The organism is Pseudoalteromonas sp. Hal040 (assembly GCF_037162425.1).
Classification (GTDB): Bacteria; Pseudomonadota; Gammaproteobacteria; order Enterobacterales; family Alteromonadaceae; genus Pseudoalteromonas; species Pseudoalteromonas gelatinilytica.
This window is the reverse complement of the sequence record NZ_JARLUU010000001.1, coordinates 602,254-659,924: the sequence shown is the minus strand read 5'-3', so window position 1 is coordinate 659,924 and position 57,671 is coordinate 602,254. Positions and strand designations below refer to the sequence as shown.

Here is a 57,671-nt window from a genome sequence, read left to right as displayed (position 1 = left end):
GGTTAAGCCACTTAATAATTTACCAATCAAGGAGATGTCATCAATATTGTTCGAAAAGCCTTTTAATAAACCGGGTATCTCTTGCGAATAACGCTTTAAATCAACCACGCTGTGCGCTTTGTAAATTCGTCCAATCAATTGTACTGGGTCGCTTTTTTGCTGACGCAGCAAATCAGTACTGGTGAGCATACCTAGGGGTTTGTGATGTTCATCAAGCACAGGTAAATGGTGAATATTGTGCTTAAGCATTAAGTGTAGCGCCGAAAACACGCGGTTATTTTCAAAAATAAACTTGGGCTTACACGTCATGATGCTACTTACTGACTCTTGAGGGTCAACCTCATCGGCCAATACGCGGTTGCGTAAGTCTCTGTCAGTGACAACCCCAACGAGGCGATCATGTTCCGTTAACATAATCGACGAAACACCCTGCTGTTTCATTTTTTTAGCGGTTTGACGAATACTTGCATCTGGTGCCAAGGTGACGGCTTTGCGATTCATCAATTCGCAAATTTTTTCTCCGACCAACTGTCGTTTTGACTTTTATAATGAGACGACAATAAACGGTTTTTATGGGCGCGAACAAAGTACTGCTCAAACACTTTATACTCACGGCGTAAGTAATCAAATGCCGCTTGGTTTAGCATGTAAACAATGCCTTCCTTTTGCACTGAAATGCTATTTTGAATTGCTTCGCCGGTTAACAGTGAAGGAAAACCAAAGTAATCGCCACTTGATAACTTAGTGATCACATCGCCTTTTGGGTCGACCAAATCATAATCGCCAGAGCGAATTAAAAATAATCTTAGATTATCTGAACTTAACCACTGATTTTGATTCTCACGGGTCAGATAAATAATATCGAGATGGTTTACAAAATACTCACTAGCAGCACCTTCGAGCTGATTAAATGGCGTTTGTTGCATCACAAATTGGGCGACTTCCTGTTGCTCGGTATTCATGGTCATTCTCGCTATAAAATAGAGACAATATCTACACTACCCCTGTTTGAAATAAATAAAAAGCCCGACTTAAGTCGGGCTTTTGAACTTCAAGAGTGTGTTCTCATTAAATGGTTTTATTAGTGCGCGTGCGCTGCGCTCGAACCTTTAGGGTTACGGATACCTTCAACCATTTCTTGGATTTCAACTGGTGTTTCAGCCGTTAGTTTAAGTACGATACCTGCAACTACAAAGTTAACAATCATACCAACTAGACCGATACCCTCAGGTGAGATACCAAATAACCAGTGTGCCGGTGCATTTAATTCAGGGCTTACGAACTTGAAGTAGATAATATAAGCCGCTGTGAATGTAATACCTGTCACCATACCCGCAATCGCACCTTCCTTATTCATCTTCTTAGAGAAGATACCCATAATGATGGCTGGGAAGAAGCTCGCCGCTGCTAAGCCGAAGGCAAAGGCAACAACCGAGGCCACGAACCCTGGCGGGTTAATACCAAAGTAAGCTGAAATCACAATCGCTATCATCGCTGCTAAGCGCGCAGCAAGTAGCTCTTGTTTATCGCTAATATCTGGTTTTAATGTACGTTTTAATAAATCGTGCGATACCGAGGTTGAGATTACCAATAGTAAGCCTGCTGTAGTTGATAGCGCTGCTGCGATACCACCTGCTGCAACCAATGCTACAACCCATGCTGGTAAGTCTGCAATCTCAGGGTTAGCAAGTACCATGATGTCGCGGTCAACTTTAACTTCGTTTGCGCTGTTTGGATCATCAATCTTACCTGCTGAGTAGAACATTTTGCCGTCACCATTTTTATCGTTAAAGGTGATTAGGCCTGTTCTTTCCCAGTTTTTAACCCATGCTGGTGCTTCAGCGTACTCTGTACCGCTACCGTCTTTACCGTTAATTGTATCAATCATGTTTACACGAGCGAATGACGCTACAGCAGGTGCTGTTGTATAAACGATTGCAATGAAAACAAGTGTCCATGCAGCTGAGATACGCGTGTCTTTAACACGAGGAACAGTGAAGAAACGAACGATTACGTGTGGTAAACCTGCAGTACCAACCATTAGCGCGCCGGTGATTGCGAATACATCAATCATGCTCTTCGAGCCTTCGGTGTATTGCGCAAAGCCAAGCTCGGTACTGAGTCCATCTAGTTTATCGAGTACAAACTGTCCTGAGCCATCGCTAAGCGTTGCACCAAAACCTGTTTGTGGGAAGAAGTGACCTGTCATCATCATTGAAATGAAGATTGCTGGAACAAGGTAAGCAAATACGAGTACACAGTACTGAGCTACTTGCGTATATGTAATCCCCTTCATACCGCCTAATACAGCGTAGAAGAATACAATCACCATACCAATGTAAACACCGGTCTCAATATCTACTTCTAAGAAGCGAGAGAAAACCACGCCTACACCACGCATTTGACCTGCGATGTATGTGAAACAGATAAAGATGGCACATAAAATTGCAACAACACGTGCAGCTTGTGAGTAATAACGGTCACCAATGAAATCGGGTACCGTGAACTTACCAAACTTACGTAGGTAAGGAGCTAAACAAAGTGCAAGTAGTACATAACCACCTGTCCAACCCATTAGATATACACCACCGTCATAACCCGCAAACGAGATAATACCCGCCATTGAGATAAACGATGCCGCACTCATCCAGTCAGCAGCGGTTGCCATACCATTTGCTAGCGGCGGTACACCGCCCCCTGCAACATAGAATTCATTAGTTGACCCAGCACGAGCCCAGATTGCGATGCCGATATAAAGCGCGAAGCTTAAACCGACGATAATAAACGTGAGTGTTTGAACATCCATTGCTTAGCTCCTATTCGTCTACGCCATATTTTTTATCTAACGTATTCATTTTGAAAACGTAAACAAAAATCAAAGCAACAAAGGTGTAAATAGCGCCTTGCTGGGAGAACCAGAAGCCGAGTTTAAACCCAAAGAAACGTATCTCGTTAAGTACGTCTACTAGTAAAATGCCGAAGCCAAATGACACGACAAACCAAATTGCTAATAATTTAAATAGCAGTGCGAGGTTTTCCGCCCAATAAGCTTTTGCTTGTTCTTCATCTTTAAAAGCCATTTTTTATCCCCTTATGCATTACAAAAAAGTAATGAGTGGTATTAGTTGTCATTAACTAAGTTAGCAAGGGTTCTGATTTATGGAATTGAGACCATAGTCGTAACAGCTTGTTTACGTTTACGTAAACTGTAAAGCACCATTTGTTAATGGATGGTAAAAAACAATAATTAACAACAACTTAACCTATAAAGATAAATTTGCGAAATAGCGAAAATAGTAAAAACGAATGTTCTGCGACATTAGTCTAATAACAGCGCATAAAACAGAACTATATTTTAAATATCAATAACTTGCTTTTTATTAATTTTTATTGCAAAAAATCTAGCCATCGAAATCGCGCATAATTCTGGTAAGGTAGTGTTATTACAATAATTACTGAATTTAAACATGACAGCTGCGCTTTTATTTGTTGCACTCGCCTATATTGGCGTGTTGTTTTGGTTGGCAAATTGGGGAGACAAAACCACTCCTCTTGCAAAAAGAATTAGTCACCACCCATTTGTTTATTCTTTTTCACTAGGGATTTACTGTACGTCTTGGACTTACTACGGTTCAGTTGGTACAGCAGCCACCAGCAGTTGGAATTACTTACCTATTTTAATTGGCCCTGCGCTGCTATTTTTCTTTGGCCAAGGGTTTTTACGTAAATTAGTACTGGTCAGTAAAAAGCAGAATATCACCACTATCGCCGACTTTATTTCAGCTCGCTATGGTAAACGGCAAACCACCGCGATTATGGTAACCATTATCGCTTTATTAGCGACGATCCCTTATATCGCTCTGCAATTAAAAGCACTGAGTGGCAGCTTCTTATTATTACAAAACGACGATCGTATTTCGGGGTCTATGCTGGCCCTTTCAGCAACACTTATCATGGCGATGTTTGCGATATTTTTTGGTACGCGCAAAGTCGATGTAACTGAATATCGCTCAGGACTCATGCTGGCTGTCGCTTTTGAATCTATGGTGAAATTACTGGCTTTGGTGGCTGTTGCTGGACTTGCTTTATACACATTATTTAATTTAAGTACGGTGCAAACCGAGCAGCTAACGGGCTCTATTTGGCAGCACTGGCATAACTTCGACTTTTTTAGCTTTAACTTTATCGGCCAGTCATTAATGGCGGCAGCGGCGATTATCTGTTTACCAAGGCAGTTCCACGTAACAGTGGTCGATAACCAAGATAAACGCCATCTTTATACCGCCCGCTGGGCATTCCCCCTGTATTTGTTACTGACTGCTGCAATGATTTTCCCTATTGCAACGGCAGCTATACACCCTGGCATTGGCAGTGGTTTCTCACCAGATAGCTTCGTGTTAGCCCTGCCGCTGATGCACGAGAACGCCTTTTTAACAACCTTTGTATTTATCGGGGGTCTATCTGCGGCTACAGCGATGATTGTTGTGGCCACACTCACACTTAGCACCATGATTTCAAACGATGTAGTATTGCCGCTAATGCTACGCCGTAAGTTTAAACGTAACCTCATCACCAGCAGCTATAAGTCGCAAATCCTGTTAGTAAGACGCTTCACAATTGCCGGCATTTTGATTTTGTCGTATTTCTACCAGCAATGGTTTGGTCATGGTAAAGCATTGGCTAGTATGGGTTTAGTGGCCTTTTCTTTGGTATCGCAATTACTTCCTGCCATTGTCGGTGGCCTATATTGGCGAAAAGGCCATGCTTATGGGGTTTATGCCGGATTATTAGCAGGCTTTATTTGCTGGGTTTTATTCTTAATGCTGCCTATTTTAGATGCGGGCAATACCTTAAACGCAGAGCTACAACAAACACTTATTACTCGTGGCACTCTAATCGCCTTGTTTGCCAATATTGGTTGTTACATTAGCTTTTCGCTTGGTGCTGATGAGCGTTTAATTGATAAAATTCAAGCTGCAGCCTTTGTAAATCCAAAAGAGCAAGCCGTATTCGCCAGACGCTTAAATAAAAACGTTAAAGCCACCGTTTACGATTTTAAAGTGCTGCTGCAAACCTTCTTAGGCGTGCAACGCTCGCAACAGGTGCTGGCTCACTTTGCGTTGTCGCATAACTTAGATGACAACAACGCGCATCCTGAACCTGAGTTTATTGCATATTGTGAACGCGCCTTAACCGGTGTGCTTGGTGCCTCTTCGGCACAAGCGCTGATCCACACGGTTGCCTCTGGTAAACGCATGGCCTTTGAAGAAGTGGTTAACTTTTTTGATGAAACTACGCAAGCCCTGCAATTCAATCAAAACTTACTATTTACCTCTCTTGAAAACCTCAGTCATGGTATTTCGGTTGTAGATAAAGAGCTTAATTTAGTGGCGTGGAATAAGCGCTACGCAGAGATGTTTGCCTACCCAGATGACTTTCTTGAAGTAGGCCAACCAATTGAAGATGTGCTTAGGTACAATGCCGAGCGCGGTGAATGTGGCCCCGGTGAAGTTGAGCGCCATGTAGAAAAGCGTATACAGCATCTTAAAAACGGCACACCCCATCACTTTATTCGCCACCGCCGTAATGGCCAAGTATTCGAAATGATTGGTAACCCACTGCCAGATGGCGGCTTTGTAACAAGTTTCTCTGATATTACCACGCATATCGAAACGCAAAATGCGCTTGAAGAAGTAAACATGGACCTTGAAAACCGCATTGAAGCGCGTACTCAAGAAATCCGTACTATCAATAAAGATTTACAAGCACAAATCGATAGCCGAGTACAAACTGAGCAAGCACTTACTTTAGCTAAAAAAGAGGCAGAACAAGCTAATGACAGTAAAACACGTTTTTTAGCCTTAGCAAGCCACGATATTTTACAACCGCTGAATGCAGCGCGCCTATACCTTGCAGCCATTGATGATAAAACCCTTTCGAGCAACAATTTAAATAACTTTGAAAAGCTTGGCGCAAGTTTAGATTCAACGGTGCATTTGATGTCGGCGCTGTTAGAGATTGCCAAGCTTGAGCAAGGGGCAATGACCCCTACTCCACGTCACTTTAGTATTGATGACATACTTGCCCCGCTGAAAAATGAATACGCCATTATGTCGAGCGAAAAAGGCTTGAAACTGACGGTGCGTTCAAAAGGAGTTATCGTTCACAGTGATATCACTTACTTACGACGAATTATCCAAAATTTGGTGTCAAATGCGGTTAAATACACTGATAGTGGCCGAGTTTTAATTGCTTGTCGCAAACGCAAACATCATTTACGTATTGAAGTATGGGACACAGGCCCCGGCATTACAGAAGTAGAGCAAGCGAAAATCTTTAATGACTTTTATCGTATTGAAGCCGGTGATAACAAAGGGGTGGGTCTTGGCTTAGGAGTTGTAAAACGAATGGCCGACTTACTCTCTTTACGTTTAGATGTAAGCTCAACGCCTGGCAAAGGTAGCCGCTTTAGTATTGAAGTACCTTATGGTGAAAGCCAATTTATTCAACAAAAAGAGGCGCCTAAAAAAGGTGTTGAGAACCGCAGTGCAATGAATATTATTGCGGTGGATGATGACCCAGAAAACCTTAATGCCATGGCAAGCCTATTGCAAAAGTGGCAGGCAAATTATCAACTCTTTGATCAAGTTGAAACCGTGATGGCCTATGCCAAAGAGCACCGAGCGCCCGATGTGATCTTAATGGATTATCAGCTTGGTCATGATTGCGATGGGATAACGCTTATTAAAACTCTAAGAGAAATTTGGCAAAGCCCAGTGCCTGCGATTTTAATCACAGCGGTGCGTGATGAAGCGTTAAAACAACAAACCAAAGCTGAGCAAATTCATTACCTTAGTAAACCCGTTAAGCCCGCAAAACTCAAAGCACTGCTTAATCACAGTGCTTAACCAACGTTTTTAACAACAGCGCTTAACAATACCACTTAAGGCAAAGCAGTAGGCTTTGCCTTAAATTTTTGGAATAACCAACTAAGTGCCACTAACGACAAGCCTAAGCCGATAAACGAAATAGCCCGCAGCAACCCAGTTAAGTTTGCCATATCAATCAAGAACACTTTTAATACCACCAGCGCCAATAAGCCAAGGCCGAGTTTTTGTAATACCGTAATGGTTCTTAACTGCCCCACCACAACCACCAAGGCACCGATAACAAGCCAAACTAAAGAATAACTGTAAAGCTCGGCATCTGAGGTTGGCAAAGCAATATTTATAAACTCGCCTTGCCAGTTGTGGCGAATTTCCGCATTGATATATAAAACACTCATCACACCTGCAAGTGCTGTAAACAGCTTTTGTAAATAGTGCTGAGATTTGGTCAGTCGGCTTGCCCAAATTGCAATACAGGCAGGGACTAACCAAAGTAATAATAGCCAGTTAATAATCGGCCAACTGCCTATATTTATCGGCTCAAAAAACGGATTTACTGCGGTAAAGCTTTTCAGCACTAACAAGCCACTCAATGTTAATAACGCAAAACCTGCTACTTGATAGAGCTTAGCTAATTGCTCAGTAAAGCGTGAACGCAGTAAATAAACACAACCCAAGATGCCCCAGTTACAGGTTAATAAAATATGCTCATACACAGACAAGCTCTCAAAATCAGGGTAGCGCCCCACCAACTGATAGCTCGTCTCTGTGGTAATAAATAAAGCAATACAATGAAGCAGCGCACCTTCTAGCCACACCCGAACAGATTGCAGCTGCCAGTGCCTCGCCGCTAAGTAAAATAAGCAAGCGCATACTGGGTACACAACCAAACTCCAATGCACACCGAGCAGCAGCGCATCACTGTAATCAGCTGACCAAGGCGCAAAACTTAACCTAACAAGTAAAGCACCAACTAAACCTTTAAGCGGCCAAGTCGGAATACTGAGTGCATGTTTATTAACATAAAAACTAATCAACAACACTTGCGCAGCAAGCGCTAAGGTTAAGCTACTGCCTTCAAGCAGCATGGTTAATGCCAAACTAATATTGGCATTGCCGCCAAGCCAGTAACTAAATACCCGCATTGGGTTCGTGCTGTTAATTGATAACTTAAATAACCAAGCAGACAGTGCCACTAATACAAAGCACCAAACCGGGTATGCCGTCGTTAAGGCATGATCGGGCGTTATGACATATAAGCAACTAATAATCACAAAGCCTGAAAGTGAAGCGAGTAAGGTAAAGCCAAAGCGTTTAGGGTATTTACGACCAAATAAAAACCCATAGCCAGCAAACAAAGCAATAAAAAACAGCCCTGCACCGTAGTTTTGCCGAAATACAAAAAGTTGCTCAGAATAATCAACAGCATTGTGTTGTCCTATGAGCAAACACATTACACTCACAACAGCTAGTATCAGCCAGTGATCCCATGCACTGTTTTTTAATACCAAAAACAACAGTAAAGCCACTAACGACAACATACTAAGCTGCCAAGTAAGCAGTTGGTTACTGCTCATGAGTAAAAGGTAAAGTGGCACGACAACAGCTATCAACAGAGGGTTGTCGGGCAGTTGCTTAAGTAGTATTTTAAAGCGATGTGGGCGGTGTTCAATTTGCTTAATGCTCAGCCCTAGGCGCGGAATCGCAATTAACAATAGGATGCTAAATAGAGCATAAAGATTAATAAACCAATGCAGGTTTTTAGCTGCACTCATTGCAACTAAATAATACCAGCCCAAGTGACCTGCCCATAACAAATACCACAACCAATGCCGTTTTACGTAATGCGCAACTAGCGAAGCTGATACACTGACAAACGCAACATAAGTTAGCAGTGCTATAAAGTCATTGCTCCCGGTATTAACCCAAACCGGCACGCTGTAGGCGCCAATAATGCCAATAACTGCTAGCACTGGACCAAAACGCAGTGCCATCCAGCTTGCTGCTACAGAAACTAAGGTTAAAATGCTAAATGCAGGTAAAGCTTGGAGTAAGCCATAATGGCTATAGGCCAGCAAGGTCAATGCAAAACAACTAATAAAACCACCACTTGCCAGCGCCGCGGGAATATAGTTGCTAAACCCATCAAAAATAATACCTTTGCGATGTAAAACCTCAGCCGCGACAATTAAGCTCAAACCAAAAATAGCGCCAAGCGTAAGTCGCATGGTTTCAGATAGTAAGCCTGCCTCCAGTGAATAGCGGGCCAAAAAGATACCGCCAAAGGCAAGTGCAACTGCTCCTACCCAAGTTAGCCAATTAGCTTTGACTTGTGTAACGAGTTGGCTGACTAGCGGATTTAGAGTCGCAGGCTTGGGTTTTGTCGGCTCTGGCTTTTTATCAGTAGCCTCAATCGGCTTACTAATGAATACAGGCTCTGGTTCAGATTTTGCATCGTCAGTCAGATCTTCGTTTGAATTATCAAACTGGTTTGCAGTATTTGTTTGTGGATGATGACTATATGTCGCGTTAAGTTTTACTCGAAGAGCTACCACTTCTCGCTTTAAACTAGAGAGTTGAAAAAAGGCAAAAATACCCGCAATTGAGCCACCTACAACAACTAGTGCAAGTAATACTAGTAACGCAATACCGCCATCCATACTCTCTCCTTGTGTACGCTTTAAACAAAAAAGCAAAATGCCTTAATTGTTTATACAATAAACACTTAGCAAGAGTAAAGAAACAACGATATTGCGTTTTAGCCGGTTAAGACTGTTCAGTCACCGTGCGCTCTAAGGTCATTTTGTAACCTGAATCAGTGGTTTCATCGTGTTCAATCACCAAGATATAGTTACCTTCTTCAGTAAAATCCATATCGCTTTGTTGTAAAAGCACAATCTGTTGGCCGTTATCTTCAAACACCACATAGGTTGTATAAACTTCGTTATCAACCACCTGCTCTTGTTGGTCGTATTGATCTAACCCTTCTACAACATTGCTAGTATCTTCAACCGTTTCACCATTGAGGGTAAAGTACACATCAACCTCGTCAATTTCTTGCCCTGCATAGCTATCAATTAAGTTAACCACAGTAACTGCATGGCTGTAGCTGCTTGGAGTTAGGTTTTCTTCAATGGTCATCATACGAGGGCCGTAATCTTTGTCATTGTAGAAAAGACCAACCGCACTCTGCTCACGTTCTAATGTCATTAAGAAGTTATCTACAATCGTGTCACCTGCTTCATCTAACATGGCGACGCTGTAACTATTTGGCGACATGCTCATGTATTCAGAGTAACTATCGTTGCTAACAACCTCGGTGTTAGTCGCCGTTGTGCCTCGGGTTACTTTAAACTGGGTTTGCGTGTAGTCATCGATGGTATTGATAAAACGCAGCTGACCTTGCGCGTCTTGGTGGTTTAGTTGTGTTACTGAGCTACTTGCCGTCACGACATCAAGTGTAATACCATCTTCTTCTGTTGCATAACTTGGACGGATCATCGCCATGTACGTTGCTTCATCATTAAAGTACACGGTTGGTGATTCAAAAATCACATCTGTGCTACCGCTAGCGGTAATATAAATAGTGTAATAACCTTCCTCAAGCGTCGCTAATTCTGGTTCAACGAGGTATTGCGAAGTCATTAATAACTCAGCGGTATCAAATAAACCGTCGTCGGTAGCAACGTATACATCGTAAAGGTTATCTTCACCAACAATATTAAAAAAGCCAACATTGAATTCATCTTCATCGCTTGACGTCGGCACACTTAGCTCTGTAAACGTTGGTTCAGCAAAATCGCCATTCATTACTAGTAGCTGAGTTTGATCATTTTTAATTTTGATGGTTTCTTCATCGATGGTGATATAGCTATCGTTGGCATCAACATATTCAAAACTTAAATCATACTCCCCCGAACTGTAGTTATGACGAGTTGATACATCACCAAAATCTGCGCCTGAACGTTCAGTGTCATCAACAAATAAACGTGTGTATGGGCTGTTGTAAGAGCCATTGTACAGTTGCACATAGCCACTGTTGCTACTGCTGCTGTCGTCGCTTGAACAGGCAGCCAGTACCGAAAGCAAACTTGAGGCAACAATTGTTTTAAGCAGAGTGCTTTTCATAGAATTTTTTCCTTATTGTTTGTAATACCCCATTCTGACTCGAATAGTGCGAAAAAATTCTATGTTTTACAAACTATTACCTTCACTTACAATTCCTTACGATAAAGTTAAAAAGTGTAGAAAATGATGTGGAAAAGCACTCAATTAATCATAATTATGGACAGAAAATCACATTTATAGTGAAAGCAGCTTACTTTTACACGAAAAGTAAATAATGATTACATTTTAGGCGCTTATACAATCAAATCAGATAAATTATTAGATAGTTAAATTTGCGCTATGCAGCACAAAAAAATTAGCAAATAATGGTGTTCTCACAAACGGGATTAGAATGAGGACTATGAACACGATTTTAACCACACAATGCGATGATGATGTTGGTCTAATTGCCAAGATCACCGGTCTTTGTCATCAACATAACTTAAATATTACACGTAATAACGAATTTGTAGATAAAGACGCTAAACGCTTTTTTATGCGTACAGAGTTAAGCGGCGTTATTTCAGAGGACTTTTTATCAAGCCTTGCTGAACTACTACCTGATGGCGCAGAGCTTGCCCTGCACAGCAGCGAAAAAACGAAAGTGGTATTGCTTGCTACCAAAGAAGCGCACTGTTTAGGTGGTGTATTACTTAAGCAATTCGAAAAAGCCTTAAACATCGAAGTATTGGCTGTGATTGCCAACTACGCAGACTTAGCGCCACTGGCTGCAGGCTTTGGTGTGCCGTTTCATGTGGTATCGCACGAAGGTTTAAACCGTGCGGAGCATGATCAACAAGTCGGTGATTTAATTGCCAGCTACCAGCCTGACATTATTGGCCTTGCTAAATATATGCGTATTTTAAGCCCTGAATTTGTGGCGCGCTTTGAAGGTAAGATTATTAATATTCACCATTCATTTTTGCCTGCCTTTATTGGTGCAAAGCCTTACCATCAGGCATTTGAGCGCGGTGTAAAGATTATTGGCGCGACCGCTCACTTTGTTAATAATGAGCTTGATGAAGGGCCTATTATTTTACAAGATGTGACGCATGTCAGTCATGCTGATACCGCAGAGATGATGGCAAAAATGGGTAAAGATGTAGAGAAAACGGTGTTCTGTAAAGCGCTGCAACTCGCATCTGAACATAAACTGTTTATCAATGGGAATCGAACCGTGGTGTTCGCTTAAGCAATAAAATGAAGAGGCTGAATGGCCTCTTTATTGTTCTTATTATCTTTTGTTATGCCGACTCAATAGGCTCTAATTGTAACTTAGAGGCAATTAATACCGCTTGAGTACGGTTATACACACCTAGCTTTCTAAAAATTGCTGTAATATGTGCTTTAACGGTTGCTTCAGAAATATGTAACTCGTAAGCAATTTGTTTGTTTAACAAGCCTTCGTGTAAGTATTGCAACACCTTGTATTGCTGCGGCGTCAGTGAAGCCACTTGCGCTGCAATTTCTTTGTCTTCGCTATCTACGGCAGCCACTTTATCTTTAAGCTCAAGTGGAAGCCAAACATCGCCTTCAAGAATGTGATTAATTGCCAGCGCAATATCATCTGATGAAGATGATTTAGGAATAAATCCCATCGCACCATAACCCATTACTTTAGAAACTATATTGATGTCTTCGCTGCCAGAAACAACAGCTATTGGTAAGCTTGGATAGTCTTCGCGAATGCGAATAAGGCCGTATAAATCGCCATTGCCTGGCATGTGAAGGTCTAGTAGTAAGATATCAAGATCTTCTTGCTCGCTCAGCACCTGCAAAGTGGTATCAAAGTTTTCCGATTCAAACACTTCTAAATCAGCGAACTTAGCACTCAATGCCCCTTTCAGCGCTTCACGAAATAACGGATGATCGTCCGCTATTAAAAACTGACTCATGGTTCACTCCTAATAAATTCGGCTGACACCTATTTCTAAGTGACAGCCGATATACTACGTTTAGAATCAACTTCTAATCAAGTTTTTAACGCGATTTTAACGATTTAATCGGTTTTCGATTAGCTCATCAACAACGCTCGGATCGGCTAGTGTAGAGGTATCACCAAGCTGTTGGTGCTCATTTGCCGCAATTTTACGTAAAATTCGGCGCATGATCTTACCAGAACGAGTTTTCGGTAGACCTGGAGACCATTGGATCATATCTGGTGATGCAATTGGGCTTAACTCTTTACGAACCCAGTTACGGACCTCTTTGGTGAGTTCATCGCTCACTACAACACCCTCATTTGGAGTGATGTAAACATAGATGCCCTGACCTTTAATATCATGCGGGTAACCGACTACAGCAGCTTCTGCCACCGCTTCGTGAGCAACCAATGCACTCTCGATTTCGGCAGTACCTAGGCGGTGACCTGACACGTTTAGTACGTCATCCACACGGCCTGTGATCCAGTAGTAGCCATCTTCATCACGGCGACAACCATCACCTGTGAAGTACACACCTGGGTATGCTGAGAAATAGGTTTGTTCAAAGCGCTCATGGTCGCCATAAACTGTACGAGCTTGTGATGGCCAGCTGTCTAAAATAACAAGATTACCATCAACCGCGCCTTCTAGTGTATTACCTTCAGCATCAAATAAGGCTGGTGCAATACCAAAGAACGGACGAGTTGCTGAACCTGGTTTCATATCTGTAGCACCTGGTAATGGTGTGATCATGATGCCACCAGTTTCTGTTTGCCACCACGTATCTACGATTGGACAGTTTTCATTACCGATGTGCTCGTAATACCATGCCCACGCTTCAGGGTTAATCGGCTCACCTACAGAACCCATGATACGTAAACTATTTCGTGTTGAAGTCGCTGTTGGCTCATCGCCTTTCGCCATTAATGCACGAATAGCTGTTGGTGCTGTGTAAAGAATAGTCACGCTGTGTTTATCAATCACTTCACCCATACGGCCCGCTGTTGGGTAAGTTGGTACACCTTCAAAAACCACTTGCGTGCAGCCATTCACTAATGGACCGTAAGCAATGTAGCTGTGACCTGTGATCCAGCCCACATCGGCACTACACCAGAAAATATCATCTTCTTTAAGGTCAAATACATATTCATGTGTCATCGATGCATAAACGAGGTAACCACCGGTAGTATGAACCACTCCTTTTGGTTGACCCGTTGAGCCTGAAGTATAAAGAATGAAAAGCGGATCTTCTGCATTCATTGGCTCTGGCTCACACTCTGCTGGTAAGTCAGCTACAAGCTCATGCCACCAAATATCATGGCTATTCCATTCAATTTCACCACCTGTTAGTTGATGAACAATAACGTGCTCAACGGTGGTTACTGAGTCTTGTGATACCGCTTCATCAACATTTGCTTTCAGTGGTACGCAGTTACCAGCACGACGACCTTCGTCTGATGTAATCACCACTTTAGCGCCAGAGTCATTAATTCGGTCAGCAATCGCTGATGGAGAGAAACCACCAAATACCACAGAGTGAATTGCACCAATACGCGCACACGCTTGCATAGCGTAAATAGCTTGCGGTGTCATAGGCATGTAAATAGCAACGCGATCACCTTTTGATACGCCTAACTTTTTAAGGCCATTGGCTAATTTTGCGACTTCGTCGTGAAGCTGTTGGTAGCTGATATTTTCGCTGTGTTCTGGGTTATCGCCTTCCCAAATGAGGGCTGTTTTATCGGCTTTAGTGGCAAGGTGGCGGTCAATACAGTTATAAGATGCGTTAAGTTGGCCGTCTTCATACCAGCGAATGCTGATGTGGCCTTTGTCGAATGAGGTGTTCTTTACTTTATTATAAGGAGTTGACCAATCAAGGCGTTTACCGTGCTCTCGCCAAAATCCTTCAGGGTCATCAATAGATTGCTTATACAGTGTATTATATTTATCGTTATCAACTAATGCTGCATTCTTGATATGCGCTGGTACTGGATAGATACTTTCTGACATTGTTGTCGTCTCCATTTTAATTACTTGCCTACGGCCTGCTTCAAGGATCACTCAGCAAAGCCCCTGAAAGTATTAGACCTTAGTTGTATATCTTGTCATTTCACAAAAAACTTCTAAACCGCCTTCTATAATCTAGTCCAATGTACGCCGGTAAGCGATTTTGAACCACTTACCACCTTAGTCTAATAGACCAATAGATAATTGAGAGAAGTCATTTCTTAAACAACAGTGATACAACAACATTAATGCAATCAACAAGTAGCTTCGACAGGAATACACATTATGACAACAACAAAAGTAACCGCATTAAAAACACTGACAGCTTCAGCTGTTTTATGTGCACTTGCAGGTACCGCTAACGCTGCAACCATTGGTAACACAGACGTTTCTTATGGTGGCTATGTAAAACTTGATGCCATGTGGAGTGATTACTCTGCTGGCGTACCAGCCGGTGGTAGCATTGGCCGTGACTTCTATGTCCCTGGTACAACACCCGTGGGCGCAGACAGTGACAGCGATCCAGTCTTTGATATGCACGCCCGCCAATCACGCTTTAGCCTTGGTACTGCAACTAAGCTAGATGATGGTAAAACGATTAATACCAAAATCGAAATCGACTTTATTGCTTCAGCACCTGGCGGTAACGAACGTGTCAGTAACTCTTACGCACCACGTATTCGCCAAGCATTTGTAACTTATGATGGTTGGCTATTTGGTCAAGCATGGTCAAACTTCCAAAACGTTGGCGCATTGCCAGAAACACTTGATTTCGTTGGTCCTGCTGAAGGTACTGTGTTCGTGCGTCAAGCACAGGCACGCTACACCACAGGTAACTGGTCATTCTCTATCGAAAACCCTGAGAGCACTGTTACAGTAGGCGGTGCACGTGTTGCCACTGATGATGCATCAATGCCTGACTTTACAGCACGTTATGCGCACAAAGCTGATTGGGGTGAATTAGTATTTACCGGTCTTGCTCGTCAATTAACTTACAAACAAAATGGCATTGATGCAGATACATCATCGTTCGGTATCAGTGCATCTGGTAAAGTTAATTTTGGTCAAAACAACTTAAAATTCATGCTAACCCAAGGCTCAGGTCTAGGCCGTTACATTGGTTTAAACGTAGCAAATGGTGCTGTGCTTGACGGTGATGATTTAGACGCGATTGATTCAACATCGGGTTTCATTGCTTATCAACAAAACTGGAACAGCCAATGGCGTTCAACTTTCCTTTATTCATTCTTCTCAGCTGATAACAACACAGACTTACTTGCTGTATCTGGCGACCCAACTAAAACGAGCCAAAGCTACAGTGCGAACCTTTTATACTCACCTGTTAAAAAGCTAACTTTTGGTGTTGAATTTAAACATGCGGAGCGTGAGCTTGAAAGTGGTACTGATGGCGATATGGATCGTCTGCAGTTCTCTGCAAAATACGTATTTTAAGATTTAAGCTTATTTTACTTCCTGAAGCGGCTTCGGCCGCTTTTTTTATTTCTGCTTTTTATTTACAGTGATCCCCTTTTAGCTTTTTGCAAACCATAATTCACTAAAACAGAAAACCTAATTGCAAATTATTTTCATTTAGATTAAATTACGCATTAATTTCACTATTCATTGAACTAATTGGAACTTTGCATGTCATCAACAACATTTTTGCGCTTATCTCAATTAAGCCTAGTGACCTCAGCACTTTTAAGTGGCCACGCTTTTGCAGAACAACAAAAAGAAGAACAAGCAATTGAAAAAATTGCCGTGTATGGCCAGCATCATAAAAACTACATCACAGAAGAAGCACAATCAGCGACCAAATTAGGGCTAACAATTAAAGAAACACCACAGTCAATCTCTGTTGTTTCACGTGCATTAATGGATGACTTTTCACTCGATAACCTTAATGCTGTGTTAGAAAGCACACCGGGTGTGACGGTTGAGCAAATCGAAACTGACCGTACTTATTTTAAAGCTCGCGGTTTTGAGATCACCAACTTCCAAGTAAATGGCATGGGCATGCCACAAGATAACGGTTCAATCCAAGGTACTCTTGATACGTCTATTTTTGATAGTGTTGAAATTGTACGTGGTGCCAATGGTTTAATGACAGGTGCGGGTAATCCATCAGCAACCGTGAATATGGTTCTAAAGCGCCCGACTTACCAAACACAAGTTAATGCATCTGTATCTTATGGCTCTTGGGACAACAAGCGTTTAGAGCTTGACGCCTCAACTGCTATCAACGAAAACCACGCTGTACGTGCTGTATTCACCAAGCACAAAACCGAGTCATACCTTGACCGTTACGAGCAAGATAAAACAATTTATTACCTAGCCTACGAAGGTCAGCTAACTGACAGCACAGTAGTAACTGCAAACTACGTAAATCAAAAGAAAGATGCTGACAGCCCACTTTGGGGTGCCTTACCGCTTTATTACAGCGATGGTTCAGCAACAAACTTTGATGCTTCAACCAGCACTGCGTCTGATTGGTCTTATTGGAATAATACAACTGAGCAGTTGTTCTTATCAATTGAGCAAGCAATTACCAATACTTGGTTCTTAAAAGCCAGCTACGCCCACTTAGAAAATGAGCAAGACTCAGAGCTTTTCTATGTTTATGGTACACCTGATAGAGAAACAGGTCTTGGCTTAACGGGTTATGCGAGTGAATATGACCACAAAGATAAGCACGATATTTTAGATATTTACGCAACGGGTAAATTTGATTTATTTGGTATGGAACATGATCTGTCGTTTGGTGTAAACCAAGCAGATATGGATAACAAAGATAAATCATTGTATGACTACACTACAGGCAATGGTTTCCCTGCAATGCCAGAGCTAGGTGGTTGGGATGGTGTTGCGCCAATGCCAACACTTACCGATGGTTTAACAGGTGCTGATATCACCAGCCGTCAACGCTCAGCGTATATTTCAACACGTATCCGTGCAACTGACTCATTTAGTGTTTTAGCGGGTGTGAGCCAAGTAAATTGGGAAACTGAAGGTGCCTCTTACGGCGTAGCAAAAGACAAAGACACTGACCAAACCGTGCCTTACTTCGGTGCTGTGTATGATATCAACGAAAGCTTATCAACTTACGCAAGCTATACAGAAACCTTTGTTCCACAAACAGAGCGTGACATCAATGGCGATTACTTAGACCCAATCACAGGTAAAAGCAGCGAAATTGGTGTAAAAGCGCAGTTACTTGATGACAATTTATTTGTCACTGTTGCTTATTTTGACGCTAAACAAGTAGGCCTTGCGATTGCCATTCCTGATTCATTACCTGATGACACTCGTTACTATGGTGCAGATGGCATTAACAGTGACGGTATTGAAGTAGAGCTTAGTGGTCAAATCAACGAAACACTGAGTGCAAGCTTCAGCTACAGCAATCTAAACATTGATGGTGATGAGTTAGTAAAAGACTACACGCCTGAAAACCAGTTCAAACTTGCTGTAACTCATAAAGTGCCTGAGATTGATGGTTTAACCTTTGGCTTAAACTATCGTTGGCAAGACGATACAAAACGCGTACAAATGCGTGATGCGGCAACGAATGCAGCACTTATCACCACAACGCAAGATGCTTACGGCCTATTAAACCTAATGGCAACCTACGATATTAATGACAATATGAGCGTTAACTTGAACGTTAATAACGTGACCAACGAAAAGTACATCCAAAGTCTTTTCTGGGCTCAAGGTTATTACGGCGCACCGCGTAACTACTCAGTGTCTTTCAACTGGCAGCTGTAAGCTTGAGCTAGAAGCTGTAAGTTTTAAGCTTTAAGTACTTAAAAAGCCGCATTATATGCGGCTTTTTCATGTAATAGTTGCAAGAGTAAAGTTTACCCTTGCTAACTTTACCCTCGCTAACTTTCATCCATAAAAAAACCGCTAACTGTGTAGCGGTCTTTTTTGTGTTAAGTGCGGGTCAAATCACGCTTAACTGTACTCTTTTGCGGTGTTTATAGCTCATCTTCTGCTAATAGGCCTGCATCTTCACCATCTTCTGGTTGAACAGTTGCCTGAAGTAATAGCATCTCACGTAACTTACCTTCGATCTCATCTGCGATCTCTGGGTTGTCTTTTAAGAACTTAATTGAGTTTGCTTTACCTTGGCCAACTTTGTTGCCATTGTAGCTGTACCAAGCACCTGATTTTTCAACCAGTTTATGCTTAACACCTAAATCAATTAACTCGCCTTGTTTAGAAATACCTTCACCATACATGATGATGAATTCAGCTTGTTTAAACGGTGGAGCAACCTTGTTCTTAACAACTTTAACGCGAGTTTCGTTACCTACAACCTCATCGCCTTCTTTCACAGAACCAATACGACGAATATCAATACGTACTGAAGCGTAGAATTTAAGTGCATTACCACCCGTTGTTGTTTCAGGGTTACCAAACATAACACCAATTTTCATACGGATTTGGTTGATGAAAATACATAGCGTGTTTGAACGCTTGATGTTACCTGTAAGCTTACGCAATGCCTGTGACATTAAGCGAGCTTGTAGACCCATATGTGAGTCACCCATGTCGCCTTCGATTTCAGCTTTTGGTGTTAAAGCTGCTACCGAGTCAACGATAACTACATCAACAGCGCTTGAACGAACTAACATGTCACAGATTTCTAATGCTTGCTCACCAGTATCTGGTTGAGAAACGAGTAATTCATCAATGTTTACACCCAGTTTTTGCGCGTATACAGGATCTAGAGCGTGCTCAGCATCTACGAATGCACACGTTTTACCTTGCTTTTGAGCTTCAGCGATAACTTGTAAAGTAAGTGTTGTTTTACCTGATGATTCAGGACCATACACTTCAACAATACGGCCTGTAGGTAAACCACCAATACCTAATGCGATATCAATACCAAGTGAACCTGTTGAGATTGCTTCAATGTCTAGGGCTTTGTTATCGCCCAGTTTCATAATTGAGCCTTTACCAAATTGACGCTCAATTTGTGATAAAGCAGCGTCCAAGGCTTTTTGTTTGTTATCGTTCATTCTGTTCTCCAAATCCGGCTAATGCAGACAGTATACTGTATGAAATCACAGTATCAAGCTAATTTTCAGATTTTATCAATTCAATTACACTTTTTAATGAATAAACAATAGCTTGCAGTCTAACTTCAGCTCTATCACCAGCGAAAACCTGTTTGCTTGGGTAGTTTTGACCAGCAAAATGAATACAAAACCAAACTAATCCCACAGGTTTATCCAGTGTTCCGCCACCGGGTCCTGCGACTCCCGAAATTGCAATTGCGATATCGGCGTTTGCAGCTTTTGCTGCACCCGATGCCATTTCAACAACTGTTTGCTCACTTACTGCACCAAAGCTATTTAAGGTTTGTTCTGTTACGCCAATGAGTTCATGTTTTGCTTGGTTGCTATAAGTGACAAATGCGCGGTCAATATAATTAGAGCTACCAGGAGTATCGGTTAAGGCGTAGCTTACTCCACCACCGGTGCATGATTCTGCGGTAGTGATCCATAAGCGTTTATCCGTTAAAATAGCTCCTAATTTCGCAGCAAGTGTTTTAATCTCTTGATGTAATTCCATATTCAGCCTTTGGGTAAATACATGTCGTTTGATCTTTATGCACCGCACACTATAAATCAACAAACCCCTATGATGCAGCAGTATCTAAAAATAAAAGCCGAGCATCGGGATATTTTACTGTTTTATCGTATGGGCGACTTTTATGAACTTTTCTTCGATGATGCCAAGCGTGCAGCGCAACTTCTTGATATTTCTCAGACTCATCGTGGTAAAGCCGGTGGCGATCCCATTCCAATGGCAGGTGTGCCTTATCACGCCGTAGAGAACTACTTAGCTCGCCTTGTACAAATGGGTGAGTCGGTGGCTATTTGTGAGCAAGTTGGCGATCCTGCCACCAGCAAAGGCCCTGTTGAGCGTAAAGTTGTGCGCATTGTTACACCGGGCACTATTTCTGACGAAGCGCTGTTACAAGAACGCCAAGACAACTTGCTAACCAGCGTTTGGCAAAGTAAACAAGGCTTATATGGTATTGCTTATTTAGATATTAACTCTGGCAGATTCAATGTGTTAGAAGTAAATACTGATGAAGCATTTAGCTCAACATTACAGCGTTTAGCCCCTGCTGAGCTGCTCTATAGTGAAACATTTACAAATGTGCACCTAATTGAGCATATCAAAGGCGCACGTCGTCGCCCAGAATGGGAGTTTGATTTAGATACAGCCCAGCACTTACTGTGCGACCAATTTGGCACCAAAGATCTGGTTGGTTTTGGTGTAGACAAAGCACACGCTGCTTTGGTGGCTGCGGGCTGCTTAATGCAATATGTAAAAGACACTCAACGTATTGCCCTGCCGCATATTCGTGCGATTACCCTTGAACAAAACGAACACGCGGTGATTTTAGATGCTGCAACCCGTAAAAATCTTGAACTAACGGTAAATTTATCGGGCGGCTACGAAAACACGCTTGCACAAGTACTTGATAAAACAGCCACAGCTATGGGTTCACGCTTATTAAAGCGTCGTATTCATACCCCTCTGCGCAGCAAAACAGAGCTCAACTCTCGACTAAATGCAATTAGCGCAATTATCGATGCGCAATTATGTGGTGAGCTACAAGAGTCATTAAAGCAAATTGGCGACATTGAGCGTGTTATCGCCCGTTTAGCGCTTTGCACAGCACGCCCGCGTGATTTAACACGCCTGCGTAGCGCACTGCAAGCTCTCGCGCCACTTCACGAACTATTACTGGATGCTAACGATCCGCGTATTAGTCAAATAATAGCGCAATCACAGCAATTACCTGAGCTACAAGATTTACTAGAACGTGCTGTCATCGAAACCCCACCGGTGCTAATTCGCGATGGGGGTGTTATTGCCCCGGGCTATAACAGTGAGCTCGATGAATGGCGTGCGTTAAGCCAAGGTGCAACTGATATTCTCGAAAAGCTTGAAGAGCGTGAGCGTGAGCGCACTGGCATTAGCACCTTAAAAATTGGCTATAACAAGGTGCATGGCTTTTTTATTGAGGTAAGTCGCGCTAACTCACATTTAGTTCCTGCAGATTATATTCGCCGTCAAACGCTAAAAAATAATGAGCGCTATATTATCCCTGAGCTTAAAGAGCACGAAGATAAAGTACTTGGTAGCCAATCAAAAGCGCTGGCGCTTGAAAAACAGCTTTATGAGCAACTCTTTGAGTTTATAGCTCCGCACATTGCGCAGCTGCAAACAATGGCAGCCGTACTGGCTGATTTAGATGTATTGAACAACTTAGCTGAACGTGCACAAGCGCTTAATTACGCTAAACCAACATTATGCGATAACGATAATATCAGCATTAAACAAGGTCGCCATCCGGTGGTAGAACAGGTAATGAAAGACCCGTTTATTGCCAACCCAGTAGAGCTTAATAACGACCGAAAAATGTTGATTATCACAGGTCCAAATATGGGTGGTAAATCAACCTATATGCGCCAAACCGCGCTTATCGTTTTGATGGCCCATATTGGCTCTTACGTACCTGCAGATAGCGCAGAAATTGGTAATATTGATCGTATTTTTACGCGTATCGGCGCAAGTGATGATTTAGCATCAGGGCGTTCAACTTTCATGGTTGAAATGACAGAAACGGCAACAATTTTAAATAACGCCACAGCACAATCACTGGTGCTTATGGATGAAATTGGTCGCGGTACCTCAACCTATGATGGTTTATCACTTGCCTATGCAACAGCTGATTATTTAGCATCAAAAATTGCCGCAAAAACTTTATTCGCCACCCACTATTTTGAGCTAACAGAGCTTGCAGAACAAAAGCCGGGGCTGGTTAATGTGCACCTTGATGCCATTGAGCATAACGACACCATTGCCTTTATGCATACCGTGCTTGAAGGTGCGGCAAGCAAGAGCTTTGGCCTTCAAGTTGCCGCCTTGGCAGGTGTACCAAAGGCAGTGATCCAACAAGCAAAACAAAAGCTTAAAATGCTTGAAAATCATCAACCTGTCACTGCCCCTATTGAGCAGCAACAGCAAACATTAAGTTTTGATGATGAACCTTCAGAGCTTGAATTAACCTTAAAACAGCTTGATCCAGATAGCCTAACGCCAAGACAAGCACACCAACTACTGTATCAATTAAAAGATTTACTTTAAATTTAGAATAGATATAAAAAAAGCTGACGTAACGTCAGCTTTTTTGTGTGTTCTAGACCCGAAGGCCTATGTATTGTTGTCAAATCAGGTGAATTGGTCGAATAGGCTATCTGTACTTAAACCTTCGTGTTGCAAAATGTCTTTTAAGCGACGTAATGCTTCCACTTGAATTTGTCTTACACGTTCGCGTGTTAAGCCAATTTCACGACCAACATCTTCAAGGGTTGATGGCTCATAGCCTAGTAAACCAAAACGACGAGCAAGTACTTCACGCTGTTTCGGGTTTAACTCTCCTAGCCAATCAACAATGTGCTTGTTGATGTCATTGTTTTGTACTTCGCCTTCAGGACCATAGTCTTTTTCATCGGCGATGATATCTAATAATGCTTTGTCATTTTCACCACCAATTGGTGTATCCACCGAGGTGATTTTTTCGTTTAAACGCAGCATCTTAGTAACATCTTCAACCGGCTTATCTAAGCACTCTGCAATTTCTTCTGCGGTTGGTTCATGGTCAAGTTTCTGTGTTAATTCACGGGCTGTTCTTAAATAAACATTTAGCTCTTTAACCACATGAATAGGTAAACGAATAGTACGTGTTTGGTTCATGATGGCGCGTTCAATGGTTTGACGTATCCACCACGTTGCATAAGTTGAAAAACGGAAACCTCGTTCTGGGTCAAATTTTTCAACGGCTCTGATAAGGCCTAAATTACCTTCTTCAATAAGGTCAAGCAGCGCAAGACCTCGGTTGTTATAGCGGCGGGCAATTTTCACCACTAAACGTAAATTACTTTCAATCATTCGCTTGCGAGAGGCTTCACAGCCTTTCAATGCTTTTCTAGCAAAATAGACTTCTTCTTCTGCGCTTAACAGCGGAGAAAAGCCAATTTCGCCAAGGTATAGCTGAGTAGCATCTAGATTCTTGGCAACTTCATCCTTTGCAAAAATTTCATCATCGTTGTCGACTTCTTCTAGTAACTCAGGTGAATCATCTTCAACTACCGTGTCATCAAATTTATCGTCAATCGCGTCAGTTGTTTTCTCAAGTTTTGCTGTGTGACCCATAAGCGTCCTCCCGAGCAAATATGTGATTGAGCTAAATCACTTTATCAATACCCTAATGGCTAAGGTAGATACTTAGCAGGATTGACTGCTTGACCCCGATAACGAATTTCAAATCTCAAAGCCGTAACCGAAGAGTCTGAACTGCCCATTTCTGCTATTTTCTGCCCCGCCTTTACTTCCTGTTTTTCCTTTACAAGCAACTTTGAATTGTGCGCGTAAGCACTTAGGTAATCATCATTATGTTTCAAAATAATTAAATTACCGTAACCCCTCAATGCGTTGCCCGCGTATACCACAGTTCCATGTGCAGCAGCTAAAACAGAAGCCCCTTGTTTATTAGTAATCTGTAATCCTTTAAAGCCATTCTCTTTATTAGAGAAGCGTTGCGTAACCTTGCCTTTTGCCGGCCAGCTCCATACAACTTTTGCATTAGAATTACTGTTTTTTTCACTAATTATTTTGTTGGCTTGTTTCTGAACATACTCTCGTTGTTTTGGCTGATCAAGCTCTTTTTTTAATTTTTTGTTATTTTTTTGTATAGAAACAGTAGACTTTTTACTCGAATTCGTATATTTTTTCGTCTTTTTTTGTTTTTGTGCCGATTTTGTGAGCAAAACACTCTGTCCGGGGAAGATTGTGTAAGGTGCTGGAATATCGTTTATTTTCGCAAGGGTACGAAAATCTTGTTGAGCGCTAAAAGCAATTGAGTACAAAGTATCACCCTTTTTGACTACATATTTTGAGCCTGAGATATTTACTTTGCGTGTGGCGGGTTTAACTTGATTATCTAAACTACTGACCGGCGCCGGTGCTTCGCGAGAAGTACAGCCAAAGAGCAAAATACTAAGAAACAAAGTAACATAGACTGTTAACTGCCTGCTCATCGTAAAATGCTCCTTATCGTACTAATTTAATGGTTTTGCGGGTTATCGTAGCAAAAAGTACGCAACCACAACTAAAACAACTAATCCCCAGCCAAGCGCTTCAACATATTGACGTAATTTTTGCTCCATTTTAACGCCACCCCACTTCATCAAGGCCGACACTAAAAAGAAACGCGCGCCACGGCCGACAGCCGAGGCAATTAAAAACGGCAAGAATGCCATTTGCATCAAACCAGCGCCGATTGTAAAAACCTTATAAGGTATAGGAGAGAAGCCCGCTAAGAAGACTACCCAAACACCGTAGTTTTCAAACCAACCTAGTGCTGTGTCAAATTTGGCTTGCCAACCCATTTGGGCAATAAGAGGCTCGACCACAGGTTCGAATAACCAAAAGCCAAGTAAGTAACCTAAAATACCACCAATCACAGAGGCTATAGTAGTAAAGCTGGCAAAACGCCATGCTTTATCTGGTTGAGCTAGCGACATAGGGGCTAGCATAACATCCGGTGGTACCGGAAAAAAACTGATTCAGCAAAACTCATCCCTGCTAAATAACGCTCCGCATGACGGTGTTTAGCCCATACCAGCGCCATATCATATAACTTAGTAAACAACTTCAAAGTATAACGTCCTATTCAATATCACCAGGTACCAAAGGTACAAATCTTACTGGTGCAACTTTATGTTCTGTAAATGTATCGCCATTTCTAACGACCATCATTAATTGCTGATCTTGTTCACCAATAGGTGCAATCATAACGCCCCCATCAGCAAGTTGTGCAAGAAGCCCTTGTGGCATAGTAGCAGCTGCTGCTGTGACAATAATTCCCTCAAATGGAGCTTGTGACTGCCAGCCTTGCCACCCATCACCATGTTTCATGGTGACATTGTATAAATCAAGTTTGTGCAAACGCCGCTTTGCTTGCCATTGCAATGCTTTGATACGCTCCACCGAGCACACTTTAGAAAAGGTTTTTGCCAGTATCGCCGTTTGGTAGCCAGACCCTGTGCCTATCTCAAGCACTTTATCACGCACCCCAGCTAAGCGGAGCAGCTCTGTCATGCGTGCGACTATGTATGGTTGTGAAATCGTTTGCCCTTGCCCGATTGGCAGTGCGGTATTTTGATAGGCTTTGTGCTGTAAAACATCATCAACAAAGATGTGCCTAGGTGTAGAAGCAATCGCTTCAAGCACCGTACTGTCTTCTACGCCCTCGCGTTTTAATAATTCAGCTAATGCTAGTGCACTGCGATTATAATTAGTCAGCACTATTAATCTCCATATTTGCTAACCAGCTATCAACGGCTTGTAAGCTTTCTTTCGCCGTCATATCAACACTGAGTGGTGTGACTGATGCATATCCATTATTGATGGCATAAAAATCAGTGCCTTCCCCTGCATCACTTTCAGCGCCAAGGGTACCATACCAATAAATATCGCGGCCCCATGGGTCTTGTTGTTTAGTCATGGTTTCAGCTTTATGGCGCGAACCTAAACGGGTAACCTTGACCCCTTTTAGCTCTGTAAGCGGAATATCAGGCACGTTTAAGTTGATGATTTGATCTTTCGGTAATGGGTGCGATGCCAACTCTTTGATAATACTCACCGCAACAGCAGCAGCAGTTTCAAAGTGATTTCCTTCTTTAGAACATAATGATACAGCAATGGCAGGTAGCCCTAAGTGGCGGCCTTCAGTGGCGGCTGCAACGGTACCTGAATACAAGGTATCATCACCTAAATTGGCACCGTGGTTTATCCCTGCAACCACTAAATCGGGCTGCAGCTCGGTTAACTCATTAACCCCTAAATGCACACAGTCGGTTGGCGTGCCATTAATTGAAATAAAGCCATTATCAAGGGTGGTTGCCCGCAGTGGATTCATTAACGTTAATGAATTACTTGCGCCACTGCAATTACGATCTGGCGCTACTAAGGTCACATCTGCTATTTGCGTCAATGCATGATACAAAACCGCAATCCCTTTAGCATGCACACCATCATCATTGCTTAGTAAGATTTTCATTTACGCATCCTTTTGTTTTTGTTCTCTAGGGCTTGCATCTTGATAGTCCACCAGCTCACGCAGCAAGGCGGTAGCAAAACACCCTTTTGGTAAACCAAAGCTTAACTTTAAAGTAGTTTCGTCAATCGTTTCAACAGCTAATGAATCAGGAATAAGACGTAACATCCTGCGCTCATTCTTAAGGCCAAGTTCGCTAAGGCCATCAATCCAAGACTGATAAGGCTCGAGCCACTCTTTTTCGGTCTCGGTTAAGCCTTTTTCGCCTTTACCAACCATAGGGGCCGACATCACAATATCGCCAGACGCTAACCGAGCAATATTGTCATCACTAATGTTGTCTTCAAAAAAAGCATTGCTGCCACTAAGCATAAACACTTCGCGGTGCATTGTTTTCGCAAGGCCGTGCTCGGCAACCCGCATACTCACGATTTCATTAAATACATAAGAGCGTGCAGCAGAAATAACTAAGCCACGCAATTTTTTATCGCGGATACGCTCTCCGGAAAACATGCGCTTTGCCATTTCAAGATTGTGGCCACCATGCCCAAAGCGCTGCTCACCAAAGTAATTAGGCACCCCTGCGCGCACCGCGTTAATACGGCACAAAATATCCAGCGGCTCAGTCACGTTGCGTAACGTAATGGTAAAGCGATTGCCTCTATGGCAGCCAGTTCTGAGCTTACGATTATGACGCTGTTGCGATACCACAAAAAATTGCTCGTTATTCAACTCACTAAATTCTATGTGTTTTTTAATTGGCACGGGAACACTAAACCATTGTGTACACACGCCATGACGGTCTTTTAAGCCCGCATAACTTACGTCACGAGGTGATACCCCCGCTTTTTCGGCAATGCGTTTAGCAATAAACTGAGTATTTTCGCCTTTTTTTACGACCTGTAAGCAAACATGCTCACCTGAACCGGTAAACTCAATACCCAAGTCTTCATCAACCATGAAGTCTTCGGCGTGAGTTTTAAAGTCAGCCTTAGAAAGGGGTTTACCGTAAAGGTAGTTTAACTCACTCATGCGCTTTGTTTGCTCATAATCACCACTGCGTGGCTTGAAATACCTTCTTTACGACCTTCAAACCCAAGCTTCTCAGTCGTTGTTGCTTTCACATTCACTTGTGAAATATCAGCTGCAAGGTCTTGGCATAAGTTTTCACGCATTGCTTGAATGTGCGGCAACATTTTTGGTGCTTGCGCAACAATCGTCACATCGGCATTACCAAGTACATAACCTTGCTCTTTAGCAAGCCCAACCACGTGGCGTAGTAAAATTCGGCTATCAATATTTTCGTATTCGCTCGCAGTATCTGGAAAATGCTTGCCAATATCACCCATTGCTAATGCACCTAAAATAGCATCACACAATGCGTGAATAGCAACATCACCATCTGAATGTGCTAAAAAGCCTTGTGGGTAATCAATTTTTTCACCACAAATCACCAACGGGCCTTCGCCGCCAAATTTGTGTACATCAAAGCCATGGCCAATTCGAATCATGAGGTACTCTCGTTTTGTTGTTTTTGCAGTAAAAATGCTGCTAAATCTAAATCTTCTGGGGTGGTGATTTTAATGTTGTCACTACGACCAGCAACCAGCTTAACAGGCTGCTTAGCCCATTCAATTGCCGATGCTTCATCCGTGATAGTCACACCATTTTTAAGGGCACTTGATAGCGCATCTGTGAGCGCCTGATAGGGGAAAAACTGAGGAGTGAGTGCCTGCCATAAATCATCACGAGGCACTGTTTGCTCACTGTGCGTATGACCGCGTTTAATGGTGTCTTTTACTTTTGATGCTAAGATACCGCCTTCATTGGCAGCGATACATTCAGTCATTAAACGCTGAATATCTGCCAAGCATACTAACGGCCTTGCCGCATCGTGAACAAGCACCCAATCAGGCGGGTTATCCGCAAGTGATAACAATGCATTGAGCACTGAATCAGCGCGCTCTTTACCACCAGATACGCGCTCAATACGCTTATCAATATGAGGTAAATCAGCAAAGTAGCCGTCATCATCGCTAACTGCTACTTTGATGGTATTTAATTCGTTAAGTTCTGCAAGTTTACTCAGGGTATGTTCTAAAATAGTTTTACCCGCAAGTTCAATATACTGCTTTGGCGCCGAATGCTGCATTCGACTCCCAACTCCCGCGACGGGAACAATGGCGGTGATAGTTTGCTTAGTGTTCATTTTGCTGTTGACCTGGTAATACGCGAATAAAGGTTTCGCCAGGTTTAATCATTCCTAATTCATTGCGCGCCCGCTCTTCGATGCCCTCTTGACCGAGTTTTAAGTCTTCAATATCGGCTTTGAGCACTTTATTGCGCTTTAACAATTTAGCATTGGTGTCTTGATGAGAGGTAACCGCTTGTTTCAAACGAGTGTAATCTTGCACACCATTATGGCCAAACCATAAACGATATTGCAGAAATAAAGCCAAACATAACAAGGCGAATTGAAAAACCCGCATTGAACACTCCTTCGCGGTTAAATTAAGTCAAAGGGCGTTTTAAATTACGCCAATTTATATTGCTTGCTAGTAGCATTTCTCTTAATGACAAACGCTTAGGTGTGATGCGTTTATTAAATTGCCATTGATGACCACAGCACGCTGCTGCCATCACCGCTTTTGCGGGCTTAAGCAATTGAATATGCGTGTTTTCTAGCGATTCACCGGAAGTATCAAACCAACCAAGCTCGTTGCAATGTACCTTATTGTCGCTTACTTGATCTAAGCTGTCTATGCGCACGGTTGTACATTGCTCGTCATTAATTAACACGGGAACAATTAACCCGCGCTTAGCATATTGACTATAAAAGTCTTTTGAGTCGTTTTTATTATAAACAGGTGGCGTTGATTTTTGTTTTTCAAGCCAACTGCCATTTTGTGAATCTAGCTGCAATGGCGCATCGCCATTAACTATACGCATGGCTAAACGCTCTATATAGTAAGGCAAACTGGCTAATAAGCGCTTTAGCCTTGCAGCATCAGGTTCATTTACCAAACGCGGGATCTCACGAGCATAAAATGCATTGCATAACTGCGCATACAAAGCACGATCGGCATCAGTTTGCCAAATTTCGGCTTGTTGCGAGTGTTCGCTCTGTGAAGTTGGTTTAGACAATGCGCGCTCTTATAAAACAATTGCTTGACTGTTTTATAGCATAGAGCGTTTATTGAGCGCTACTTTACTGCGCCTTTTTTACCCAATTTTGCATTGCCAGATTCTAAAAACTGCACCACCGCATCACGCTTTTTACCTAGTAACAAACTACCATCAGCTAAAAACATAAAGTTTTGCCAACAACGCTTAAAAACGGCAAAGCTGGTTTCAATGATATTGTCGCGCGCCATACAAAAATAGACCGTCGTATTTGCTTCCCACGCTAAGTGGTTTAGGATTTCTTCTGGTAACTGCTCGTCGCCCGCTTCCCATGCTTTTTCCCAGTTAATGGTCTCTGAAAAGCTGTCGTCTTTGCCGCACCAATCTGTTTTATCAAAAAAGTCAGGGTGATCATGCTCTCGGCTCACCATGGTAGTCCATAAAACAGCAGCGCGTTCAGCACTCATTGGTTTTATTTGCGCGCCGTCTTCGCTGCTTATCGGCATATCTTTATGACGAAAAACCCAGGCTTTTTTGTATTCATCTAACGAAATATAATTCATAGTTTAGGCAGTTTGTTTCAGCGTAAAATGTGCAAACTGCAATTATACCCAAATGACTCCAAGATGCGAGATAAACACATGACAATCAAACCCGGTATTTACCAACATTACAAAGGTCCAAAATACAAAGTTGAATATGTTGCCACTCATAGCGAAACGAATGAGCCACTGGTAATTTATCAAGCCCTATACGGCGAATTTGGCATGTGGGCTCGCCCACTTAGTATGTTTACAGAAACCGTCACTGTAGAGGGCAAAACAGTACCACGTTTTGCATACCTTTCAGACGCCGACTAACTGTGGCATCATGACGTTATTAATCACTGCTCAGACCAGATAAGGTGACATCGTGCTTTTTAATTCAACCGATAACTACATTGCCAGTAACTCATTAAAACAAGCGGTTAACGCGGCGATCTTGCTCGAAAAGCCGCTGCTTATAAAAGGTGAACCCGGCACAGGTAAAACCATGCTGGCCGAAGAGCTTGCGAAAAGCTTAGACACCACGCTAATTCAATGGCACATCAAATCAACCACTAAGGCGCAGCAAGGTCTGTATGAATATGATGCGGTATCACGCCTTCGCGACAGCCAGTTAGGTGATGAGCGTGTGCACGATATCAGCAACTACATTGTAAAAGGGAAATTATGGCAAGCCTTTACTTATGGTGAGCAACATAACAAACGCCCTGTATTATTGATTGATGAAATAGACAAAGCCGATATTGAATTTCCCAACGACTTACTATTAGAACTCGACAAAATGGAGTTTCACGTTTATGAAACCGGCGAGCGAGTTATTGCAAAGCAACGTCCGATTGTGATCATCACGTCAAATAACGAAAAAGAGCTGCCAGATGCCTTTTTACGTCGTTGCTTTTTCCATTACATTGATTTTCCAAGTAGTGAAGAAATGGCACAAATTATCGATGTGCATCACCCTCACGTTAAACAAGACCTAGTTCGCCAAGCACTTGAGGTGTTCTTTAATCTACGTGAAGTAAACGGCATTAAGAAAAAACCATCAACCAGCGAATTACTCGATTGGTTAAAGCTACTGATGGCCGAAGATATAGACGCTAAAACACTGCATGATAAAAGCCAAAAAGGCGGCTTAATGCCCATGTTTGGGGCACTATTAAAGAATGAGCAAGACATTAGCTTAATCGAAAAACTTGCGTTTATGAGCCGCCGTTAAGATGTTAATTGCGTTTTTCTTTAAGCTTCGCGAATACCGCTTACCTGTTAGTTTGCGAGAGCTACTTGATTTGATCAATGCGCTCAAGCAAGGGGTTATTTTTGCAGACGTTGACGCGTTTTATTACTTAGCGCGTACCATCATGGTTAAGGATGAAACCCACTTTGATCGTTTTGATAAAGCCTTTGCTGATTACTTTAGTGGAGTCGCCGACCTTGATCTGCTCGAAAGCTTAAAACAGCAACACGACTTGCCTGATGATTGGCTACGCAAAGAGTTTGAAAAGCATTTAAGTGACGAAGAAAAAGCACAATTACAAGCCATGGGCGGCCTTGATAAACTCATGGAAACCCTCAAGCAACGCCTTGAAGAGCAACAAAAGCGCCATGCTGGAGGTAATAAGTGGGTCGGTACCGGTGGCACTTCGCCATTTGGCGCCTATGGTTATAACCCTGAAGGTGTGCGGATAGGCCAAGATGGTAACCGACATCGCCGTGCGGTAAAAGTATGGGATAAACGCAGCTACCGAAACCTTGATAGTGACCGTGAAATCGGCTCGCGCACCATTAAACTCGCTCTAAAAAAACTGCGTAAATTTGCCCGTACTGGTGCCAGCGACACTCTCGATTTAACCGAAACCATCCGCGCAACTGCAAAGCAAGGCGGTATGTTGGATGTGAAAATGGCACCAGAGCGCCATAATGCGGTAAAAGTATTGATGCTGTTTGATATCGGCGGTTCAATGGATGATTACATTCATACCTGCGAAGAGTTATTTAGCGCCGCCCACAGCGAGTTCAAACACCTTGAGTTTTACTATTTTCATAACTGTTTGTATGAGCATGTTTGGCAAGACAACGAACGTCGTCACTCTAACGTCATTGATACTATGACCTTGATTAACAAGTTCACCAGCGACTACAAGGTGATCTTTGTTGGCGATGCCACCATGGGCCCTTACGAAATCGCCTACCCCGGTGGCAGCGTTGAGCATTGGAATGAAGAACCCGGCAGCGCTTGGCTAAACCGCATAACCAGTCACTTTGATAAAGTCGCTTGGCTCAACCCACAACCCGTTGAACACTGGCGCTATTATCAATCAATTGATTTTATAAAGCAGTTAATGGACAACCGCATGTACCCACTCACGCTAGATGGGATTAGTAATGCAATTAGGGAGTTGAGTTAAAGTTAGAAAGTTAGAAAGTTAGAAAGTTAGAAAGTTAGAAAGTTAGAAAGTTAGAAAGTTAGAAACTCTAAAATACCTAGTATCTAAATCAAGCAGCTCGACAACTTTACTCTTTCCCCTAGTAACTCGCTAACTGTCAATCTGACAGCTCTAACTTTACTCTTTCCCCTTGTAACTCGCTAACTAAGCTCATTAAGCGAGTTTCCAAACCAAAAACACTAGCGCAAAACCCACTAAATAAAGCAGACCTAGCCAGCTTAGAGTGCGTAATAAAGGTGAGTGATGAATACTGGGTTCTGAGCGCACTAAACTAAAGTTCAGCCATGCAAATACGGGAGTGGTAACAAAAGCGAGGGTCATGGCAAAAGTGAGCATTGGGCCAAGGGCTGATTTAAAGAATAGAATCACAGCCATACCTGCAAATGCTTGCAGTAATAACCACATATTTAAACTGTGTTTAGATTGTTTAATCGGTAGCAGTTTATGCGACTCATTTAATGTTCTGGCGTAGCCATCAAGCACTGTTAGCGTGGTGCCAAACATACATAAAAAAGCGATACCCGAAACCAGCGGCCTTGCCCACTCGCCCATCGTAAGGGCATACATATCAATTAGCTGCTTGGCAAAGGCGACTCCACCTAATTGCACAGCTTGTGCTTGGCCATATTGCACTAATACACCTAGTGAGAAAAATACTAAGGCAAGTGCTGCGGTAAGCCAGTAGCCTAAATTAAAATCAAACAAACCTTGTTGTTTTGTCACCGCTTGTTGGTGCTGCTTTTCTTTTAGCCACAGTGAGCTAATTGCTGATATTTCGATAGGAGCAGGCATCCAGCCCATGAGTGCGACCATAAAGCCAAGCATAGCAAGTTCATACGGCGACGGGCCCACATAGTCAACAGGCGCCGCTGTTCCATTATTCATAGCAACAACAAGCGCAGCTAAAGTGGTAACTGTTAGCAGCCCCATAATGAGCTTTGAAACATTATCGAGCGCCTTAAAGTGCCCTAATAATAAAATGAGCAAACACACAGCCAAAATCAGCCAACATAATAAGGTTACAGAAATTGTGATAGGCAATGCGTAGTGCAGCAGGCTGGCCGTTAATAATAAAACCCCCGCAGTATTTACTACCGCGGCGACAATATTGAGCGCAATAAAACTATAGAAATACCCCGGCCCTTTTTGCTTGTAGCCCTCAACTAAACTTTGTTTGGTCGCAAGGGTGTACTCCATACCGAATCGAAAGAATGGATACTTCAATACGTTTACTACAATGATTAGCCAAAATAGCTGCCAGCCGAATAACGACCCGGCTTGTGTTGACGCCACTAAATGTGAGCCACCAATGGCGGCTGTGGCCATTAAAATACCCGGCCCTAAAGCATTTAATTTAGATTGCCAATTTGATACTGCTGCTTGCATATGTTTTGTGTGTTTTATTCTTAGTAACAAGCAACTTACAGCGTTTTGTGTGAGATTGGAAGCTGATCAAGTTAGCAAGTTAGCAAGTTAGCAAGTTAGCAAGTTAGCAAGTTAGCAAGTTAGCAAGTTAGCAAGTTAGCAAGTTAGCAACACTAGACTGCCTACCACTTGTGTCAAGCCGTTGTTTTTTAAATCTGACTTCTAACGACTGATATCTGATATCTCCATGTTTGTTCGGCGTTAAAACGCCTCCTACGTCTTGTATCTCGCAAACTTTCCCCTTTACTCTTACTAACTAGCTAACTTTACTCTTTCCCCTAGCAACTCGCTAACTTTTGGAACTTCAATCTGACAGCTGAATATTAAAACCAAAAAAGCCAAGCGTTTCGCAACGGTTGGCTTTTTCAGATTTAGTTTAAGGCTAGCCAATTAGGCTAGCGTGCTGTAATTAGGTCAGGTTCATTTCCTGAATGATTTCGTGGGCAATTTCCGGTGTAGTACTGACCGGCTTTTCGTGTAGTCTGGCTTTCATTTGCCCTTTACGATGTTTCAGTGATGCATCAAGTTTTTTTGCAGCATTTGCAATTGCTGGGTACATCACCTCGTCTTCACCTTTTACTGATAAACGCGCGCCTTCATAGGTTGTGCTGATCTCAGCTTGGTGTTTGTGATGTTCTTTTGAAAGAATAATATCAAGTGATATTAATGATGGAAAATGGCTAGCAATTTTCGAGAATTTCTCGTTGATATGAGCTCTAACAGCCTCAGTAACGTCAACATGATGACCAGAAATATTAATCTTCATAGGGTATCCTTTTTTCTTGTTACCTCATAATCAGTATTGGGGGCGAATTGAATTAACACAAGCAAAAATTGCAGATATTTAGTAATTGATTGTAACCATAGATGATTTAGATCATGCGTTGCGGATAAAATATGCAAAAGCCCGCAGAACACGGGCTTTTCAGAGAGGTTAACAACTGCTCATTAACCGTACGAACAACAGTAATCTGCAAACTCGCTCACTTTTACTTGAAAGCTCACATTCGCATCAACTGTAAATGACTCCCCTGCTTGCATCGTTTGCCATTCGCTCTCACTGGGTAATAGCACTTGCCAACTGCCACTGTTAAGCTCCATCAACTCTTTTTGGCTTGTTGCAAACTCAAACTCACCCGGTTGCATAAAGCCTAACGTTTTCGTGCTGCCATCAGCAAGTACCACAGTACGGCTAGACACTTTACCATCAAAATACACATTGGCTTTTTTCAGCACACTTACATTATCAAACTGAGACATCTTCACTCCTGTTGTTTTGTTATTAAGCTACAGACATTGCCAGTTGTCGGTTTAGCATTCAAGGGGGACTGAGTGAGAAATAATCAAGTCGGGTTAGCTGAAAGCCGTAAGCTGTCAGTTTTGAGCAGCTCGTGCAATTGTGGTAGGTCGTGCTTTAGCGCGTCAAGTTAAACACTACGAGAAAGAGTATCTATGCAGAGTCATGAATTCTGAGCTGTAATAAATTGCAATTCTCATTGTTTTAAGAAGTATAGATTTTGTTATCTTCGTATGAAGTAAATTAAGATCCCCAAGATTGTTTTTTAGCTATTTCATAGAAACAAATTAGGCTATCTTCTTCACCCTTTGTTAATCGTTTAAATACTTTTGTACATGGTAAAAGCCAGTTATCACCACTTTGAACTCCTAGCGTTAACAATTGCTCGTTATAATCCCAGGCACCACCGTGCTCTTGGATGAAAACTTCACCTATGTAAGCACCTAACACCTTACTGATAGTTTCTATTTCATCGTCACTTGGGCTGCCATAGAACAATTTAGATAAAAAACTCCTAGGTATACTGTCATATAGTTTTGACACTATGAGTTCAACTTTTTCAACACTCGACTCCGTAAAATCTAGTGTTATATCAAAATGACACTTAGCGTAATCAACAGCATCTAAAGAATATGCTTCCATCATTGCTGAGATTGTAGGTTCTTCCATTGAGATCTCTAAAGAGATTTAAAAACTTGTTTTATAAAATAATTTACTACGAAGTAGATAACAATACTTACAGTAATTACTAAAGCCAATGAGGGCAGGCCAAGGGGTATTGCTTCTGCTCTTGCATTACCAAAATCACACGCCCCCCAATGTGTTAAGCTGCCACTTAACTCTAGGCATCTATCACTTCTTAGAAAGTCCAATAGCTTGAACCCGACAAGCAAACCTATTAGCGAAGAGATTGAAGAGATTATTCTTTTATGTGATTTTTTTCATGATGAAACACACCAACCTAACTATTAGGGTTAACCTTGATTCGTTGTTTGTATACCTTGACTATACTAGCTTGGAAATTGCAAAAACTAGAATGCACCACCATCTCCACCGCCGAAGCCACCATCCCCACCTCCGTCCGAGCCACTATCTATATCACTAAACATTGATGAACCTAAGAGTACTCCTAAACCACCGATACCCGATATATTGGTAATCGTATTATTCATAGACTCTAATGATTCGCCTTCAGGGAGATTAGCTTTATAAGTTGCAATATCACAGTACATAAAATATGCGTAATGTATGTGTTTTTTATTAAAGCCCATAACGTCTATTGTTTTATCAACCTGAGCTTTGTATACGTTACAGAGCCACCGTATCTTTTCGCTAAAGCAGGTCTTAATTTGTATTTATACTTTCTGATTGTAGAACTTTTACCAAACATTAAAGTAGCTGCTGTTTTACAATGCTTTCCTAAAAGAGTTTGACAAGTAACCCCGACAAACCTGCGAGTGTTTGTAGCTATTGCAAATATCTTTCCTTACATTGCTATTAAGCAATACCACGAATGATATCCAGTTTATTTTCTGGTGCATCAACAGACATAAAATTGGGAATAGTCGATTCGGTTCTTCTTGGCCGTTCAAGAAATTGTACTGGCCATTCAGTGACCCTTTCTTCTTTCACATGCTTATACTGGCCTGTTGATGGCTCATCTATATATTCACGCTGGAGAATTAATGCTAGTGGTTCTTCAGCTCCAGGTATGTCATTACTACATTCCAGTGCTTCTTCATACGTGTCGAAAGCATAGTAATAATCGCTCCCCTCTTTTAAATCAGGAGCACCGTTATGAGGATGGCACCAAACTCGATATTCAAGTACCTCATCTCACACGTAACCACCACCAGATTTTGCCAAACCAGCATATTCGCCGACTTTTTTAGGGTCCAACACTTTTGGATAACTTTTCATAACCATCCTTGAGCAGAAAATATAAGTAAAAAACAAATAGGCGTTTTATCGCGGCTATTTTTGCTTGTTTTATAGCCTATTAATATCAAAGCTATTAGGTAATAGCTAGACACAATTTTCGCGCGAAATAAATTTCACGCCTATGGTTAGGTTTTTTTAAAACTGATGGCTGACGGCTGAAAGCTGCGAATGTGTTGGGTTTCACTCCGTTCTATCCAACCTACGGGGCATAAAAAAACCCGCGCTGAGCTATACAGGGCGGGCTTTTAAATTTTAGCGACTAAAGCTTAGAACAAGGCGTTTGCTTTGTTTACGATGTTTTCAACAGTGAAACCAAAGTGCTTGAATAGCTCATCAGCAGGAGCAGACTCACCGAAGGTCGTCATACCAACTACTGCGCCATTTAAACCTACATATTTGTACCAGTAGTCTGCGATGCCCGCTTCGATTGCTACGCGGCGCGTTACGCTTGCTGGTAATACGCTTTCTTTATATGCAGCGTCTTGCTCATCAAATAAATCAGTTGAAGGCATAGACACCACGCGTACTTTTTTACCTTGTGAACGAAGTTCTGCAGCGGCATCTTGTGCAAGCTGTACTTCAGAACCAGTTGCAATAAGGATAAGCTCTGGCTCACCGTCACAGCTAAGTACGTAACCACCTTTTTTCACATCAGCTAACTGCTGTGCAGTACGCGTTTGTTGCTCTAGGCCTTGGCGAGTGAAAATCAGTGACGTTGGGCCATCTTTACGTTCAATAGCTTGTTGCCATGCAATAGCAGACTCAACTTGGTCACATGGACGCCAGTTCACTAGATTAGGCGTTAAACGCATGCTTGCGATTTGCTCTACTGGTTGGTGCGTTGGACCATCTTCACCTAGACCAATTGAATCGTGTGTGTAAACGAAGATGCTTGGCTGCTTCATTAATGCCGCCATACGTACTGCGTTACGTGCGTATTCCATAAACATTAAGAATGTAGCACCGTAAGGAATAAAGCCTTTATGTAGTGCAATACCATTCATAATCGCTGACATACCAAATTCACGTACACCGTAGAAAATGTAGTTGCCGCTTGCGTCGTTTGCTTCTAAGCCTTTTGAACCATCCCAAAGCGTTAAGTTAGAACCAGCAAGGTCAGCAGAGCCACCCATGAATTCTGGTAGTAACGGACCAAACGCATTTAATGCATTTTGTGATGCTTTACGTGTTGCAGGGTTTGCTGGGTTTGCTTGTAGCTCTTCGATGTAAGCTTGTGACTTTTCAGCCCAATCAGCTGGTAACTCACCATTGGTACGGCGAGTAAACTCAGCAGCAAGTTCAGGGTATGCACTTGCGTAAGCGGCAAACTTTTCGTCCCAGCTAGCTTCTAGTTGCTTACCTTTTTCTTTGCCATCCCACTCGCTGTAGATATCAGCAGGGATTTCAAATGCTTCGCCAGTCCAACCTAGGAACTCACGAGATGCTTTGATTTCGTCTTCACCTAGTGGTGCACCGTGACAGTCATGGCTACCTGATTTATTAGGTGAACCGTAACCAATGATTGTTTTACAACAGATTAATGATGGCTTATCGGTGATGCTGCGAGCTTCTTCGATAGCGGCGCGAATTGCATCTGGGTTATGACCATCTACATCGCTTACTACGTGCCAGCCGTATGCTTTAAAGCGCGCTGGCGTGTCATCGCTGAACCAACCTTCTACTTCACCATCAATTGAGATGCCGTTGTCATCCCAAAACGCAACTAGTTTACCTAGGCCTAATGTACCCGCTAATGAACAGGCTTCATGTGAAATACCTTCCATTAAACAGCCATCGCCCATGAATGCATACGTGAAGTGGTCAACAATATCGTGACCTTCACGGTTAAACTGTGCAGCAAGCGCTTTTTCGGCAATTGCCATGCCCACAGCATTTGTGATCCCTTGACCTAATGGGCCCGTAGTAGTCTCAATACCCGGTGCATAACCATATTCTGGGTGACCCGGTGTTTTTGAGTGCATTTGACGGAAGTTTTTAATTTCCTCTAGTGGTAAGTCATAGCCACTTAAGTGCAGTAGAGAATAGATCAGCATTGAACCGTGGCCGTTAGAAAGAATAAATCGATCTCGGTCTGCCCACTCTGGATTTGTTGGATTATGCTTTAGATAATCGCGCCATAGTACTTCTGCGATATCTGCCATGCCCATAGGGGCCCCAGGGTGACCAGATTTGGCCTGTTGTACTGCGTCCATTGATAAGACGCGAATAGCATTTGCAAGTTCTTTGCGTGATGGCATGAATTCTCCTACCTTTATGTATTTGCGCTGGTTGTTTATGAAGCCCCATTCTTACTTATTGTAAGGGTACAGTGCAATTAAAAATCCGCATTAAATGCACCAATTATGGGCGTTTATTAAGAACAATACGTTATTAGTAATTTTAAATGGACGTCTAGGCGTAAAATTACTATGCAAACATATTTGTTTTAGATAAAATACGCCCCTTAATTTTTTAGCGCTATTACCGACGTTTGTGAAGCGCAATATTTGTGAGCAGAAATACAATGGCAAAACATTTATTTACTTCTGAATCTGTTTCTGAAGGTCATCCGGATAAAATCGCGGACCAAATCTCTGACGCGGTTCTAGATGCTATCTTAGAGCAAGATTCTCATGCCCGTGTTGCATGTGAGACTTACGTTAAGACTGGTATGGTTATGGTTGGTGGTGAAATCACTACTAGCGCTTGGGTTGATATCGAAGAAATCACACGTAAAACAGTACGTGAAATCGGTTACACACACTCAGATATGGGTTTCGATGCTGACTCTTGTGCAATCCTAAACACTATCGGTAAACAATCTCCAGACATCAACCAAGGTGTTGACCGTGCTCGTCCAGAAGACCAAGGCGCTGGTGACCAAGGTTTAATGTTCGGTTATGCATGTAACGAAACTGATGTTTTAATGCCTGCACCAATCACTTATTCACACCGTCTAGTTCAGCGTCAAGCTGAAGTTCGTAAGAGCGGTGAGCTTAACTGGTTACGCCCAGATGCTAAATCTCAAGTAACATTTGCTTACGAAAACGGTAAGCCTGTTGGTATTGATGCAGTTGTTCTTTCAACTCAACACTGTGATTCAATCTCACAAAACGACTTAGTTGAAGCGGTAATGGAAACGATCATTAAGCCAGTTCTTCCAGCTGAGCTTATCTCTAGCGCAACTAAGTTCTTCATCAACCCAACTGGCCGTTTCGTAATCGGTGGTCCTATGGGTGACTGTGGTCTTACGGGTCGTAAAATCATCGTTGATACATACGGCGGTATGGCTCGTCACGGTGGTGGTGCTTTCTCTGGTAAAGATCCATCAAAAGTTGACCGCTCAGCTGCATACGCTGCACGTTACGTTGCTAAAAACGTGGTTGCTGCTGGCCTTGCTGACAAGTGTGAGCTACAAGTTTCTTACGCTATCGGTGTTGCAGAGCCAACATCTATCAGCATCGAGACATTTGGTACTGGTAAATTAGAAGAAGCACGTCTAATCGAATTAGTACGTGAGCACTTCGACCTACGCCCTTACGGCTTAATCCAAATGCTTGATCTTGAGCGTCCTATCTATCAACCGACTGCGGCTTACGGTCACTTCGGTCGTGATGAGTTCCCTTGGGAGCGTACAGACAAAGCAGACGCACTTCGCGCAGCTGCTGGCCTGTAATAGGTTAGATAAAATGAAAAAAGCGCCTTTCGGCGCTTTTTTTATGTCTGATTTAAAGGTAGGTTACTATTTTTTCGTAAACAGCCACACCCCATACCAAAGCAAGAATAAGCAGTGACAATGTTACTGCCGCAGAGGCCATATCTTTAGCACGACCCGATAGCACATGGTACTCAATCCCTACTCGGTCAGTCAGCGCTTCTATCGACGAGTTAAGTAACTCGACAATTAACAATAATAAATAAGGAATAAACAGTACTAGCCAATGATTTAATGACTGCGCAAGTACGACAGATAAGGGTAATAAACACACGCCTAGATAAATTTCAGAACGAAATGCAGACTCTTCTTTAAATGCCGCTTTAAAACCTTTAATAGAACATTTTGTTGCTTTTAAAATACGCCCAAAGCCCATGCCATTTGGCTTATTAACTAGGGGAATTTTTGGCTCTTTCATGGTAACCCTTCAAAATCGCAATTACAGCGATGATATGTGTAAATCTAAGCGATGTCACCCGATGATGAAGCTAATTTAACGGCTGACACGTGCCGGGAATGCTGCGTGTATTCGCTCTAGAAAACTGATTATTGGTTAATTGTTCTCTCAGTGCTTGTAGCGTTTTATAAACACTTTTTAACGACACTTTGTTACTTAACCAATGCGGAATCGAACCGCTTGGATCAGCATAGGCTTGATGGCTTACTAACAAGTTACTTTGTTGCTGTTCTAAGCGCCAATAAGCGGTGAGATCTTTGATGCGTACAAGCCCTGCAACTTCGGCTTTTGCATAAGGCTGACTTTTGATTTGTAACTCGGTTTTGTGCTCATCTAAAGCGTGATAACAAGAATAACTCACCAAGTCACGGTCTGACACCGGCCAAGGTGAATTAAAATGAGTATAAACAAGGGTTTCTGAGGGGCTTAAGCGCTCGATTAAGGTTACGCTTTTGACATTTTCAAGCCAGTTAGCAGCATTGTCAGTATCACTGAGCAATGCCATAAAGTCACTGGCTTTGGCATTTTTCACCAGCACAGAAGCATTAATTTCAATAATACCGGTTTCATGCTTTTTATAGCTTACGGTGATGTCGTCTTGCTGTTTGTAGGTTTGCCATTCAATAGGGTTAGCCCAGGCTGATATGCTCAACCAAGCTAACCCCATCCATAGGCAAAAGCGCATTTACTTACAGCCAATAGGGATCAGTATTAAATGAAGCGTGACGGCTTTGCTCCATTGCACTGACTAAAAACTCTGACTTTTGATCGAGCCATGCTTGAATTTTTGCTAGCTCTAAGTCGTCTTGCCCTGCGCATAACTGCTTTAGATACTCAAGCGTACTTAACTCGTAAATACCGTGGGAGATATCGACCCAAGGCATACGAAACTCATTTCTGTCTTCTTTATCGAACAAAGCACCTAAACAGTTGCCACTGAGTAATGAGTTTTCTAAGCGAGTGCGCAGTGATAAATAGTCTTTATCGGTAAATACTTGCTGCTCAGGGATAAGCTCATGCATGTCGTGCCAATCTTTGGCAAATAAACGCTTAGCAATATCGGCAACCGGTTTTTCTGCTGCCTGAAATTCAGCTTGCCCCCATGATTTACGCCATTGCTTTTCAATTAACCACGTTGTTAATTGCAATAGTAAGCGGTTATATCGGGTGCTATGGAACAGAGTTTCGATATCATCAATGCTTGGCTGTAACTCTTTTAAGTCATTAATAACTTGCGTGAGCTCAGGCGCACTGTTGATTTTTTTATAGTATGCGTGACGCTTTGATGTATAGGTTTTTAGTTGAATTGCGTTTTCAACCCACGCTAACTCGCTCAATAACCACTTTAACTCTGTGCGCAATGAGTCGGTGTCGTCTTTACTGACAATGTCATCAAACAGCCAAAACGTATGGCGAATTAAACGAATACCATCTGTGACACGCTTAAGGGTTTTTAGACTAGGTTTAATGAAGTAACACGCTTCATGTTTTTGCACAAAGCGAATCGCGTAGTTGATACTCTCTACCAGCGCTTGCTCTTGTGTGGCATCGCTTTTTAGCGGCACAAAACCAATTGATTTACTTGCTTTTAATGGCTTGTCATCCGCAAGGCGATAGCCCCGTGCTGCTTTAGAATAAAGCCCTAAGCGAACTTGGCTTTCACTAACCAATTTATCGGCCAGTGCAAACAACTCACTACGGCTACCTTCGATTAGTTCGATTTCAAGTTCAGAAATTGGCTCAACCTGACCCGATGCCGCAACTTCACCTTTGTCTAACACCACTTCAATTTTTGCACCGTTATTAGTTTCAATTAACCAAGTGCGGCGAATAAAGTTAGTGCTAAAAATTGGGTATAAATTCTCTGCAATAGCACCCACTTGCATACCATGAGGCCAAATAACAGCATCAAATGCGAGTAAATCTGGGCGGTTACCTGTTAGTGGTAAGTTGTATTCTGGGCGTTGATGTAAGCCACCAACGACTTCGCCAGCAAGCTTAATCGTTTGCTCACACTGGTTGTCACAACAGCGAGTACGTAAGCCAATATCTAAAGCACGTAATTCTCGGCTTGGCGTATCGTAATAAGCATTTTGTAAGCTGCGCGACGGTTTGTTGGTAACGGTTTTTGCAAATTGAGTAATTAATGCGGGGATCAGTGGAACAACGGCATCTGACACCAAAAACTTCAGTTCTATCTCAGTATCCATTCGTTTTGCGGAGTACATTTAAAATAAATAAGTGATCAAAATAAACAAAGCAGCTACTTAATGCAAATTTTTTCCTGATTTTTGCGACTAAGCTCACGCATGGATTACAATATCAGCCTTGCTATTAATAGTTGAAATCCCTACTATCTCTATACATAAAGAAATTATAAATTTAGCCACTTCTAGGCAAGATCACATTAACAAGGCAGATTGATGTTAAAACAGTGTATTTTTGGGTTGCTCCTTGCGGCCACCTCTTTTATTAGCTACGCAGAAGAAGCGCCAAGCAGCGACAGCCAAAACACCGCCTACATAGTCGATAACCTGTACACCTTTATGCATTCAGGTCCGAGCAAAAACTACCGCATTTTGGGTTCAGTTGATGCGGGTACTCAAATTGTGTTGTTATCAGGTGAAGATAATGGCTACTTTAAAATTCGTGACGATAAAGATCGTGAAGGTTGGGTTGAATCAAAATTCATCACTGAAAACGCCGGTATCCAGCAACAATTTCAGGCATTGAATAACGACATGACGGTAATGCAAGAGCAACTTCGTCAGGCTGAAATTGAACTGCCGCAGCTTCAAGAGCAGAACAAATCACTAACAGAGCAAAACGTAGCCCTGAGTGAGCAAATCGAAACGCTTAAAAATACCATTGAATCTGAGCGTAACGCTAAGCAAGCAGCAAGTGCAAAAGAGAAACGCCAGCTACTTACTTATGGCGGTGCAATTGCATTTATCGGCTTACTGTTAGGTATTATCTTAACGGTGGTGTTATCTCGTCGTAAACGTTACGACGGCTGGGCATAAGCCACTAAATAGTCATTAAAAAAGCACCTGTTGGTGCTTTTTTTGTATCTATATATCGAATCTTAATCCGGTATCTTGTTTAATTTTTTCGATCACCATATAGGTGTGGTGCGTCCCCACCCCCGGAATATCCACTAAATCACCCAATACTTGGCGATATTCATCCATATCTGAGACTCGTACTTTTAATAAGTAGTCATAGCCACCAGCCACCATGTCGCATTCAACAACTTGAGGAATATTTAAAATATATTCGCGAAACACTTTAAATACCGATGTATTCGAAGTCACTAACGATACCTGCACATGTGCTAACAAGCTCTGGTTAAGTTTTGCTTCGCTAAGCTTTGCGTAATAGCCTTCGATATAGCCTTCTTGTTCTAAACGTTTTACGCGATCGAGACACGGGCTTGGGCTCAGGTTTACCTGTTTTGCGAGGTTTACGTTCGATATTCTGCCATTTTTTTGCAGAGCGTCTAAAATTGCTAAATCGATGCGATCTAACATGCGTAATCTATTCGGACTGGTCATAACAGAATTTTATGCGGCTAAGTTAACGGTATGCCCTGTAAATTATCGTAAATCGAAAAATTTAACCAGCATATTCTGCTGGATTTTAATTAGAATGCACGAATTATATCAATGGTAAGAAATGCAATAAGTTCATTTCTAAACTCCACATACCAGAGGGTTACTTATGCTATTTAATGGCGATTTGACAACTGAATGTCCAATTAGACAAAAGATCCGTGATTTCTACCGTATTGACGAAAATGCGGTGATTGATCACATTTTGCCTTTGGCTGAAGTAGGCGTGAAAGCACGTAGCCGAGCGTGGGAACGTGCTCGTCAAATGGTTTTAAATATCCGTCGCGATCAGGATGGTCAAAGCGGTGTAGATGCACTACTAAACGAGTTCTCACTTTCAAGTGAAGAAGGTGTGGTATTAATGTGTTTAGCAGAAGCACTACTACGTGTACCAGACAAAGCAACGCAAGACTCACTAATTCGTGACAAACTTGCTAAAGGTGACTGGAGCTCGCACTTAGGTAGCAGTGACTCTCTATTTGTAAATGCATCGTCTTGGGGCCTGTTAGTAACTGGTAAAATGGTTAACTACAGCGACAAATCTAAAGAACAGCAATTCGGTGTTCTGAAGAAAACAATTGGTCGTCTAGGTGAGCCTGTTATTCGTAAATCTGTGAACTTCGCAATGAAGATCATGGGTAAGCAATTCGTTATGGGTCGTACTATTAACGAAGCGATTGAACGTGCTGCTGATAAAGAGCAAAAAGGCTACGTATACTCATACGATATGCTAGGTGAAGGCGCGCGCACCATGAAAGATGCTGAGCGTTACTTCCAAAGCTACATGACGGCAATCCACGCGATTGGTAAAGCAGCAAATGGCCGTGGCCCAATCAAGAGCCCTGGTATCTCAGTTAAAATTTCTGCGATTCACCCACGTTATGAGTTTACTCATCGTGAGCGTGTGATGGCTGAAATCGTACCTAAGCTAAAAGAGCTTGCACTTGCAGCTAAAAGCTACGACATCGGCTTCACTGTTGATGCTGAAGAAGCTGACCGTTTAGACATCTCATTAGATATCATTGAAGCGGTATTCAGTGATGACGATTTAGGTAACTGGAATGGCTTTGGTTTAGCCGTTCAAGCATACCAAAAACGCGCTATTTTTGTGGTTGAATGGGTTGCAGAACTTGCCCGCCGCGTTGGTCGTAAATTAATGGTTCGTCTTGTTAAAGGCGCATACTGGGATACAGAAATCAAAACCACTCAACAAGATGGTTTAGATCACTACCCGGTATTTACACGTAAAGCGACGACTGATGTTTCGTACAAAGCATGTGCTATCAAACTACTTGAAGCGCGCGATGTACTTTACCCGCAATTTGCTACACACAACGCCTACACTGCGGCAACTATTTTAGAAGTTGCTAAAGGTGACCATGAAGGTTTCGAATTCCAACGCCTACACGGTATGGGTGAGTCATTATTCGACCAAATCGTTGAGCAAGAAAAAATTCAATGTCGTGTTTACGCACCTGTAGGTCAACACGAAGACTTACTTGCATACTTAGTACGTCGTTTATTAGAAAACGGTGCTAACTCTTCATTCGTAAATGCGATTGTTGATACCACTAAACCAGTTGAATCACTATTACCAGACCCTGTAGAAACGCTGCAAGGTTTACGTAACAAGTACAACACGCAAATTAAGATGCCAATTGATTTATATGGTGATGAGCGTCCAAACTCGAAAGGCATGGACTTAACAGACATCAATGTTATTACACCATTTAAAGAAAACCTTGATACTTGGTTTGCTGAGCACCGCATTGAATTAAGCGCTGTGCCAGAAGGTTCTATCCCAGTTAAGAACCCTGCAAACCATAAAGAAATTATTGGTCATGTGAAATTACAATCATCAGAAGAGATGACTGCACTTTTAGAAAATGCCGAAAAAGCATTTGAATCATGGTCACAAACACCTGTTAAAGAGCGCGCAAACTTACTACGCCGCGTTGCTGATATCCTAGAGCGTCACCACGATGAGTTAGTGGCTCTGTGTATCAAAGAAGCGGGTAAAGTAACTCAAGACGGTATCGATGAAGTACGTGAAGCTGTGGATTTCTGCCGCTACTACGCTGCACGCGCTGAAGAATTATCACAAGACGAGCGTTTTGAAGCGCGTGGTGTGATCTTATGTATCAGCCCATGGAACTTCCCTCTTGCTATCTTCTTAGGCCAAGTTGCTGCAGCTATCGTGACAGGTAACACGGTTATTGCAAAACCTGCTGAGCAAACAAGTTTAATCGCCCTTCGTACGATTGAACTTATGCTATCTGTTGGCTTACCAGAGCACGTTGTACAACCTGTTATTGCTCGTGGTAGCGAAGTAGGTAAAACAATCGTTCCTGATGAGCGTATTCAAGCAGTTATGTTCACAGGTTCAACTGAAACCGGTACTGTTATTTCGCAAACGCTTGCTGCGCGTAATGATATCCAAGTACCGCTTATCGCTGAAACCGGTGGTCAAAACTGTATGATCGTTGACTCAACGGCTCTACCAGAGCAAGTTGTTGACGATGTGATCAGCTCAGGTTTCCAAAGTGCTGGTCAACGTTGTTCTGCGCTACGTGTGTTGTTCTTACAAGAAGACGTTGCAGACGGCATCATTGATATGATCAAAGGTGCTTTAAAAGAGCTTCACGTTGGCGATCCTTCACTACTTTCAACGGATATCGGTCCAGTTATCGACGAGAAAGCACTGAAAAACCTAAACGAGCACGTTGAGTACTTAAAAGGTAACGCAACACTTCATTACGAATGTGCGATCCCTGATAACAACGAAAATGGTGCTTACTTCTTTGCGCCTCGTTTATACGAAATCAAAGATTTATCTGTACTTAAGCGCGAAGTATTTGGCCCATGTGTACACATCATCCGTTTCAAAGGCTCAGAGCTTGATAACGTAATTGACCAAGTAAATGGCACTGGCTTCGGTCTAACGATGGGTGTTCATTCACGTATCGAAGAGCGTTGTGAATACTTAGCGAAGATGTCACGTGCAGGTAACGTTTACATCAACCGTAATATGATCGGTGCGATTGTAGGCGTACAACCTTTCGGTGGCCGTGGTCTTTCTGGTACTGGTCCTAAAGCCGGTGGTCCAAACTACTTACAACGTCTAGTGAAAGAAAAAGCATCACCAGATAACGTCCAAATGACAAACCTAACACCTGATGAGTTAGATACACATAACTTCTCTGGTGCAGCTGAGCAAGTTGCTAAGCTGATGGAAAACTCATTACGCGACGAGAAAATCTGGCGTGCGACACCGCTAAACGACCGTGTTTCTGCTGTACGTCAATTACTTGCGAAAGTAGCAACGGTAGAGATCATCGACGAGCTAGCTGATGACTTAGCATTAACACTAGCTGATGCACGTGCGCAGCTTAACCGCCTTGAAAAACACATGCGTAAGCACACTGTATTACCGGGACCAACGGGTGAATCAAATACGCTTCACTTAGAGCCTCGTGGCTGTGTGGTTTGTTATGCTGATAAGAGTACGTCATTTAACTTCTGGGCAATTTCAGTGATTACAGCACTTGCTGCCGGTAACACCGTAATTACTGTTGCATCAGAGTTATTCTACGAAGAAGCGGTTGCGTTTAGAGACAAGTTTATCTCTACAGGTATTGCTGAAGGTGTATTCCAAGTTGCTAAACCTAATCAGTTACAAGCAATTTTAGCGCACCCTCACCTGGCTGGTGCAGTTGTTGCTGCACGTTCATCACGCTTAGGCTACTTCAGCCAGCAGCTAGCACAACGTAAAGGTGCGATTCTGCCAGTGATCAGCTCTGAGTACTACGACACGCTAATTAAACGTTTATTAACTGAGAAAACAATCAGTATTGATACAACGGCATCAGGTGGTAATACATCACTAATGACCTTAGTTGAAGACGACGAATAATCGTATTCAGTAAGGGAGTTACCACTTCCTGAGTAAATTAAAAGCCCTCGCATTTTGCGGGGGCTTTTTAGTATTAAAGATACCTTTTCATTATTCTTATTTACCGAGGTACAAATTTTCTGCTAGTTTTATAGTATTGTATTTGACTAGAAGTAAAGGCCTTGAAAACACTCCCTATCAATCAACTTAAGCCGGGCATGTTTGTTCAAAGCGTGACAAAACAAACAGGCAAGATCCGTATAAAAAACCAAGGTTGGGTAAAAACGCAGGGAAGTATAGATAAACTGATCAAGGCAGGTATATTAGAAATTTCAATCGATCCGGATAAAACACTGACTTTAGACAGTGATAATAAAGTGGTCGAGCAACAAGATATTGCGAAGCCTGCGACCAATTCAGAGACCTTTAATCCTTGGCACACCAGCCATAGTGTGTCAGCAGAAATGAGCAAAGCAAACAGCTTATACAACGAAGCAAGAACACTACAAAGCAAAGCATTTGATGATATCCGCGATGGCAACAAAATTGATATCGCCCCTTTTAAAGAGCTTGCAAGTGGTTTTATTGATTCGGTTTTTCGTAACCAAGATGCGCTTGCTTGTATCACGCGTATGCGTGAAAAAGATGCCTATCTGCTTGAACATTCAATCAATGTTTCGATTTTAATCAGTATTTTTGCCAAACATTTAGGAATAGAAAAATCGATAATCCAAGAAATTGCCACCGGCGCATTACTACATGATATCGGCAAAATAAACATTCCTGATGAAATACTTAATAAACCAGGCAAGTTAACCGATGACGAATATAAAACCATTCAAGACCACGCTCGCTTTAGCAAAGAAATTTTAGAGCAGTCGGGCTTAAGTGGAATTGCGGTGGATATTGCAGGATTCCATCACGAGCGCTTAGACGGTAGTGGCTATCCATTTGGTAAAAGTGGTGATGAGATCAGCTTGTATGTGCGCATGGCTTCGATTGTCGATGTGTATGATGCACTAACCGCTGAGCGGGTCTACAAAGCAGGCATGGAGCCAATTAAGGCATTTAAAATTCTCAAAGAAGGCTGCCCAGATAGCTTTGATGGAGACTTAGTCACTAAGTTTATTCAATGTATTGGTATTCACCCGGTTGGCACCTTAGTGAAACTTGAAAGTCAAAAGTTAGGTGTGGTCACTCACAGTAACCCAACCAGCCCTTTAAAACCTCAAGTTAAAGTGTTTTATCACGCTAAACATGCGCGTTATACCGAAGTGCAGGATATTGATTTGGCAAATAGCCGCTGTCATGACAGTTTAGAATCAGCAGTCAGGCCGGCTGAATTTAATATCGACCTGATCCGCTTTTTTAAGAACGCGATTTTACCTTAATCCCTTAACGTAAAGACTGGCTACTCAGGCCAGTCTTGTAACGCTTTTAACGTAAACTCATAGCCATCGTAGCTTAACAAGCTTTGCTCTGGGGTAATTTCAACCACAGATAGCACACCAATGTTATCGCCTTCGTATAACTCTCTACCGTTTAACTTAATCCAACGCTTTGATGATTCAGACGCATAGATATGCGCTTGATATTTAATGGTAGGAATTAAGCTTTGCAGCGCATCGGGTAATAGCTCAATCGGCTCAGCATACGAGGTATTTTTAGTGCTTCGAGTAATATCAACACTGTGTGCGTTATCAACATCTTCGACGGCTTTAGCAAAGGCATCCTTTAAGGTATCTGGCACATCTCTTAACTCATCATTTGTTGATGATTGCGATGCGGGTTGAGTTGGTTGACCATCAAGTGGCTTACCCAGCACCTTATACTTGCTTAGATCAATGCCATTGCTGCTCATTTGTTGCGGGTTAATCTGCTGCATTTGCATTGGTTGAGAAAATTGTGGCTGCGATTGATATACAGGCTGATTTTGATACAGAGCTTGTTGCTGATATTGCGGCTGTACTTGATAACCTTGATTCGCGTACACAGGTGCTGAATTTACCGGAACTTGCACCCACTGGTATTGCTGTCCTTGCACTGGCACCTGCTGCATCATTTGTTGCTGCCCCATGGCTGGTTGCATCAACTGCCCTTGTTGCGGCATTGTGGTTACTTGAGCTGGGTTATTAGCAGCTTGCTGAGTGTGTGGTTGGGCAACTTGATCTTGCTTAGCGGGTTGTTGCGATTCAGGGCTTACTTGAGCCTCAGTCGTAGCGTTTTCTGTGGCTTCATGGCTGTTATTAACAACTTTTGGCTGCTCAGCAAATGGTTTATTTTGTTGTAACCATTTACCAATTGAAAAGCCTGCCATCAAGGTTAAAATGGCCGCCAATAATAAGCCAAATGAAAAAGCTAAGCGGCGATAGCGTGTAAGTTCTTGTTGTTGTTTGAGCGCAAGCGCTGCTTGGTCGTGGTCAACCGCGGTTTGTTCGTGCTGACCAGACTGTTTAATTGCATCTAATAATAATGACATAAATGAACACTCGTTATATTAGGTAGGATAAACCAATACCCATTCCTAATACGGCTAAAAATGAAACGGGATAAAGCCACACATAACTCGGCTCTTTATTTGCTACTGTGGCCATTGGTGTACTCGTGGGTGGCAATGCTTCAGCAGCTGAGCGCATCACAAGCTCACTATCAATACTCAATTTTTGCTGCGAAAAAGCCCCTACTAAACAACGCTCACACAGTAAATTGATTAATCTTGGTACACCTTGAGTCACTTGATAAATTGCTTTTAACGCATCACCTGAGAACAAGGCTTGCTCTGTACCTGCTTTAAACAAACGATGCTTAACATAGGCAAATACTTGCCCTTCTGTTAATGGTAATAAGTGATAACGTGCCGTAATACGCTGAGCTAGTTGTCTTAATTCAGTACGTTTTAATAACTCTTGTAACTCTGGTTGCCCAACTAACACAATTTGCAGTAGCTTTTTGTGGTCCGTTTCGATATTCGTCAACAGGCGCAATTGCTCTAGCACATCTGGTGCGAGTAATTGTGCTTCATCAATAATTAAGATGGTATGACCGCCTGCTTGATTATTTGCCTCTAAATGTTTTTTAATAACATCAGTAAGCGTTTTTAATGTCGCATTCGCGCTGTCATACTCAATTTTCAACTCATCACAAATACTGGCAAGCAGTTCGAGCTGTGACAAAGCTGGGTTATGAATTTGTGCCACTTGGGTGTTTTCAGGTAACTGCTCTTGCAGGCTTCTTGTTAGTGTTGTTTTACCTGTACCCACTTCGCCTGTTAACAGAACGAAGCCACCTGCTTCACCTAATCCGTAGGTAAGATGTGCTAATGCCTCTTTATGGCGCTCACTAAGAAATAAATACTCAGGATTAGGGGCAATCGAAAAGGGTTTTTCTGACAAGCCAAAATAGCTTAAATACACCGTGTTATTCCTTGCGTTTAAAATCACGGTCTATAATGGCAAAAAACATCGCTACTTAAAACCTTGTTTACATTTTATTGGTTAAATAACGTAAAATAGCGAAAAGGCAAAATTTTAGGTGTTTTATGCAGGTTTATTTAGTCGGTGGCGCAGTAAGAGATGCCCTACTTGGTCGTGACGTTAAAGAGCGCGATTATGTGGTGGTTGGTGCAACGCCAGCGCAACTTATCAGCCAAGGCTATCAACAAGTTGGTAAAGATTTTCCGGTATTTTTACACCCTAAAAGTAAAGAAGAATATGCGCTAGCCCGTACCGAGCGAAAACAAGGCCAAGGTTACACGGGGTTCATTTGTGATTTCGCGCCTGATGTCACTTTAGAGCAAGACTTAATTCGTCGAGATCTCACCGTAAATGCCATTGCGCAAGCCCAAGATGGCAGCTTAGTTGATCCATTTTCTGGCCAGCAAGATCTTGAAAATCGTGTATTACGTCATGTCTCCGATGCCTTTAGTGAAGACCCTCTACGCATATTGCGAGTAGCGCGTTTTGCTGCTCGTTATCATTACCTAGGCTTTACTATCGCCCCAGAAACCCTATCACTATTAACCGAGATGGTTAAAGCCGGTGAACTGAGCACCCTCACCGCTGAGCGCGTTTGGTTGGAATGCGAAAAATCCCTCAGTGATGGCGCATTTAGCGAGTTTCTGAATGTACTTGCCAGCATCAATGGTCTGCATGTGATTAGCCCTGAGCTTGAAAGTAAATGGGGTGATGAGCTTTACCATACGTTTCAAGCGCGTTTTGATTATGCTAACAAACTACAAATTAACGACACTGCGTTATTATTTAGCCAAATTACCTTATCGCTTTCAAGCGATGAGATAAAAACGATAGCTAGCAACATACGCTTACCTAATGAAGTGCGTGATTTAGCGCTATTTAGCCAAACTCATCAAACAACGTTAAGTGCAGAAAAACCGACTAGCGAAGCTGTTTTTGCTTGCTTTAATCAACTTGATTTATGGCGTCGCCCTGAGCGTTTTGAGCAAGTATTGAAGGTGTTAGAAATAAGTCAGCAACAGCCTATTAGCTGTATTGAGTCACTCACTAAGGCAGCCAAGCAAGCACGAGCAGTTAGTCCGCAGCAATTTATTGCTCAAGGTATCAAAGGCGCAGAAATAAAAACCGCGCTTGAGCAAGCGCGGTTAGAAGTTATTAACAGTTACTTTTCGTAGCGCACCAAACGCAAATAAACATCGGACGTTTTTGCGTGCAGGCTGTTTATGCCTTTATCAAATTGGTACACCCAAGCAAGATCGGTACGACTAATACCTGAAGTACTGCTCCAATAGTTTTGCAGCTTAGTCGATAAAAATGCCGTTTCGTTGATACTAGGCTGTACACAACTATGCTCTAAGATACTTGCTAACTCTTTTACATTTGGCACATGCCAATCAGTGTAATCAGCAAACGTTGCGTTTTCGGCCCCGCGTAAAGCTTCGCCCCATGTAAGCTGCTGGCTCGTGCCCTCGCAAGTATCCGTGTCACTATCATAACTTTGGCCAAACGTACAACGTTGCCACATAAGACCCGTTTCGCTGTCACTTACTGTACCATCCTCATTGATAGTAAAGCGGCTATCAGGCGTCGTCTCAGTGACGGCGCTATAACATACTTGCGCGACGGCATAACTCGATTGCAGAGCGATTACGGTAAGTGCTGTGATTAAAGATAAGTTTCGCATATTACTCTCCCGGCGTTCTAACTAAGCGCACAAAGGCAGTGTTACTTTTTGGATACGCTAAATCATTCGCACTACTCATATCGATAATATAAGCTTGCGACAAACTTGTTCCATCTGCCGCGGTTTGCGAAGTCCAATAAGGCATAAACGAGCTGCCATCTGTACTTAGTTGCGTGTCGCTCGGTTGATTTGGGAAAAAGTCACTATTAAGTATCGAAGACTCACCTTGCTTGGCATAATCTAATAACCCTAATAATTCGGTGTAAGTTGGCACACGCCAATTTGTACCACCGCAAAAATCGCTGCTGTTCACATCATTAATGTAAGTTTGCAGGCCACAGTTGCTGGTACTTGGGCAGGTAGAGCTCGCAGCCCCTTGTACACTGCCCGTTTGCACACCACTTGAACCATTTAAATACCAGGTATAATGGTTTGTTGCTGCACGATCGGTTGTTGACGGCGGTAATGTTGAACTTGCTTCTTTTACTTCCCAAATAAGGCCCGTCACGTTATCGCGTACACAACTAAAGCTGGTCGCATCATCAGGAAGTTCGTCGGCATATTCATTCATTTTGGTAAAATCAAACGCCAAGTCACCCTGACCGACTTTATCTAGTTGATTAGCGACACTGTCACGGCCTATGTCTGCGTCTTGGCTTGGGAAGTCTTCGCTGCCGCAATTAATTTTTTGCGAGTTGTTATAGCAATCGCTCATACCGGTATCGTTAATTAATCCCAACGGTTTTGGACTTATATCAATAATCACTGTATCTGTGTCGCTACGCGATTTACTGTCTGTCACGGTAACTTCAAAACTAAGCTCTGAATCGGTATCGACATCAGGAGCTACAAACGTCGTGATACATTGGTTCTGGTTTGCCAACGTCACTGTTTCGCCTGTTAACTGCTCCCAAAAACATGATTTTGTTGCCGTCACAATTTCACTATTGCTGGCATCAAGGGTAACGGTATCAAACTCGATAACCTGCTGGTCTTCCCCTGCATCAGCAATAATTACCTCAACCGTTTTGTTTAAGGTAAACGACGCCTCAGTACTCGCCGAGCCACCTTCATCATCGGTTACAGTCAAGCGCCATGTCATTGCTGTATTTGATTCAAGTAATGGGTGAGTAAAACTAATTGTTTGATTTGTATAACTATCAGCGGTTAAATCTGGGCCATCAAGTTGCGTCCACAAATAACTGTCAACCGAGCCATTTTCATCGATATCAGCAGATTCTTCGCCGCTTAATGTGATCACATCATTGTACTGTGATGGCAACTCTTCTGGCGCAGTTTGGGTAATAACAGCAACAGGAAGTTGGTTATTGGAAGTAATAAAAATACTGACTTGATCGGAAACAAGTTGCCCATCATCGGTTTGATAATTCACTTTCAGCACAAGCTCTGAATCGAGCTTAATATCAGGAGCAGTAACAGTTTGTTCAGCACCCTCAGCAGGAAAACCTTCTAATGCTGGGCCACTGACTCGCTCCCAGGTGAAGGTTCCATCGCTTGGAGAGCCTTTTGCAGATACAGTAAACTCACTTTTTTCAATGATTTGCTGATCTGTGCCCGCATTAACGGTTGCAGCGGTTGTGCTCGAATCACTCGAACCGCCACCGCCACCACAGGCTGTTAATGTCGTTAATGCAACGAGGGCAAGAGGCACTAATCTCATGTTTACCACCTTAAAATGAAAAGTCGGTTAAGACCGACTGCCAAATAAGCTAATAACAAGCAATTAAAGTGCCAGACTAGGAGTTATAAATAACTTTCTTGGTGGATACGAACGAAAAGCTTAGTGCCGACTTTACTGTAGTCGACTTTATACTCTCGACCATCTAGGGCTTGGATAAACAGTAAACGTTTTTCTTCTGCGAACACATCTGGACTGGTGACATAAACCATCTCTAGATAGCGCTCTTTCGCTTCACGACGGTTTTTTGGCAGATCTTCTTTGAAAGGCTCAAGGCCATTTTGGGTCACTTTAATACGTGGATGGTTTTCACCATTCACTATCACTAAATCAAGTTTTTTATCTTTGTGTATAATTGTGTTTCGACCGCTTTTAATAAAAGAACGTTCTTGACTCATAGCCTTTTCCTACTACTTTCTGCCACCTAAAGCTTACATTTTCTGCAAGCGAGTCTCTATAAACTCATTAGGATTCAGTTTCCAACGATTCAAATCAGCACTAAATTGCCAAATATCAACATCAAGTACATTGGCAGGCAGTAATAAATCGTATCCTGTCAATTGCCTTAAATGCTGCGTACGATTGGCAAACATGGCAATCAATCCTTTGTAAAGCTGACCACTTGGGGCAGTGTAGTCCGTCTCTTCTATTAACCATTCTGATGGGCAATCACCATTTTTGCAATGTTTTTGAATAACTTGCATAAATAAATGACGTTGCTCTATTAGTAATCGTCCGGCAATTCTTGGGTGAATCTGTGTTAAAAATTCATCTATGTTATTGAGTTTAATACCAACTGCGTTTAACTCAAGGTATTCTAAGCCCTGTTCCACTTTTGGTATACCACTATGATGAAAATTAGCACGATTTAGCTGCCAATTCCCAACTTTGTGATGATAAATAAGTAAATTCTGAGTAAATGTTAGGCTAAAGTATGGCTCTTGCGTTTTTAAAAAGCCAATAAACAGCGCAGCAATACAGCTTGTTGCTAAAAAGATTTCAACAAGGCTAATTTCGCCAGGTCTCAATATGTTAACCAGCATAATAATGATCAGCCCAATACCGCCTACAACCAAAAACTCACTGCCATGGCGAGATGCTTGAGCGCGCACGCTAAGTGCAGGACATTTCTTATCCATAAACAGAAAAATAAAAAATAAACATCACAATTGTGACCAAAACTATCTTTCTAAGCGTTAAACAATAATTACACTTTGGCTCTTTACTCATACTAAAACCTCTTTTTTAGTCACAATAAAGGAACAAACTAGCCGAACTTTTAACTTTTACG

The 57,671-nt window shown here is 42.4% G+C and carries 47 protein-coding genes and 2 pseudogenes (1 of these 49 running past the window's edge); 13 read left to right on the top strand and 36 right to left on the bottom strand.

The features are described 5' to 3' along the window. The 3 genes and pseudogenes from P4S60_RS03000 to P4S60_RS02990 all read right to left on the bottom strand — a co-directional run. Positions 1-962 (bottom strand): annotated as a pseudogene (locus P4S60_RS03000) (DUF294 nucleotidyltransferase-like domain-containing protein); it reaches 876 nt to the left of the window's first position. 119 nt (positions 963-1,081) lie between these two features. Next, positions 1,082-2,806: a sodium:solute symporter family protein gene (locus tag P4S60_RS02995; RefSeq protein WP_063703256.1), complete on the bottom strand. Its 1,725-nt coding sequence runs from the start codon at positions 2,804-2,806 to the stop codon at positions 1,082-1,084. Between the two features lie 10 nt (positions 2,807-2,816). Then, positions 2,817-3,080 carry a DUF4212 domain-containing protein gene (locus P4S60_RS02990; protein WP_054551160.1) on the bottom strand — a complete coding sequence of 88 codons (264 nt, stop codon included), beginning with the start codon at positions 3,078-3,080 and terminating at the stop codon, positions 2,817-2,819. Positions 3,081-3,467: 387 nt separating this feature from the next. On the opposite strand from P4S60_RS02990, the gene P4S60_RS02985 reads away from it, so the two are divergent. Further along, positions 3,468-6,908 carry a PAS domain-containing hybrid sensor histidine kinase/response regulator gene (locus P4S60_RS02985; protein ID WP_337114952.1) on the top strand — a complete coding sequence of 1,147 codons (3,441 nt, stop codon included), beginning with the start codon at positions 3,468-3,470 and terminating at the stop codon, positions 6,906-6,908. A gap of 35 nt (positions 6,909-6,943) precedes the next feature. Here the strand turns inward: P4S60_RS02985 and P4S60_RS02980 are convergent, their stop codons facing one another. Next, positions 6,944-9,547 carry a DUF2339 domain-containing protein gene (locus tag P4S60_RS02980; RefSeq protein ID WP_337114951.1) on the bottom strand — a complete coding sequence of 868 codons (2,604 nt, stop codon included), beginning with the start codon at positions 9,545-9,547 and terminating at the stop codon, positions 6,944-6,946. A 106-nt stretch (positions 9,548-9,653) separates the two neighbouring features. Then, positions 9,654-11,015, bottom strand: coding sequence for a hypothetical protein (locus tag P4S60_RS02975; RefSeq protein ID WP_188727895.1), 1,362 nt, complete (start codon positions 11,013-11,015; stop codon positions 9,654-9,656). Positions 11,016-11,355: 340 nt separating this feature from the next. Between P4S60_RS02975 and purU the strand changes: the two genes are divergently transcribed. Continuing rightward, positions 11,356-12,186: a formyltetrahydrofolate deformylase gene (purU, locus tag P4S60_RS02970; RefSeq protein ID WP_337114950.1), complete on the top strand. Its 831-nt coding sequence runs from the start codon at positions 11,356-11,358 to the stop codon at positions 12,184-12,186. 52 nt (positions 12,187-12,238) lie between these two features. Here the strand turns inward: purU and P4S60_RS02965 are convergent, their stop codons facing one another. Together P4S60_RS02965 and acs are read right to left on the bottom strand one after the other, a co-directional pair. Further along, positions 12,239-12,889, bottom strand: coding sequence for a response regulator transcription factor (locus P4S60_RS02965; RefSeq protein ID WP_337114949.1), 651 nt, complete (start codon positions 12,887-12,889; stop codon positions 12,239-12,241). Positions 12,890-12,985: 96 nt separating this feature from the next. Next, entirely contained in the window at positions 12,986-14,926 is a 1,941-nt protein-coding gene (acs, locus tag P4S60_RS02960) for an acetate--CoA ligase (RefSeq protein ID WP_337114948.1), read from the bottom strand. A gap of 282 nt (positions 14,927-15,208) precedes the next feature. On the opposite strand from acs, the gene P4S60_RS02955 reads away from it, so the two are divergent. Beyond that, positions 15,209-16,375 (top strand): DcaP family trimeric outer membrane transporter, encoded by a 1,167-nt coding sequence (locus P4S60_RS02955; protein WP_119852383.1) that lies wholly within the window; start codon positions 15,209-15,211, stop codon positions 16,373-16,375. A 192-nt stretch (positions 16,376-16,567) separates the two neighbouring features. Next, entirely contained in the window at positions 16,568-18,691 is a 2,124-nt protein-coding gene (locus P4S60_RS02950) for a TonB-dependent siderophore receptor (RefSeq protein WP_337114947.1), read from the top strand. Between the two features lie 212 nt (positions 18,692-18,903). Here the strand turns inward: P4S60_RS02950 and recA are convergent, their stop codons facing one another. Both recA and P4S60_RS02940 read right to left on the bottom strand, forming a co-directional pair. Next, positions 18,904-19,950 (bottom strand): recombinase RecA, encoded by a 1,047-nt coding sequence (gene recA / locus P4S60_RS02945; RefSeq protein ID WP_063703248.1) that lies wholly within the window; start codon positions 19,948-19,950, stop codon positions 18,904-18,906. A gap of 58 nt (positions 19,951-20,008) precedes the next feature. After that, positions 20,009-20,506, bottom strand: coding sequence for a nicotinamide-nucleotide amidohydrolase family protein (locus P4S60_RS02940; RefSeq protein WP_337114946.1), 498 nt, complete (start codon positions 20,504-20,506; stop codon positions 20,009-20,011). A 21-nt stretch (positions 20,507-20,527) separates the two neighbouring features. On the opposite strand from P4S60_RS02940, the gene mutS reads away from it, so the two are divergent. Further along, complete coding sequence (gene mutS, locus P4S60_RS02935; RefSeq protein ID WP_337114945.1) at positions 20,528-23,101, top strand: DNA mismatch repair protein MutS; 2,574 nt, start codon at positions 20,528-20,530, stop codon at positions 23,099-23,101. 84 nt (positions 23,102-23,185) lie between these two features. Here the strand turns inward: mutS and rpoS are convergent, their stop codons facing one another. The 11 genes and pseudogenes from rpoS to P4S60_RS02880 all read right to left on the bottom strand — a co-directional run bounded on the left by rpoS (position 23,186) and on the right by P4S60_RS02880 (position 30,760). Continuing rightward, complete coding sequence (gene rpoS / locus P4S60_RS02930; RefSeq protein ID WP_337114944.1) at positions 23,186-24,169, bottom strand: RNA polymerase sigma factor RpoS; 984 nt, start codon at positions 24,167-24,169, stop codon at positions 23,186-23,188. Positions 24,170-24,228: 59 nt separating this feature from the next. After that, positions 24,229-25,053: a peptidoglycan DD-metalloendopeptidase family protein gene (locus P4S60_RS02925; protein ID WP_337114943.1), complete on the bottom strand. Its 825-nt coding sequence runs from the start codon at positions 25,051-25,053 to the stop codon at positions 24,229-24,231. A gap of 42 nt (positions 25,054-25,095) precedes the next feature. After that, a pseudogene (locus tag P4S60_RS02920) lies at positions 25,096-25,673 on the bottom strand (YqaA family protein). A gap of 11 nt (positions 25,674-25,684) precedes the next feature. Continuing rightward, a complete protein-coding gene (locus P4S60_RS02915; protein ID WP_337114942.1) occupies positions 25,685-26,323 on the bottom strand; it encodes a protein-L-isoaspartate(D-aspartate) O-methyltransferase in 639 nt (212 codons plus the stop codon). Beyond that, complete coding sequence (gene surE, locus P4S60_RS02910; RefSeq protein ID WP_119852387.1) at positions 26,313-27,077, bottom strand: 5'/3'-nucleotidase SurE; 765 nt, start codon at positions 27,075-27,077, stop codon at positions 26,313-26,315. The genes P4S60_RS02915 and surE overlap by 11 nt, the downstream gene beginning before the upstream one ends. After that, positions 27,078-28,106: a tRNA pseudouridine(13) synthase TruD gene (gene truD / locus P4S60_RS02905; RefSeq protein WP_337114941.1), complete on the bottom strand. Its 1,029-nt coding sequence runs from the start codon at positions 28,104-28,106 to the stop codon at positions 27,078-27,080. Next, a complete protein-coding gene (gene ispF / locus P4S60_RS02900; RefSeq protein ID WP_105181267.1) occupies positions 28,103-28,585 on the bottom strand; it encodes a 2-C-methyl-D-erythritol 2,4-cyclodiphosphate synthase in 483 nt (160 codons plus the stop codon). Before ispF ends, truD begins: the two co-directional genes overlap by 4 nt. Further along, on the bottom strand, positions 28,582-29,283 hold the full coding sequence (gene ispD / locus P4S60_RS02895; RefSeq protein ID WP_337114940.1) for a 2-C-methyl-D-erythritol 4-phosphate cytidylyltransferase: 702 nt from the start codon (positions 29,281-29,283) through the stop codon (positions 28,582-28,584). The genes ispF and ispD overlap by 4 nt, the downstream gene beginning before the upstream one ends. Beyond that, positions 29,273-29,563, bottom strand: a complete 291-nt coding sequence (gene ftsB, locus P4S60_RS02890) for a cell division protein FtsB (RefSeq protein ID WP_063703238.1) — start codon at positions 29,561-29,563, stop codon at positions 29,273-29,275. The genes ispD and ftsB overlap by 11 nt, the downstream gene beginning before the upstream one ends. Positions 29,564-29,585: 22 nt before the next feature. Next, the gene (locus tag P4S60_RS02885) at positions 29,586-30,218 is read right to left on the bottom strand and encodes a hypothetical protein (protein ID WP_119852389.1); all 633 of its coding nucleotides are present in this window, start codon (positions 30,216-30,218) and stop codon (positions 29,586-29,588) included. Positions 30,219-30,277: 59 nt separating this feature from the next. After that, positions 30,278-30,760, bottom strand: coding sequence for a DUF2947 domain-containing protein (locus P4S60_RS02880; protein ID WP_337114939.1), 483 nt, complete (start codon positions 30,758-30,760; stop codon positions 30,278-30,280). A gap of 78 nt (positions 30,761-30,838) precedes the next feature. Here P4S60_RS02880 and P4S60_RS02875 point away from each other — a divergent pair, with 78 nt between their 5' ends. Genes P4S60_RS02875 through P4S60_RS02865 form a run of 3 tightly spaced genes read left to right on the top strand, consistent with a single transcriptional unit; the run spans position 30,839 to position 33,147 of the window. After that, positions 30,839-31,057, top strand: coding sequence for a DUF1653 domain-containing protein (locus P4S60_RS02875; RefSeq protein WP_055198214.1), 219 nt, complete (start codon positions 30,839-30,841; stop codon positions 31,055-31,057). Positions 31,058-31,109: 52 nt separating this feature from the next. Beyond that, entirely contained in the window at positions 31,110-31,958 is an 849-nt protein-coding gene (locus tag P4S60_RS02870; protein ID WP_063703233.1) for an AAA family ATPase, read from the top strand. A gap of 1 nt (position 31,959) precedes the next feature. Next, complete coding sequence (locus tag P4S60_RS02865) at positions 31,960-33,147, top strand: vWA domain-containing protein (RefSeq protein ID WP_337114938.1); 1,188 nt, start codon at positions 31,960-31,962, stop codon at positions 33,145-33,147. Positions 33,148-33,339: 192 nt separating this feature from the next. On the opposite strand, the gene P4S60_RS02860 is transcribed toward P4S60_RS02865, so the two are convergent. The 6 genes from P4S60_RS02860 to tkt form a co-directional block, all read right to left on the bottom strand. Then, entirely contained in the window at positions 33,340-34,512 is a 1,173-nt protein-coding gene (locus P4S60_RS02860; protein WP_442961495.1) for an NRAMP family divalent metal transporter, read from the bottom strand. A gap of 508 nt (positions 34,513-35,020) precedes the next feature. Further along, positions 35,021-35,377 (bottom strand): ribosome hibernation-promoting factor, HPF/YfiA family, encoded by a 357-nt coding sequence (gene hpf / locus P4S60_RS02855; RefSeq protein WP_337114936.1) that lies wholly within the window; start codon positions 35,375-35,377, stop codon positions 35,021-35,023. 182 nt (positions 35,378-35,559) lie between these two features. After that, positions 35,560-35,871 carry a pyrimidine/purine nucleoside phosphorylase gene (ppnP, locus tag P4S60_RS02850; RefSeq protein ID WP_337114935.1) on the bottom strand — a complete coding sequence of 104 codons (312 nt, stop codon included), beginning with the start codon at positions 35,869-35,871 and terminating at the stop codon, positions 35,560-35,562. Positions 35,872-36,151: 280 nt separating this feature from the next. After that, entirely contained in the window at positions 36,152-36,577 is a 426-nt protein-coding gene (locus P4S60_RS02845) for a hypothetical protein (protein WP_337114934.1), read from the bottom strand. A gap of 362 nt (positions 36,578-36,939) precedes the next feature. Beyond that, complete coding sequence (locus P4S60_RS02840) at positions 36,940-37,179, bottom strand: hypothetical protein (RefSeq protein WP_337114933.1); 240 nt, start codon at positions 37,177-37,179, stop codon at positions 36,940-36,942. Between the two features lie 936 nt (positions 37,180-38,115). Beyond that, positions 38,116-40,107 (bottom strand): transketolase, encoded by a 1,992-nt coding sequence (tkt, locus tag P4S60_RS02835; RefSeq protein ID WP_337114932.1) that lies wholly within the window; start codon positions 40,105-40,107, stop codon positions 38,116-38,118. Positions 40,108-40,373: 266 nt separating this feature from the next. Between tkt and metK the strand changes: the two genes are divergently transcribed. Continuing rightward, a complete protein-coding gene (gene metK, locus P4S60_RS02830) occupies positions 40,374-41,525 on the top strand; it encodes a methionine adenosyltransferase (RefSeq protein WP_063703215.1) in 1,152 nt (383 codons plus the stop codon). Between the two features lie 52 nt (positions 41,526-41,577). On the opposite strand, the gene P4S60_RS02825 is transcribed toward metK, so the two are convergent. The 3 genes from P4S60_RS02825 to P4S60_RS02815 form a co-directional block, all read right to left on the bottom strand. Next, a complete protein-coding gene (locus P4S60_RS02825) occupies positions 41,578-41,982 on the bottom strand; it encodes a diacylglycerol kinase (protein WP_063703212.1) in 405 nt (134 codons plus the stop codon). Between the two features lie 70 nt (positions 41,983-42,052). After that, complete coding sequence (locus tag P4S60_RS02820; protein ID WP_337114931.1) at positions 42,053-42,673, bottom strand: START domain-containing protein; 621 nt, start codon at positions 42,671-42,673, stop codon at positions 42,053-42,055. A gap of 37 nt (positions 42,674-42,710) precedes the next feature. Continuing rightward, a complete protein-coding gene (locus P4S60_RS02815) occupies positions 42,711-44,231 on the bottom strand; it encodes a CYTH and CHAD domain-containing protein (RefSeq protein ID WP_337114930.1) in 1,521 nt (506 codons plus the stop codon). 213 nt (positions 44,232-44,444) lie between these two features. Here P4S60_RS02815 and P4S60_RS02810 point away from each other — a divergent pair, with 213 nt between their 5' ends. Then, positions 44,445-45,044 (top strand): TIGR04211 family SH3 domain-containing protein, encoded by a 600-nt coding sequence (locus tag P4S60_RS02810; protein ID WP_337114929.1) that lies wholly within the window; start codon positions 44,445-44,447, stop codon positions 45,042-45,044. A 48-nt stretch (positions 45,045-45,092) separates the two neighbouring features. Here the strand turns inward: P4S60_RS02810 and P4S60_RS02805 are convergent, their stop codons facing one another. After that, positions 45,093-45,575, bottom strand: a complete 483-nt coding sequence (locus P4S60_RS02805) for a winged helix-turn-helix transcriptional regulator (RefSeq protein WP_054551119.1) — start codon at positions 45,573-45,575, stop codon at positions 45,093-45,095. Positions 45,576-45,741: 166 nt separating this feature from the next. Between P4S60_RS02805 and putA the strand changes: the two genes are divergently transcribed. Together putA and P4S60_RS02795 are read left to right on the top strand one after the other, a co-directional pair. Continuing rightward, on the top strand, positions 45,742-49,545 hold the full coding sequence (gene putA / locus P4S60_RS02800; RefSeq protein ID WP_119852397.1) for a bifunctional proline dehydrogenase/L-glutamate gamma-semialdehyde dehydrogenase PutA: 3,804 nt from the start codon (positions 45,742-45,744) through the stop codon (positions 49,543-49,545). A gap of 161 nt (positions 49,546-49,706) precedes the next feature. Continuing rightward, entirely contained in the window at positions 49,707-50,915 is a 1,209-nt protein-coding gene (locus tag P4S60_RS02795; RefSeq protein WP_337114928.1) for an HD-GYP domain-containing protein, read from the top strand. A gap of 20 nt (positions 50,916-50,935) precedes the next feature. Here P4S60_RS02795 and P4S60_RS02790 read toward each other — a convergent pair whose 3' ends face one another. After that, the gene (locus P4S60_RS02790; RefSeq protein ID WP_337114927.1) at positions 50,936-52,003 is read right to left on the bottom strand and encodes a general secretion pathway protein GspB; all 1,068 of its coding nucleotides are present in this window, start codon (positions 52,001-52,003) and stop codon (positions 50,936-50,938) included. 13 nt (positions 52,004-52,016) lie between these two features. Next, on the bottom strand, positions 52,017-52,937 hold the full coding sequence (locus tag P4S60_RS02785; protein ID WP_105181277.1) for an ExeA family protein: 921 nt from the start codon (positions 52,935-52,937) through the stop codon (positions 52,017-52,019). A 125-nt stretch (positions 52,938-53,062) separates the two neighbouring features. Here P4S60_RS02785 and P4S60_RS02780 point away from each other — a divergent pair, with 125 nt between their 5' ends. Then, positions 53,063-54,172, top strand: a complete 1,110-nt coding sequence (locus P4S60_RS02780; protein WP_337114926.1) for a tRNA nucleotidyltransferase — start codon at positions 53,063-53,065, stop codon at positions 54,170-54,172. On the opposite strand, the gene P4S60_RS02775 is transcribed toward P4S60_RS02780, so the two are convergent. The 4 genes from P4S60_RS02775 to P4S60_RS02760 form a co-directional block, all read right to left on the bottom strand. Then, on the bottom strand, positions 54,160-54,681 hold the full coding sequence (locus P4S60_RS02775; RefSeq protein ID WP_337114925.1) for an Lcl C-terminal domain-containing protein: 522 nt from the start codon (positions 54,679-54,681) through the stop codon (positions 54,160-54,162). The genes P4S60_RS02780 and P4S60_RS02775 overlap by 13 nt on opposite strands. Before the next feature lies 1 nt (position 54,682). Further along, positions 54,683-56,362 carry an Lcl C-terminal domain-containing protein gene (locus tag P4S60_RS02770; protein ID WP_105181279.1) on the bottom strand — a complete coding sequence of 560 codons (1,680 nt, stop codon included), beginning with the start codon at positions 56,360-56,362 and terminating at the stop codon, positions 54,683-54,685. An 83-nt stretch (positions 56,363-56,445) separates the two neighbouring features. Then, positions 56,446-56,778: a hypothetical protein gene (locus P4S60_RS02765; protein WP_105181280.1), complete on the bottom strand. Its 333-nt coding sequence runs from the start codon at positions 56,776-56,778 to the stop codon at positions 56,446-56,448. 33 nt (positions 56,779-56,811) lie between these two features. After that, positions 56,812-57,519 (bottom strand): DUF2982 domain-containing protein, encoded by a 708-nt coding sequence (locus P4S60_RS02760; protein ID WP_337114924.1) that lies wholly within the window; start codon positions 57,517-57,519, stop codon positions 56,812-56,814. Positions 57,520-57,671 lie beyond the last annotated feature (152 nt).

What these genes read in the sequence shown, in the direction of transcription:
- P4S60_RS02995 (WP_063703256.1), bottom strand. Translation starts at nt 2,806, where the DNA reads ATGGATGTTCAAACACTCACGTTTATTATCGTCGGTTTAAGCTTCGCG.
- P4S60_RS02990 (WP_054551160.1), bottom strand. Translation starts at nt 3,080, where the DNA reads ATGGCTTTTAAAGATGAAGAACAAGCAAAAGCTTATTGGGCGGAAAAC.
- P4S60_RS02985 (WP_337114952.1), top strand. Translation starts at nt 3,468, where the DNA reads ATGACAGCTGCGCTTTTATTTGTTGCACTCGCCTATATTGGCGTGTTG.
- P4S60_RS02980 (WP_337114951.1), bottom strand. Translation starts at nt 9,547, where the DNA reads ATGGATGGCGGTATTGCGTTACTAGTATTACTTGCACTAGTTGTTGTA.
- P4S60_RS02975 (WP_188727895.1), bottom strand. Translation starts at nt 11,015, where the DNA reads ATGAAAAGCACTCTGCTTAAAACAATTGTTGCCTCAAGTTTGCTTTCG.
- purU (WP_337114950.1), top strand. Translation starts at nt 11,356, where the DNA reads ATGAACACGATTTTAACCACACAATGCGATGATGATGTTGGTCTAATT.
- P4S60_RS02965 (WP_337114949.1), bottom strand. Translation starts at nt 12,889, where the DNA reads ATGAGTCAGTTTTTAATAGCGGACGATCATCCGTTATTTCGTGAAGCG.
- acs (WP_337114948.1), bottom strand. Translation starts at nt 14,926, where the DNA reads ATGTCAGAAAGTATCTATCCAGTACCAGCGCATATCAAGAATGCAGCA.
- P4S60_RS02955 (WP_119852383.1), top strand. Translation starts at nt 15,209, where the DNA reads ATGACAACAACAAAAGTAACCGCATTAAAAACACTGACAGCTTCAGCT.
- P4S60_RS02950 (WP_337114947.1), top strand. Translation starts at nt 16,568, where the DNA reads ATGTCATCAACAACATTTTTGCGCTTATCTCAATTAAGCCTAGTGACC.
- recA (WP_063703248.1), bottom strand. Translation starts at nt 19,950, where the DNA reads ATGAACGATAACAAACAAAAAGCCTTGGACGCTGCTTTATCACAAATT.
- P4S60_RS02940 (WP_337114946.1), bottom strand. Translation starts at nt 20,506, where the DNA reads ATGGAATTACATCAAGAGATTAAAACACTTGCTGCGAAATTAGGAGCT.
- mutS (WP_337114945.1), top strand. Translation starts at nt 20,528, where the DNA reads ATGTCGTTTGATCTTTATGCACCGCACACTATAAATCAACAAACCCCT.
- rpoS (WP_337114944.1), bottom strand. Translation starts at nt 24,169, where the DNA reads ATGGGTCACACAGCAAAACTTGAGAAAACAACTGACGCGATTGACGAT.
- P4S60_RS02925 (WP_337114943.1), bottom strand. Translation starts at nt 25,053, where the DNA reads ATGAGCAGGCAGTTAACAGTCTATGTTACTTTGTTTCTTAGTATTTTG.
- surE (WP_119852387.1), bottom strand. Translation starts at nt 27,077, where the DNA reads ATGAAAATCTTACTAAGCAATGATGATGGTGTGCATGCTAAAGGGATT.
- truD (WP_337114941.1), bottom strand. Translation starts at nt 28,106, where the DNA reads ATGAGTGAGTTAAACTACCTTTACGGTAAACCCCTTTCTAAGGCTGAC.
- ispF (WP_105181267.1), bottom strand. Translation starts at nt 28,585, where the DNA reads ATGATTCGAATTGGCCATGGCTTTGATGTACACAAATTTGGCGGCGAA.
- ispD (WP_337114940.1), bottom strand. Translation starts at nt 29,283, where the DNA reads ATGAACACTAAGCAAACTATCACCGCCATTGTTCCCGTCGCGGGAGTT.
- ftsB (WP_063703238.1), bottom strand. Translation starts at nt 29,563, where the DNA reads ATGCGGGTTTTTCAATTCGCCTTGTTATGTTTGGCTTTATTTCTGCAA.
- P4S60_RS02880 (WP_337114939.1), bottom strand. Translation starts at nt 30,760, where the DNA reads ATGAATTATATTTCGTTAGATGAATACAAAAAAGCCTGGGTTTTTCGT.
- P4S60_RS02875 (WP_055198214.1), top strand. Translation starts at nt 30,839, where the DNA reads ATGACAATCAAACCCGGTATTTACCAACATTACAAAGGTCCAAAATAC.
- P4S60_RS02865 (WP_337114938.1), top strand. Translation starts at nt 31,960, where the DNA reads ATGTTAATTGCGTTTTTCTTTAAGCTTCGCGAATACCGCTTACCTGTT.
- P4S60_RS02860 (WP_442961495.1), bottom strand. Translation starts at nt 34,512, where the DNA reads ATGGCCACAGCCGCCATTGGTGGCTCACATTTAGTGGCGTCAACACAA.
- hpf (WP_337114936.1), bottom strand. Translation starts at nt 35,377, where the DNA reads ATGAAGATTAATATTTCTGGTCATCATGTTGACGTTACTGAGGCTGTT.
- ppnP (WP_337114935.1), bottom strand. Translation starts at nt 35,871, where the DNA reads ATGTCTCAGTTTGATAATGTAAGTGTGCTGAAAAAAGCCAATGTGTAT.
- P4S60_RS02845 (WP_337114934.1), bottom strand. Translation starts at nt 36,577, where the DNA reads ATGGAAGAACCTACAATCTCAGCAATGATGGAAGCATATTCTTTAGAT.
- P4S60_RS02840 (WP_337114933.1), bottom strand. Translation starts at nt 37,179, where the DNA reads ATGGGCTTTAATAAAAAACACATACATTACGCATATTTTATGTACTGT.
- tkt (WP_337114932.1), bottom strand. Translation starts at nt 40,107, where the DNA reads ATGCCATCACGCAAAGAACTTGCAAATGCTATTCGCGTCTTATCAATG.
- metK (WP_063703215.1), top strand. Translation starts at nt 40,374, where the DNA reads ATGGCAAAACATTTATTTACTTCTGAATCTGTTTCTGAAGGTCATCCG.
- P4S60_RS02825 (WP_063703212.1), bottom strand. Translation starts at nt 41,982, where the DNA reads ATGAAAGAGCCAAAAATTCCCCTAGTTAATAAGCCAAATGGCATGGGC.
- P4S60_RS02815 (WP_337114930.1), bottom strand. Translation starts at nt 44,231, where the DNA reads ATGGATACTGAGATAGAACTGAAGTTTTTGGTGTCAGATGCCGTTGTT.
- P4S60_RS02810 (WP_337114929.1), top strand. Translation starts at nt 44,445, where the DNA reads ATGTTAAAACAGTGTATTTTTGGGTTGCTCCTTGCGGCCACCTCTTTT.
- P4S60_RS02805 (WP_054551119.1), bottom strand. Translation starts at nt 45,575, where the DNA reads ATGACCAGTCCGAATAGATTACGCATGTTAGATCGCATCGATTTAGCA.
- putA (WP_119852397.1), top strand. Translation starts at nt 45,742, where the DNA reads ATGCTATTTAATGGCGATTTGACAACTGAATGTCCAATTAGACAAAAG.
- P4S60_RS02790 (WP_337114927.1), bottom strand. Translation starts at nt 52,003, where the DNA reads ATGTCATTATTATTAGATGCAATTAAACAGTCTGGTCAGCACGAACAA.
- P4S60_RS02780 (WP_337114926.1), top strand. Translation starts at nt 53,063, where the DNA reads ATGCAGGTTTATTTAGTCGGTGGCGCAGTAAGAGATGCCCTACTTGGT.
- P4S60_RS02775 (WP_337114925.1), bottom strand. Translation starts at nt 54,681, where the DNA reads ATGCGAAACTTATCTTTAATCACAGCACTTACCGTAATCGCTCTGCAA.
- P4S60_RS02770 (WP_105181279.1), bottom strand. Translation starts at nt 56,362, where the DNA reads ATGAGATTAGTGCCTCTTGCCCTCGTTGCATTAACGACATTAACAGCC.
- P4S60_RS02765 (WP_105181280.1), bottom strand. Translation starts at nt 56,778, where the DNA reads ATGAGTCAAGAACGTTCTTTTATTAAAAGCGGTCGAAACACAATTATA.
- P4S60_RS02760 (WP_337114924.1), bottom strand. Translation starts at nt 57,519, where the DNA reads ATGGATAAGAAATGTCCTGCACTTAGCGTGCGCGCTCAAGCATCTCGC.